The following is a 56,629-nucleotide window of genomic DNA, read 5'->3' on the forward strand; positions in this document are numbered from 1 at the left end:
ATTGGAAATATTGGAGAATCGTAATTTTTCTAAAATAGAACGAACATTAGATTTTTTAACATCTTCTCCCAAGATATCAGAGAGAAGTTTCCATAATTCCCTGGCCACCTGTTTAATATGATCCTCACTACGGTTGCAAGCTTTAGCTATTTCTGGGTATTTATGACCTTGCCACACTTGCTCTAATATACATCTTTGCAGCGAATCAAGATGTTTTCCCTTCTTAGCCAATACCCGGTCGTCTGTCCATTGTAATACATCTTGAATGTCCATAGGGCTGCCTGGGAGTATGGTTGAATTTAGGATTTCCCCACTTTATAACACTTTTTCCAACTTAAACAACTAAATCACACTAAAATCTCATTGTAAACTTTTGTGAATTTCACTAAATCCCACGTTTTACCTCTAGCAACAACCTCAAGAATACTTAATAATGGTTAATAGCATCATCCTGCTGAACAGGGCATCGGACTTTCCCCAAAGAAAAACTTCATATTTGTTAAAAAATTAGGGATTAAAATAATGAGTTCTTACTTATTTAAAGCTACCCATATTACAAGAAGAGCTAAGTTATTCGTAGCTACTCTCTCAACAATCAGCTTGCTTGGCGGTTGTAGCTTGCTCGACTTTTCAGGAGTTGAGGTTAAGGTAACTGATATCCCTGTTGGCCAGTCTGAACTCAAGTCAGGGAAAATTATGACGCTTACGGAATCAAAATCAATTAAAGAACAAGGACAAAGGATTAAGCTAACTAAGAAAACGGAAGGTCAAACAGAAAACTCTACCAAGTCTACCGCTATTGTGGTTGCAAAATTTGGTAATGAACTCAGATTAATAGATTTTTTTGTACCTGAATTTAATGAAAAACCTCAATTAAGCTTTGTATCAACTGCCCGTAGCCTAGTTTTTATGAATCCCTTATTTTTAGGCTTGCCTTTGAAAAAGCAGATTTCAATTTTTCAAGCAATCGAAAAAAACAAGCAGTTTAAAGATTTAGTCAATTTAGTTTCTAAATCTACCTCACTATTTGATGAAAATATATTCAAATTAGCTTCTGAGATTGCTCTTGATGTAGCTATAGATCAGCAAGTATTTTTACCTGAGACTTCGCAAAAATCCTCAAACCAACTTCAAGAACAATTAAAAAGCAATCAAGAATTAGTTAATAATCAGACCTTGGGTGGTCAAATATTCCCATCTTGGGAGTGGGTTATTTCCTCTGCTCACGCTCAAGCTACCTCAAACAATCTTGAATACGAAATTACTAGCAAATTTACCGATGAAGGAAAAATTTCTAGTACAAATTGGCCTTTGTGGCACGGACTTGAATTGCAAGCAACCTCTGAGGGTATAAAAGTTAAAGGAACTTCTCCACTCGCACAGCAAATTTTGATTATTCCTGCTGGTAAACTACAGTCTCCTGTAACGCCAAATGACTATGGCGGGCCTAAAAATAAGGAGCAAAATGTTGTTGGAGAGTTGCTAATTTTACCAGCAGAAATTGGCATTTGGGATGGAAGTCTCATAAAAACTATTTCAGGAGGCAATCAGATTGAACAAGCTTTAAAATCTAAAAATGGTCGATGGAAACATGGTCGTTATGATGTTATTTTGTCGGGAGGTAATTTTTCAAATAGAAAAAGTGAATCTCAAAAAGTAGGCGCATTTGATATTAATCTTTCCTTGTTGGCAATAGATATTTTTGCTGTCGCTGCTGGCTCCACTGGGAAAAAACCAATTGATGTAGCTCTTCTACTTAGTTCTGTTTCATTAGATTGCCAAAATGAATTAGCCTTGAATGCTAAAAACCCTATTTCTGCTTTTACTACTTTGATGTCTTGCCTATCTAAACCAGATAATTCAACTAAAATAGCGCAAGCAGTTGGTACAGAAGATGAAGAAATAATTACCGAGGTTTTAAGCAAATTATTTCAATTTCAAGGTAAGGCTTGGGAACAATTCACCAAAAAAGTAGGTAAAGGAGGAGCCAGGGTTATTAATGTATTTGATAAAGGTGCTGCTATCAGTCGAATTGGAATATTCGGAAAATATTTAGATCATGAAAACTTGACTCAAAGATTTTATAGTGGTCAGTTTAATGTTATCGATCCTGCGAATGCAATTCAAAATAAAATAGCATTATCTATTGATACAAATAGTGTGTTCTCTGGCAGATGGGTAGGGTACCGTTCGGGCGATCAATTCGATAAAGCTTTTACTCTTCGCTTCACTAATTTTGATAAAACATCTGGAGAAATTATTGGTGAAATAACAGACCCTGATAGAAAAATGTATTTTCAAGGGAAAGTGTTGGGAACACAACTGAATTTTACAATTACCAAATCAGATACTGGCATTGTGTGGGGAGATATGTTTCCAGATTACCTTAAGGGTACATTTTTCAGTCTTAGCCAAACGGCTAATCCAGGAGTGATGAAAGGAAGATTTAAACGTGAGAATTCACTAAAATCCATAGAAGGAGATGTATATTTACTGTTACCTTATTCTAGTACAAAAATAAAGTCAACTGAAAAATGGGGAGCAATCGCGTCTGCTTCTAGTCAAGAATTAGGATGGTCTTGGGACTCTCTTACTCGTGAAGAAAGCGAGATAAGAGCGTTAGAGAATTGTCAAAAGCGTTTTCGCTCTTGTAGGAGTCTAGTGTCTTTCAATAATTGTGCAGCTTATGCAGGTGGTGAGCTTTTTGCAAGTGCTAATTCAGCCGGATATTGGGGTACTAGCGATTCTCTTGAGACCGCAAAAAACGCAGCTTTACAAGGATGTAAAACACAGGGAATTTGCAAAATTATAACAGCTTTCTGCTCAGATGGTCGAGGTACTAATTAGAATAAATTTCAAAAAATAGCTCTCCTGTTTCCCCAAACCTGCTATCAAAAATCATATAGTGTCACGATCACCCTGGCGATTTATTTCATATTTGTATGTAGTCAATTAAATCTCCTGCTTCTAATTCTTCCCCTTCTCTATCTTGTTGGTAATGTTGCAACATTACCTCAGCTTGTTTTGCTAGAATATTTCGTCTCTCTTCTAGTGGCAATTGCATAAATTCTCGGCGACTGGGATAGTCGGCTAGTGTTGGTATTTCTCAAGCTATATCAATATCTAATGGCTGTGCTTTTCCTGCGGAAATTTCCTGTTTAGCGCGCTGTGCAGCCATAATCAGCGATTGTTGCGTGTTCTGAAAAGATAAATTCCACTGATCTTGATCCCTTAAGTATTCAAGATATTCTCGCAAATGTTCAACCACTTTGTCTTGAAGAGTTTCTGGCAGAGATTCCATAATCTAGACTAAAGTGGCGATCGCCCTTGATGACATAGCTTTATCCTCCTAATAAATCAATTTTTTATTTAGCATATTTGATTAGCTTATTCTCAATTTTAGACCGATCGCCCGCCCAACACCACCAATACCTCCAGACTTGCTACTGTAAAGAGAGTTAGATTTAATCAAAATCAGCGCAAGCAATTATGAGCGGTACTGTTACATCCCCCAACAACCTCAACCAGCAGCGGCCACTCTCCACGGCATCCGCTGACACTTCCACTTCCCTGCTGGGCGACTTCATCCAAGAAACACTCGCCTTAACCAAGCGCCTGTTTATTCAATTGCAGCGCCGCCCCTCGACGCTAGTTGCAGGAATTATTCAGCCGCTGATGTGGTTGGTTTTATTCGGAGCTCTGTTTGAAAATGCACCCGCCGGCTTGTTCGGCGAAAGCCAGAATTACGGGCAATTTCTCGGCGCTGGTGTAATCGTTTTTACAGCCTTTGCCGGGGCGCTGAATGCTGGTTTGCCGATTATGTTCGATCGCGAGTTCGGATTTCTCAACCGCTTATTAGTCGCGCCGTTGGCTTCCAGATTTTCGATCGTCCTGGCTTCGGCTATTTTTATCGTCACCCTCAGCTTCATCCAAACCGGCACAATCGTTACAGCGGGCGCGTTTTTGGGCGCGGGATTCCCCGGAATTGCCGGACTTGGGGCGATCGCCCTAATTGTCCTACTATTAGTTTTGGGCGTCACCGGCTTGAGTCTGGGTTTAGCCTTCGCTCTCCCCGGCCACGTAGAATTAATAGCGGTAATTTTTGTTACTAACCTGCCGCTGTTATTTGCCAGCACAGCCCTCGCGCCGCTGTCATTTATGCCAGAGTGGCTGCAAGTTGTGGTGACTCTCAATCCTCTGAGTTACGCGATCGAACCCATCCGCTACCTGTACCTGCACAGCGATTGGTCGCTAGCCAGTGTCGTGATGCAAGCTCCTTGGGGTAATGTCACCTTTGGAGGAGCCCTATTAGTGCTGCTGGCGTTTGATTTGGTGGCGCTGCTGAGCATTCAACCGCTGCTGAGACGCAGGTTTGCTTAATTAGGGCGATCGTTTCACCTGCACCGTCAATTCTAGGACACGGCGCCGTGCCTTTGGTCGTGTCAACTTAAGGTAAAACCGATAGTCCGTCAGGGGTTGAAACAAGACTCTCAAAGCCAAAGTCCTCTTGCATAGGACTAATGAGTTCTTCAGTCCTCTTTCAGAGGACTTTCGCTATGAGACAGGGAATTCATTCCCTGGCGGACTGCCGGGTCAACGATAGGACTAATGACTTCTTCAGTCCTCTTTCAGAGGACTTTCGCTATGAGACAGGGAATTCATTCCCTGGCGGACTGCCGGGTCAGCGGGAGGACTAATGACTTCTTCAGTCCTCTTTCAGAGGACTTTCGCTATGAGACAGGGAATTCATTCCCTGGCGGACTGCCGGGTCAGCGGGAGGACTAATGACTTCTTCAGTCCTCTTTCAGAGGACTTTCGCTATGAGACAGGGAATTCATTCCCTGGCGGACTGCTGGGTCAACGATAGGACTAATGACTTCTTCAGTCCTCTTTCAGAGGACTTTCGCTATGAGACAGGGAATTCATTCCCTGGCGGACTACCGGGTAAGCGAGAGGACTGCGGGACTAAAAGCTTAAGTTGACACCAATGGGCATTGCCCTATCCTTAGCCCCAGCGAAGTAATATAATATTTACTCACAAGTCAGAATATTGTTTAGATAGAATTGTTTTTTTGAAGATTCAACTAATAAATTATGAACACCAAAACTTCCAAATCCGGCAAATTGATGATTGGGATTGCTGCAAGCGCGATCGCCTCCTGTGCTCTGTTCTCGCCTCAAGCAAGCTTCGCTCAAGCCAGCGGTTTAAATAATGCCCAACCGCTGCAAGACTTTCAAACTCAAGACAATACCGACCCCTTTTCCGGCGACAGCAGCGGAAGGGGAATATTTGATTTAATTCACCGATCGAAATTGGGAGGCGGCCGCAGCATGGAAGAATTTAATACCGAACAGCGCCAAAATTTGAACGATGCGGCCGCAGAATTTCGCAACAAACAGCGCCTACTACTGGAAAAGCAAGCAGTACCTTCTGAAGGGGCGATCGCACCAGCAGAAATTACCGCCCCCGTCCCTTAAATTGCTTTCTTAGTCCGCGCACCATCCGGACTTCGTTTGTCTAGCAGCGGTTTCAACCGCCGAGTTTTAATCTTTAGACCTCTTGCAAAAGTCCTTTTCATAAATTTATTGGACGGGCAAGATGCCCATCCCACAAGAAAAAATAACTCTTGTGGGATGGGCATCTTGCCCGTCCTAGTTATTTTTGCAAGAGGTCTTTTATTTATTAGTCCGCGAAGGCGGACTTCGTTTGTGTAGAAGCGGTTTCAACCGCCAAACAATCTAAAAACCCTCGCCCTTAATCCCGTTCCAACCACGCCCGCATTTTACCCGGATTAAGCAAACCGTAAGGATCGACCAACTCTTTAAACTGCAACTGTTCCACATTAATACTTTTCATCCCTCCATCTTCCAATATATAAGTGTGAGGATTAGCAATCAGTGCGCCTTGCTCTTCGTGATAGCGAATAATTTCCTTGAGGCGTGATTCCGTAGTGTAGCGAACTATTTGCAAAGCCGCGGCGATCGCCCTGCCATTCATCCGCAAAAACTCCAAGTGCATCATCACCTCATCCCCATAATAATTATACAGTTCCTCAATCAATTTCAAACCTTTATCTGCGGGAAAAAGCGTCTGCAAATAAGTCAGAGACGGGTCAGCGCTGCGAGCGTGGAGAGTTGTATGATTCCAAGTAAATTCAGCAATAGCTGCACCTTTGCTCGCTGCTTGCGCGCTTTTTTGATAGCAAATTGTGCCGCCATATTCGCGCACCAAATCTTGCAGCGGTTCCAGACAAGATTCAGCTACCATTAACAAAGCGCAGTGCTTGCCTTCAGGAATAGCATCGCGGAAAGCAGCAAAATAAGCAGGAATCGGCCAAGCACAAACACAAATTAGTTTTTTGATAATTCCATCAGCATCGCCCAAAGCTTGACCGAAGTTTGCCGAGGTCATAAAATCGTCAAAAGCGACGATGATTTCCGCCCAAGGATAAGCAGGGGCGAGGGGAATTTCTAACTCAGTAATAATCCCATTTGTGCCGTAAGCGTGATTGACTTTTTGCACTTCATCCCCGCGCAATTCGATGACGCGGGGATCGTCTTCCATTGTAACGACTCGAACAGCATGAAGATTTCCCCGATCGCGCAATTGCCCGTAAGTTATCGAACCAATTCCCCCGCTACCGCCGCCGATAAATCCCCCAATCGTTGCGGTGCGATAGGTTGAGGGAACCATCCGCAATTCCCAACCAGTTTCTCGCGCTTGTTTGTCGAAAACCGACATTTTTACCCCCGGTTCTACGCAAGCTAAACCCGGTTTTATCCAGCGGATATTGTTCATTTTGCTGGTATCTAAAATGACGCCGCCCTTGAGGGGAATGCACTGCCCGTAATTGCCCGTTCCTGCCCCTCTGACAGTTAGCGGAATTTTGAATTTTACGCAGGCTGCAGCAATCCGCAAAACTTCGGCTTCGCTGGCGGGACGAACTACTAAATCTCCTGTTTTATCACTTAAGAGAGGTTGCAAAACAGGACTGAAGTGATAATAGTCTTGAGATAGCTTGACAACTTGCGCGCGATCGCTAATTATTTCGATTCCCGATAGTTCCGAAGAAAAAGCATCCCAGTCAATACTTTGAATCGCAGTTGCAGTCATTTTGTTTACTCCATGCTGGCAGTATTATATATTTTTTCAAACATAACTTAGTAACATAAAATACTAACAGCAATGTTTCTTTAAGCAGTAAGGTGCTTATTCGCGCACCCTACATATAGAAGTTCTGCCTCCAGGACTGCTTTTCTTAATTAACAAATCCCCCAAACACCGCCATACCGTAGTATTTCCAAGGAACTGCAACAGTCTCAAATCCAGATGAGGCAAGCATTTCCAACTGTGCCGAAAGTGTAGCTAGGCGATCGGGATTAGAATACCCGTAAGAGACACTCGTTCCCACATTTGCGCGAATTTGTGCTAAGGTTTCCCCCTGACTTAGCGCCCAATCTTCTCGCGCCGCTTGATAAATATCTTTCATTGCTGCTGATTCTGCTAAAAGAGGATCGGCATTCCAAAAACAGCCACCAGCATTTAAACTTTCGCGAATGCGTTGAAACAATTTCAACTTCATGTCATCCTCAAGATGGTGAATTGCCAGAGATGAAATGCAAGCATTGAATTTATCGCCCAAGCCTGAGAAATTTGGATTGTTCGCCCATTCTCCAAAGTCAATTTCTATGCCAGTCCACCGGGTTGTGTATCCTGCCGACTCTATTTTGGCGCGGGCAAAATCTAGCATTCGCGGCGAGTAATCGACAGCCACTATTTCCGCAGACGGGTAGCGTTGCAGAACTTTTAAAGTGAGTTCCCCCGTACCGCAGCCGAGTTCTAAAATGCGGTGGTTTGCGTTAGCAATGCAGCCTGCTAATACATCCAACATTTCGTCATATTTAGGTAAAACTCGCCGAATACCCGTATCAAAATTGGCAGTATTGACGAAAACTTCTCCCGGCAAAATTTCCTGGCGCGCAGGTGAGGCAGTAGAGTCAGAATTCACGATCGCCAACCATAGACTACAATTGCTATCCTAACCGATATCAAGCAAAAATTGCGTGAAGTAGGGAGAGGCCACCGCCGTGTCCTTACCCGATCATCTGTACTTCACTCAACAGAAAACCACTATAAAGTTATGCGTATTCTTACGGATAAGCGAAACCCTCGCGGTAAACAATAATTAACCCTCGGTTGCACTCAGACAGTCTTGCTTTACCCCGGACGCCCGCAAAACAGTCTGAACAACCAGTGTTATGTTAGTAGTGCATAAATTGAAATAAAGATTAAACCTCACACTTGAGGATACCATGCGCCAGTTGATTTCTCGCAGTCGGGCTGCCATCAGCCAATTAATTTATAAGCGAATTCTGCTTGCGGTGACAATTTTATTTTGTGTAGGTGTAGGAGTAGCGATGGCAAATATGTCTGAGCTTTCCTCTACCCTAACGGGATTGCCGGCGTGATTCAAGTCACACAATCAACTTACGATATCTTGAGAAATAAGTATCTGTTTGAAAACAGAGGAATTATCCACATCAAAGGCAAGGGAGATATGAATACTTATCTGCTTGCAGGCAGGTTAGTCAGCGCAGTTTCGGTTTAATTTGTTTATTATATTATTAAGGGGTCTGCTAGTTAGTCCAGAGTCATCAGTCATTATATCATGTCCGGTCGATCGACCGCGATTTTCGTAGGGGCCCGTGAGCCAACAATACCTGCCAATAATTGACAATCTGAAAAACCCGCCCCGACCGCGATATTATGGTTAATCAATCGGACATGATATTAGTCAGCAGCAAGCAGCCAAGAAGTAACAGTTAATAGCTGCTGGCTGTTGACTGCTGACAATTATAGGAAGTACACAGGGGATGTGAGAACCCGGTTTCTGCGCGGTTGCTTCGTTGACAACCCAAAATTTATTACGAGAAACCGGGTTGATTTTTCTATGTCCTACATTAGCCATTTGCAAAATAGTAAGTTTTATGTTATTGCGGATTTTCTCATTTTTGAAATTTTTCAAATCTCGCTTGTCGAGGCAAATAGCTTTGTGGGTATTTGCTAGCATTCTTGTCATAGAGGGAATTATTTTAGTTCCCTCTTATTTTCGGCGCGAAAATGAACTTTTAAGTCAACTGGAACAGGTATCTCGGGCGACTGTTGATTCCCTAGAGTTTTTGCTCCAACAAGATATTTCCGATCGCACTTTCTTGCAAGAAGAAGTAAAAAATATTACTAAGGATTCTCAAGTAGTCTTAGGACTATCTATTTACCAAGCTAACGGTGAGCTAATATATACACTTGGCGAACCCCCAGAAATCAGTTTAGAGCAACTAAAAAAAGCTCGTATAGTTCACCATCACAATTTCGATGGCAAGCGCTACGATATTGCTTGGACGGAGCGACATTTGGGAGGCGATTACATCTTAATTGTTCGCCACGATGCTTCCACCGTTCAACCGGAACTCTACGCATTTATCGGGCGGATTGCGGTTCTAGTCATCATTATATCAGCCTTTGTCACTTCTGTGACTATGTTTTTTTTAGGGGTGACAGTAATTTCACCTCTCTTGAGATTGCGCGATGACTTGATCGCTGCTGGAGACGCTTTGAGTAAAGATCGAGCACAACCTGATTTCTACTCTCTGTCTGTCAAGCGGGATGACGAGTTGGGAGAACTCATGGTCGCATTCAATCAAATGTTTCACCGAGTATACCAGGAAATTGCACAGCGGAAACAAGCTGAGGAAGTATTGCGCGCCGAACAAGAAAAGTCGGATCGTTTATTACTAAATATCTTACCGGTAATGATTGCCGATCGCCTAAAACAAGGCCAGATAAATATTGCGGACGGATTTGCCGAGGTTACGGTTTTGTTTGCTGATATTGTGGGCTTTACCGAAATATCTTCGCGCACATCTCCTGAAGAATTAGTCGAGTTGCTTAACAAAATATTTTCATCTTTCGATCGCTTAAGCGAACAATACGGCTTAGAAAAAATTAAGACTATCGGCGACAATTATATGGTAGCAGGCGGTTTGCCACTTCCCTGTACAAATCACGCCGAATCTATTGCCGAAATGGCCCTGGAAATGCAGCAAGAAATTATGAAATTCCGCGACGAATGCGGTAAACCTCTCAATATCCGCATTGGCATTAATACTGGGCCTGTTGTAGCAGGTGTCATCGGCACTAAAAAGTTTATTTACGATTTGTGGGGAGATGCTGTGAATACAGCAAGCCGCATGGAATCTCAGGGACTTCCGGGTAAAATTCAAGTTAGTAACTCCACTTATGAGTTGCTGTGCGATAAGTATTTGTTGGAAAAACGCGGTAAAATTAATGTTAAAGGCAAAGGATCTATGACGACTTATTTGCTCAAAGGCAGAAAATTGTAACTGACAATTTTAACCATTGCCTGCGAATACGTGGTATGGGGGCTGACGTTCCCAGGCAGCGGCCCTCGACACCAAACTAGATTTTTTTAACGAACCGCGAAGACGCCAAGGACACGTAGGAAGAGAAAAAGAAAGCCTCAAAAATTAAAAGTTCATAAGGGCGTTATTATTGCTATATTAAAAGGCAGATTAATATTAGTAATCGGGGCAAAAATGACTGCGAATCAGGAACATAATTCTTCAAATTCACCGATTTGGCAGCCCTTCACGCAAATGAAAACGGCTGCCCCGCCGCTGAAGGTAATTCGCGGCAAAGGATCGGTGCTGGAATTAGCAGACGGGCGGCAAATTCTCGACTGCATTTCTAGTTGGTGGGTGACTGTTCACGGGCACAGCCATCCGGTTCTCGCCGAGGCTCTTTACGAACAAGCCCAAAAGTTAGAACACGTAATTTTTGCGGGGTTTACTCACGAACCTGCCGAGAAACTTGCGAGTAAATTGCTAACTCATACGCCTGCTTCTTTAACGCGGATTTTCTTCTCTGATAACGGCTCGACTGCTGTTGAAGTTGCTCTGAAAATGGCATTTCAATATTGGCGCAATCTCGGAGAAACTAACCGCACTAGCTTTATTAGTTTTGAGGGAGGTTATCACGGCGATACTGTGGGCGCGATGTCTGCTGGCAGAAGTTCGCTGTGGTGGGAATCTTTTGCACCTTTAATGTTTGCTGGGGATGTTGTTCCTTTTCCGGCGACTTTTGACGGCGATGAGGAGGTGGAAACCAAGGAGGCGGCGAGTTTAGAGAAATTGGAGTTTTTGTTAAAGCAGGGCGGCTATGCGGGTATTTTTATCGAACCTTTGGTGCAAGGTTCTGGGGGGATGCGAATGTGCCGCCCTGAGTTTTTGCGGGCGATCGCACTACTTGCGGGCCAGTTTAATGTATTGTTGATTTACGATGAAGTAATGACGGGTTTTGGGCGCACAGGCGAACTGTTTGCCTCGGTTAAATCGGGAACTTCACCGGATATCCTGTGTTTGTCTAAAGGATTGTCTGGTGGCTGCTTGCCAATTGCTGTCACAATGGCATCGGAGGATATTTATCAAGCTTTCTGGCGAGATGAATGGGACAAAGCTTTTTTTCACGGTCATTCTTACACCGGAAATCCCTTAGCTTGTGCGGTGAGTGTAGCATCCTTGGAGCTTTTGGAGCAAAACCCAAATGTTTATCAAGGGATGGAAAAACTCCACCACAAATATCTGAATCAATGGCTGAGAAATCATCCTAAACTCGAACGGATTCGGACTTGCGGCACCATCGCAGCAATGGATGTGAAAACGGAAAGCGTTTCCGGTTATTTTAATGACATCGGTCCTCTATTGAAAGCCAGATTTCTCGAAGCGGGGTTTTTGCTCCGCCCCTTGGGAAATACGCTTTACTTGATGCCTCCCTACTGCATTTCTCCTGATGAACTAGAATCGATTTATCGGGTGATTCGTCAGGTTTTGGATACTCTGTAAACCCTTTAATTTTAGTAATGAATTTACCCAATTGGAACGATTTGGCTGACGACGCGCTGGCGGGCAAATGTCTCTCTCGCGAGCAATCTTTAGCCGTATTGCGCGCACCGGATGAGGTTTTGCTGGAACAACTAAACGCAGCTTATCGGGTGCGCCGCCACTACTGGGGAAACCGAGTCAGGCTGCACTATTTGTTAAATGCTCAAAGTGGCCTTTGTCCTGAAGATTGCCATTATTGTTCTCAGTCAAAAATTTCGACTGCGGAAATTGAGAAATATCCGCTTTTAGCTAAGGAGAAAATTCTGGATGCCGCCCAACGCGCCGCAGATTTAAAAGCTGGTACGTTTTGTTTGGTGATTTCGGGGCGCCAACCTAACGCTTCTACTTTCGATCGCGTTTTGGATGCTGTCGAGACTGTGAAGGCAAATTATAACCTAAAAATCTGTGCTTGTTTGGGATTGTTGAGCGAGGAGCAAACTCATCGTTTGGCAAAAGCTGGAGTCGATCGCGTAAATCACAATCTCAATACTTCCGAATCATATCACACGGACATTTGCACGACTCACACTTTTGGCGATCGGGTTGAAACCGTCGAACACGTAAAAGCAGCGGGAATCACAACTTGTTCCGGCGGAATTTTGGGGATGGGCGAATCGGATGATGATGCGATCGATTTAGCGCTTTCGCTTCGCAATTTGGGCGTTACTAGCGTACCCGTCAACTTTTTCATTCCGATTCCCGGCACGCCATTTGCAGATGTGAATCGGTTAACTCCCCGCCAATGTTTGCGAATTCTCTGTTTGTTCCGATTTTTGCTTCCCAGTCAAGAAATTCGGATTGCTGGGGGACGGGAAGTGCATTTGCGATCGCTGCAACCTCTCGGACTCTACCCCGCTAATTCTATCTTTGTTGGCGATTATCTGACAACTCCCGGACAAGCTGCCCATCAAGATTGGGACATGATTCGAGATGCGGGATTTGCGATCGAATCTCCCGAAGGTTCTCTCTTAGAAGTTGATTCAGCAGTTACCAAATCCGAACAAAAAACCCTGGTTGTTTAACTCTTATACCAGTTTTCAATCGGATGAAATAGAGTAGGACACGGCACTGTCCATTGGTGTCAACTTAAGCCGAAAGCCTTGAGAAATCTCCTTTTTACCCCAGTCTAGATCCCCCTAAATCCCCCTGATTGTTGGGGAGTAGGGGTTGACTTTGAGAAGACTCCTGTCCCCCCCTTCTTAAGGGGGGTTAGGGGGGATCTAAGTTTAATCGTCAAACACCAGTCTGTGACTAACTTTGACCTTAAGTTGACACCAATGGGCTTTTGGAGTGTCCCTACGGTTGCCATTCTTCAATCTAAAATCTAAAATCTAAAATCTAAAATAATACAAGAGGGGGAAATTATGGACAAACGCGAAGAAACTACGATCGCAGAATACCAGCTAACTGCCGAATCTTTCCGATCGGGAACTTGGCATCACGACGTATCCCAAAATCGCTCCGCACTGACGGCTGCCATGCCCCGCAATCCCGGTAAAATTCTCGATATAGGATGCGGGCCGGGACGAGATTTAGTAGCCTTTAAAAGCCAAGGACACACAGTTGTAGGCTTAGATGCGACTCCGGCTTTTGTAGAAATAGCAAAAGAGTTGTCAGGATGCGAAGTTTGGCAACAATCTTTTCTGAATCTCGACTTGCCAGAGGCAGAATTTGACGGTATTTTTGCCAATGCTTCCCTGATTCACGTTCCCAGCGACGAGATGGTAAAAGTGCTGCAAAATTTGCACAAAGCCTTAGTTGTTAGCGGTGCAATTGTCATGTCAATGTGCCGGGGAAATTGGGAAGGATACGACGAGAGACCAACGGGAAAACGCTATACAGCCGGATGGGAATATCATACTTTAGCGCCTTGTTTAGAACAAGCGGGATTTGCAATTGTCAATCACTACTATCGCCCCCCCGGCTTACCCCGCGAAGCTCAATCTTGGGTAGTAATAGTGGGCAAAAAACTCTAACGTAAATGGGAAATTGGGAATCGGGAATTGCGAATCTTTCCCCTCTCTTCCTCTGCGCCCTCTGCGCCCTCTGCGGTTAAAAAAACTAATTGAAAAATTTACAGAGGATTGTTGTATAATTATATCCAGTCAAATAAACCAATTTCTGCATAACTTAAAACACAATTAATATGACAGAGAAATTCCACATTTTTTTAGCTGGTGCTAGTCGAGGAGTCGGCTTAGAAATCGCTAAATGTCTGACAGCACAAAAGATGCAAGTAACTGCACTTTTGCGATCGCCCGCAACCACCACCGAATTAGAAGCAATGGGCATCAAAGTCGTGACTGGCGATGCTTTGGATGCAGCAGCTATGGAAGCTGCGATGGCTGGGGGTGAGCCAATTCATGCCGTAATCAGCACAATTGGCGGCTTACCCAAAGATGGAGAAAGAGCCGATTATTTGGGCAACAAAAACTTGATTGATGCGGCTGTCAAAGCAGGCGTGCAAAAATTTATTTTAGTTTCATCAATCGGCAGCGGTAATAGTGTCGGCGCTTTGCCGCCCCAAGCTTTAGAAACTTTGCGCCCGGTTTTAATTGAGAAAGAAAAAGCCGAAAATCATTTGATAGCAAGCGGGATGATTTATACAGTAATTCGTCCGGGCGGACTCAAATCGGAACCTGCAACAGGCAACGGTATTTTAACAGAAGATTGTCGAGTTGCTGGAACGATTCACCGGGCAGATGTAGCGCAGCTAGTTTGTCAGTGTTTAGTTTCTGAGGCTGCTAACAATAAAGTTTTGTCGGCGGTAGACAGGCAAATGCTTTACGGCAATCCAGAATTTGAGGAATTAAATCTGTAGGGGCGGGTTTTACCAACAATAATTGCCTAAAACCGATAATCTCGTAAACCCGCCCCCACTTGGGTGGCGATCGCGCGGGGTGGGGGCGGGTTTTGGAGTCTTTGGGTATCCTTTGAAACTATTGGTGAACCCGCCCCTACAAGTTTTTGACGGAGGGCGATCGTAAACCTGTCCCCAACCAACGGCAAATCTCAAGAATCGAAAGGCTTAATCCACGATCGCCCGATCGCCCAATCCAACACAAAACCCGCGATCGCAAACAATACCACACTCTCGACACCGCGAACCGCAAACGGCAATAACTCCTGTAGGGCGGGCATCTTTCCGGGATCAAAAAACAATCCAGCATCCAACTGTCCAAAAGCCCGCACCAACCCAAAAGCCAACACCGCACCAGATTTAAGCTGCGGGTTAACATCTCGGCGAATCGCATAGCGGTAAGTCACGCCGAACAAAAAACCGCCCAAAAGTGCGAGAGTCGCCCTGAAGGCAAAATTTAGGTCAATTTCCCTTACCTGCAAACTCGCCAGAGAATCCAACCTATCGGCTAGAATTAAGCTATTACCAAGGGCGATCGCCCCAAAAGCCAGCAAACAAGACAAACCAGCAACCGTCCCTGCCTTCAAAGATTCTACCCGTTCAGCCGCACTAAAATTTGACGAATCCTTCACAGCGCCCTCATTTCAAAAATGGCTCAAATTGACTTATCATAAGGTTTGGAGTCACTTTGTACAGTTTGTTCAATAAATAGCTATGGATATTTTGTCACTCGGTTGGGTTTCGGTGCTAGTTCTGTTCTCCTTCTCAATTTCAATGGTCATTTGGGGACGCAACGGTTTCTAGATTCCAGAATAGCTTGCGGGGCCAGCTTTTTAACGGCCCCGCATTTTTTTAAATCCTATTTAACAAAATCCAAATAACAGGAGTTGGAAACATGACAGCAAAAAAAATATTAATGCTAGTCGGCGACTTTGTAGAAGACTACGAAGTAATGGTTCCCTTCCAAGCACTGCAAATGGTAGGTCACACCGTCCACGCCATCTGCCCGGACAAAGCCGCGGGTCAAACAATTCGCACCGCTATTCACGACTTTGAAGGCGATCAAACCTACAGCGAAAAACCCGGTCACAACTTCACTTTAAACGCGACTTTTGACGAAATCAACCCCGCCGATTACGACGCTTTGATTATCCCCGGAGGACGCGCCCCAGAATACATCCGCCTCAACGAACAAGTGCTGCAAATTACCCGCTACTTTGCCAACAGCAAAAAGCCGATCGCATCTATTTGTCACGGCTTACAGGTTCTAACAGCAGCCGGCGTACTCGAAGGCAAACGCTGCACCGCATACCCGGCTTGCAGCCCCGACGTACTCCGGGCCGGCGGCAAATATACAGAAGTTCCAGTTACCGAAGCCGTAGTCGATGGCAATTTAGTCACCGCCCCCGCGTGGCCAGCACATCCTAACTGGCTGGCTGAATTCCTGAAAGTTTTGGGAACGAAGATCGAACATTTAGATAGTCATTAGTTATTAGTCATTAGTCATGAGTTATTAGTCATTAGTCATCAGTTATTAGTTATTAGTCACATGAAAATTTTCACAGTCAAAGTTAAACCGAGTTCCAAACAGCAAAGCATCGCAGAACAACCCGACGGCAGCCTCACAATACATCTGAAATCGCCGCCCGTTGATGGTAAAGCCAATCAAGAATTAATCATGCTGTTGGCAAAAAAGTTTAAAGTGCCAAAATCTGCGATCGGCATTAAATCAGGTCTTTCCTCGAAAAATAAACTTGTCGAAGTTGCGATCGAACCTGCAACTTCTATCTCTCCGTAGGGACACGGCAGTGCCTTTCGTCGTGTCAACTTAAGACTAAAACCCTTGAGAAATCTCGCTAATAGTCGAGTCTAGATCCCCCTAAATCCCCCTTAAGAAGGGGAGTAGGGGTTGACTTAAAGAGGCTTCCTGTCCCCCCCTTCTTAAGGGGGGTTAGGGGGGATCTGGCCTTAATAGTCAAACAGCAATCTGTAACTTGGTTTGAGCTTAAGTTGGCACGAAGAAGGGCACGGTGCCGTCTCCCTACCGGATATCTATAAAGTTAACAGCCAATCTATCTAAAGAGAGATACAGACTCAACTTGAAAATCATATATTAATAGTTGTAGAGTTAGAATAAAAAATTATGAACATTGAAAATAGAGTCGAAGCCACAGCGAAGAATATTGAAGGCAAAATCCAAGAAGCTGTTAGCGAAGTTACTGGCAATCAGAAAGATAAATTAGAAGGTCAAGCCAAGCAGGATGAAGCATCAGCAATTCACCTGAAAGAAGACCTCAAAGATAAAGCCAAAGAGATTGTAGACCGAGCTTAGTAACAGTATTCCCGGGAGCATCTCAGTTTTGCATTTACAGTGCGAGCGTCCCCGCTCGCGTATTGTACAATACGCGAGCGGGGACGCTCGCACTACAATAAAAAAATGCTTTTTACAAAACTGAGATGCTCCCGTATTCCCTACAAGTTTCCTGCCTACTAAATCCCGCAAACGATATGTTTGCGGGATTTTTTATAATTAGCCTAAATCATTTGTACCAATATCTTGGGGCGGGTTTATAAGGATTATTGGTGGCAAAATTCATCGGGGAACTGCCCCTACAGATTCTACTAACTCATAGTGTAAAAGCATTAATTTTGTGGCCGGAATGGTTTCCATTGCATAAGTTCTACCATCTTGATGAGAAAATTCTACCTCAAAAGCACTGCCATCAAATTCCATCACGACTGTTCCTACTTGTCCTTTATATAATTTAATGATTTGTTTTGTTTCAAAATGGGTGGCTTCTAAATCTTCAGTTAAAGCAACAATATCTAGGTCTTTAATTGTTTTCATTGTTTTTACCTCACTTTTTGACGGGATAACAACTTGTTAATCGGGGGAAACTTTCACCTAAGCGGACGATCCAAGCTGCTAGAATCAGAGATTCACCTACTTCGGTTTTCAGCAAGAATTTCATGTTGTAATGTGTTCCGTATTCATTTTTTTTTGAATAACAACATCTTCGTTGATAGCAGCTTCTTTTAAAGCCTGTTTGAGCATTTCAGCATTTTTTAGGGTAATGCCTAACTTACTGGCAAACAAAACAGCTTGATTTTTTCCTTCTTGATGATTCGGATTTAGAGAATATTCTTCTATTTTATTGCCTAAATCTGCTAGATGACCATTGGGCAGTTTCACTATTAATAACTGTTTTTGAAGGACAAAAGAGAATATTAGTCGCCTACAATAATCGACTTTTACTCAAATGTCAATTATATCGTCTTTGAGTTGGGGGGCGGGTTTATCAAAATTATTGAGGGGTGGCAAAATTCATGGGTGAACCCGCACCTACAGATTCTACTTTTCGGCTCAATTCCCCATGCTATAAAGGCCCAATTCCCCATTAATTGAATTTAACGGTTGGGCGACTATGCTTAATCGGGGTTATTCGTTGGGTGGGGGCGGGTTTATCGAGATTATTGATGGGTGGCAAAATTTATGGGTGAACCCGCCCCTACAGATTCTACTTTTCGGCCCAATTCCCAATGCCCACAAAAAAGCCGGGGATGGATATCCCCAGCTCGAAACATAGCACAATTAGTTTTGAGAGTTGGTAGGGCGATGTTTCAGAATCCACCCCACCCTCTTTTACCCAAATTAAATCAGGGTAATGTCAGCAGCCGTAATGCCCGGTCTGCCATTTAGAACTGCCAGCGTAACGCCTGGGTTAGAACCAGAAATACCGTCAGGGTCATATCCTAGTCGTCCGTCTGCATTTTGATAAAAGACGAACGGCTCTGACGCGCCCGCCCCGGCTGGAGCAAAACTGCTGTTGTACGCCCCACTCTCAAGCGCCAAGAACGCCTGCGAAGAAAGTCGATTCGTATTTGGCACTACCCTCAAGTTGGGGAAGCCGTTGGAGCCATTGATTTGGAAGATAAACTTGTCTTGGCCGACCGTAAAATCGCCGATTTGGTCTGTGTCGGTACCCACGGCGCCCTCGCCGAAGTTGTTGTAGTAGAAGCTGTCATTACCCGATCCGCCAATCAGCGTGTCAGCACCAGGCCCGCCGCCGAGAGAGTCGTTACCGTCGCCGCCGATCAAATAGTCCTTACCAAAGCCGCTCAGCATGGTGTCGTTTCCGGCGCCGGAATTTAAGGTATCGTCCCCGGCGAGGGAGTCGGCACTGGATGAGTCGCCGAACAGGATGTCATCTCCGTTACCAGTAGTGATGGAATCAGTGCCGTTGCCACCAGTAATAAAGTTGCTGCCTAAGGTATCGGTAATCAAGTTGGCGACTGTGCCGCTAAAGGTGACGCCGCTAGCGTAGGAGATGAAGTCGTTACCCTCCATGTTGCCAATTATGCGATCGAACTGGCCGCCAAAGACGATGGTGTCACTTCCCACGCCACCGTTCATGAGGTTGGTGACGGTGAAGCTGCTGCCAGTAGTAGGATTGGTGTAGCCAATTAACCGATCGTTGCCCAGCCCGCCGTCGAGAGTAATCAAAGCAGTACCAGTACCAGCAAAAATGGCATTGGTAGCATCGATAGTATCGTTGCCATCTCCACCGACTGCATTAGTAAAGATACCGCTCAGGCTGTCGTTGCCTTCACCGCCAATCATTGTATCCGTCACAAAAGCTGCAACGATCGTGTCGTTGCCCACTCCGCCGTCGAGCGAGTTGCGACCCGCGAAGCCTGGAAATGAACTCTGTGCGCCTACGCTCGAAAGTACATTCGGCACCGTGGATGACTGGATGAAGTCGTCGCCTGCACCTCCCAGCGCGGTATCCTGCGTGGCAAAAACCGTGATCCTGTCGTTGCCGTCGCCGCCCTCAAAGAAGTTTCTGCCGCCGCCAAAGTCGCCGATACCGCCGGTGAGAGAATCGTTGCCGCCACCGCCAATCAAGGTGGTTCTCTCAATGCCGATCGTGATGACGCCGGTAGCAAAGGGGCTTGTCTGGGTAGTGTTGCTAATGAATAAGATGTCCTCGTCAAGATCGCCGGAGAGGTAGCTGTTGCTAGCCACACCTACTAGGGTGTCGTTGCCTCTACCGCCATAAAGACTGTCTCTTACATTGATACCTACAACCAAGTCGTCGCCCAAATCTCCCCGCAAGAAGTTGCTGCCTTCATTGCCAGCGAAGCCTCCGGTTAGGGGAAGACCTAGGTTGTTGCCACCACCTGCGATGAAGAAGCCCATCGAGTCATTGCCCTTGCCGCCGTAGAGGGAGTCTCTTCTCTGCGCCCCTCCCAGCAACGTATCTGCCCCCTCATTACCAAACATGAGGTTAGCTTCGACAGTACCTTGGGCCAAGTCGTCTCCCGCACCGCCGTACAGGCTAGCGCGGGCTTCAGCGACTATGGTGTCATTGCCTGTGTCCCCAAACAGCAAAGCCGGAGTCCGCTGAGATCTGATTGAATCTTCGTCCTCGCCGCCGTATATGGTATCGTTCGGGCCGACGGAAATCAGAGTATCGTTATCGGCTTGGCCATATATTAAGCTGCCGCCCAGGGTGGAAGTTCTAACGAAATCCGTCCCCTCTCCGGCGAATACTGTATCCGGGCCCAGTCCCGGAAGGTTTAAATCTAGTTGATTAGGATTGCCATCTAACGTTGTCATAAAGCTTCACTCCTCTACTTGTTGGTCATCGCTGGTGCGACTACAGACACTGCCTAGAACACCGAATGTTTGGATTCCGCTGTAGTTTAACCTGTTTGCCAGCCGCAAGTCTAGCCTACTGGCCTTAACCCTGTCTAGACTTTCTCCCTCGCGGATTTTTTGCTTGTAAGCTTTTATTTTCAAAGTCTTCACCCTTTAATAATCCTGGTGCACTGTCTCAGGTGCTCACGCTCTACAAGACGCGGCTCATATTCTTAATGTTCCATTCTGGATTGGCGGTCGGGGATCGCGTCCGGGGGAGGAAATTAAAGATTAAAAAAGGCTGATCTGGGTGATCGGGAAGACAAGGGAAATTGGGAGATTTGTTACTTGGTAACAAGGCTTTGTGGCAATTTCCGGTTTTCCAGGCAGGGCCGTCATTTAATAATTCTGACCCGGATTGAACCGAGTACCGCTCCGGGCTTTAAAAGTCTACGCCCCGCTTTAGTTCTACGCCCCGATCGCCGTAGTGTTTGTGACAGTATACCTCGGAGTGTACGCTTGCCAAGTCAAAGTAAGCGTGGGGTTTGTGGCAGCGCCCGGTGATAATAATTTCTGTATCCCGCGGCTTGCGTAGCAGGGCTTCGACGATCGGCTCTACCGGCAGCAGTTCTAAGTCTACTGTGGGATTGAGTTCGTCGAGAATAATCGTTTTGTACCAGCCGCTGGCGATCGCACATTTGGCGATTTCCCAGCCGCGTTCTGCTTCTATGCAGTCTAGCTCTTGCTGTTGCCCCCGCCAAACTATAGCATCTCGGCCGCACCGCTGGTGATCTACTAGCTGCGGGTAGCTTTGCCGCAAAGCTGCGATCGCCGCATCTTCTGTATAACCGGTGCCGCCTTTGAGCCACTGCACGATTAACACCCGGTGAGATTGGTCTTGACTGATACCCCTACCTATTGCCTGCAAAGCTTTGCCCAAAGCGCTCGTAGACTTGCCTTTCCCGGCTCCCGTGTATATTTCGATCCCCGAAATATGATGCTCTGCCGCTGCGGGGCGATAGTGGGGCTTCATTTCTGAGTGTAAGTCGGCAATCTCCAGCAAAGCTTCGGGGGCCGCTCGCCCTGTGGCGATGACTTCTAAATATTCTGGTTTGTTTTTGAGGGTTTGGACTACTTCGTCAACTGGCAGCAAACCCAAGTCCAATACCGGGTTTAGTTCGTCTAGTACCACGACGGAATATAGTTCGCTGGCGATCGCTCCTTTGGCGATATCCCAGCCTCGCTGAGCTTCGGCGCGATCGAAGCGGGTGATTGCTTCGGCCCCAAAATATTCGGCACGGCCGGTTCGCACTTGGTCGATCAAGTGCGGAAATGCCCGTTGCAAGGCTTCTATTGCCCCGTCTTCGTCGTAGGAGCGGCCGGGGCCTTTGAGAAAGCGCAGCAACAAGACTCGCGTGGGCGAGTCAGAATTGATACCCAGCCCGATCGAGCGCAACACTACTCCCAAAGCTGCCTGAGACTTGCCTTTACCAGCGCCGTCGTAGACGTGAATCTGACCCGCGGCGCGTTCCGACCGGGATGAGGCTGTCCGAATACCAATGCCATTCCTTACCATAATCAGCAGTTATTTGAGTCTGTATCGGGGTGGGTATTCGATCGCGCGCCTTGAATGTTTAATTTTTCCATTCTGTTGGCGGATCTCAACAGATTATACGATAAGTCCTAACCCCCAATTTTTTAAGCAGCGATCTAAGGCAATCTGGTGCTCAAACCTCCGGTTAAGATTATTCCGTTTGTGCTGTACAATTAAAATTTAACACGGACTGATATACCTAAAGGCTTATGATTGCGAGTGTTTTCCCATTTCGGACTGTTTTGGTGCAAATTTTAATTATGTTTTTGGCGATCGCGATCGAATCGTGGTTTTTGCAAAAACTACTTAAACTCGGCCCCAAAACCAGCATTGAATATACAGCCATCCTCAATCTATCTTGCACTTTCGTAGGCTGGTTAGTTTTCTTCGGCATTGAAAGCGTTCTTAGCAAAGATTTGCGGGAACAGCTTATCGGTTATATCTTATTAGGCAGAGCGGATAATGTTTACGCTCCCATAACTATGATAGCCCTCTCAGTATTAGCAGTAACTTTTCTAGCTAAATGGCAGGGATTAGAATTCATAGAGAACATGGTTGTCGGCAATAAAAAAGCTTCCAAACCTCAGTTTTTAGGGCCGCCAACCCTCACCCGCCGTCCTGCCAAAAAAACTTTTCAAGTAACTACCCAGTTTGGGGGAATTTTAATCGCCCACACTGTTAGCAATCTCGTTATTTTAACCTTGTTGTTTTTGCAAAGCGTGTATTGAAATTTATGATGAAGCAATTTTTTGATGTTACTCAGCAACTCACTAAGCTGACGAACAACCTTTGGGAAACCAATAAAAAAATCCAAAAGGCGATGATTCCGCCTAAAGTTGTCCACTGGAAGACTCCTTTACTGCTCAGCATCTTTTTAGCTTTGCTGACAGTGGCCGCCGTAACTGACTGGCGGACGAGAACTCTGCTTTTTGATATGAGCTGGTTATTATTTACACTTTCAATGGGTTTGCTGACGAGTCAGCAACCTTTTGTGATTAAAGGAGTAAGTCTGAGTCCGTGGGTGACAAGCATCTTAATTGGCTTGTGGTTACTGATAAGATTGCCGTCGGATAGGAAGGAAATAGCATGGATATCCGGCCCACTTATAGCAGTAGCAGTTCTTGCTACAATAGAGATTTGGAATAGCGAGTCAAAACGGGAAGGTATCAGGTCGTTGGTGCGCCCTCAGTTTTTGATGATTACTCTAGTTCACCTGCTGTTTTCCTGTTGGTTTGCTTTTCACTTTTTAATTCAAGGTTGGATACAACAGTATCCGAGCGTTTTATCTCAGGATTTAAGGCAAAGCGATTATGTGGTGACATTTCAACGGCCAACTATTAACCGCTCCCGAGGAGTTGTCATCCTCAATGCAATGGAGGGATACCTGCGAAATGAAGCCCGCACAAAACCGTGGGCGCAAGTAGAGCAAATGTTAATAGATATTGACAACGAGCGATTTTTTCTGCGGAATCAAGCCTTAATAACAACTGGGATAGTCCCAGAAGATGCGAGCTGGGATGTCAAAACTTCGATCGTCCAAGGAGAGTCCCGCTATCAGTTAGATATGCAGGCCACTTGGCTGGGGCTGGTTTTTAGACCGGAAATATATTCGTTTACCAAATCTTGCGAGGTGTTCCAGATAGCCAATAGGGCGACTGTAACCTGCGATGCCATTAAACGCTCTCAACCCGGACAGAAAAAAGATGGAACGGCGGGGGACAGTCAAGTGTGATTCTGTCTCTGTTAACTAATTGCGATCGGTATAGGGGGAGAGTGGGAGAGTCTGAGAGTCTGAGAGTGGGAGAGTCTGAGAGTCTGAGATGGAAAAAATCCTCCTTCTTCCTTCTTCCTTCTTCCTTCTTCTCTCTTCCTTCTTCCCTCTTCCCTCTTCCTTCTTCTCTCTTCCTTCTTCCCTCTTCCCTCTTCCCTCTTCCCTCTTCCCTCTTCCCTCTTCCTTCTTCCTTCTTCCTTACACTAAAGTATGGCGAAAGTTTTCAGCGGGTTAATAACTAGATGAATTTGAGAAGAATCTTGACAGTCGCGACCAATGTATTTTGGGAAGTAATTCGCGATCGCATCCTTTACTTAATTATTATTTTTGCTCTGTTGATGGGCGCCTCGGTACGGTTGATACCCGAATTGGCGGCGACAACCGAAAAGAAAATTATCTTAGATGTCGGTTTGGCTGCTATGAGCATTCTCGGTTTAATTGCCACAGTCTTTGTGGCTACCGGATTGGTCAACAAAGAAATTGAAAAGCGCACTGTTTACCTGTTAGTTGCTAAGCCGATAAGTCGGGCTGAGTTAATTGTGGGCAAGCACTTAGGGCTGTCGGCGGTGCTGGCCGTGCTTGTAGCAGCAATGACTGTTATCTATCTGGCTATTCTGAGTTTGAGCCGCATTCCTTTCCCTTTGGAAAGCATTTTAATCGCTTCGCTGTTTATCTGGTTTGAGCTGTGTCTGATGGCTGGTGTCGGGATTTTATTTGGGGTTTTTAGCAGTTCGCTGTTGGCAACTTTACTGACATTTGGCGTTTATTTAATGGGACATTCGACGCGGGATTTAGTAGCTTTGGGCAAGTTAACTAAAAATCCTGGCATTGAACAATTGATGATGGGACTTTATCTGGTTTTGCCGGATTTAGCCAGATTCAATTTGAGAAACGATGCTGTTTACGGACAAGTTCCTTTCTTGGCAGGTTTGATTACAGATGCTGGCTACGGTTTGCTGTATGTGGTGCTGCTGTTGTCAATTGCGATCGCCATATTTTCCCGTAGGGAATTTTAAAACGCGCATTCGGCACCTTCAGGGTAATTGTTTGTAGTGAGGACTTTATTCCTCACTACAAACCAATTTTATTATCTACTTAGCGCGCTAAGATATAGAGAAGGTTATCGATCGCCCATCTCGACTAAAACTCAAACTTTTATTGGTAAAATGAGGTGACTTATGACCACTGTAATTCACAAACCGATATCGCAGCTCAAGATTACTTGGCCTCTGCTACCCGATGATTTCATCTTACCAGACGACCCTGTAGACGATATAGACCATCCCTTGCTAGCTAACGGTTTGCGCCAGTCTGTAGTGGATTCCCCGGAACTAATGCAAGACGCACTAATAGTTTCTAATTTTGCTTTGTGCGCTGCTGTGGACGATCGCACTATTTGCAAAGCCCCAGACTGGATGTACGTGCAGCCGGTTCAAAAGAGGCCTCACAACTATCCCCGCCGCAGTTACACGCCTCATACCGAAGGAACTGTCCCTTTTGTAGTGATGGAATTTCTATCAGCTACTTACGGCGATGAATACTCTGTCGAACACACAGAAGAAATCGGCAAGTGGTTTTTTTACGAACAAGTAATCAAAGTTCCTCGCTATGTCATTTTTCGACCGCATACAGGCAGAATAGAAGTTTATGCGCTTGAATCTGAGCGTTATGAAAATCAAAATCCTGATGAAAACGGCCGTTATTTAATACCTGGATTAAATCTATTTTTGGGAGTGTGGCAGGGAACTCGCGAAGGTAGAACAGGATATTGGCTGCGCTGGTGGACGGCGGGCGGAGAACTGCTTTTGTGGCCGGAAGAAAGGGCAGAAAATGAACGCCAGCGGGCCGATCGCCAACAGCAAGACAAAGAGTTAGCCGAGACGCTGCTGGAACAGGAAAGACAGCGAAATCAAGAGCTTTTGGCTCGATTGGCAGCCCTCGGTATCGATCCCGAATAGCATTAGAAGTCCGATGGAAGTCGGAAGAAGGAAGAGGTTCGAGGAAAAAGGGGAACCCGATCGAGATCTGCTTTCTTCATCCTTCTTTCTTTAGTTGGCTTTCTTACTTATATGTTGGTAAAAAAAGGTGAAATTATGTTAATAGAAAAACTTGAAGAATTAAAAAATATTTTCGCACAAATGGAACGGGCTTTGATTGCCTACTCCGGCGGAATTGACAGCACTTTGGTGGCAAAAATCGCTTTTGATGTGTTGGGCGATCGCGCTTTGGCAGTGACGGCAGTTTCCCCGTCTTTACTGCCAGAAGATTTAGAAGATGCGCGGATTCAAGCAGCAGAAATTGGTATTGCCCACGAGGAAGTAGAAACTCAGGAAATGGCAAATCCCAATTATACCTCTAACCCAATTAACCGCTGCTATTTCTGCAAAAGCGAACTGCACGATACTTTGAAACCCCTAGCACTAGCAAAGGGTTATCCTTATGTGGTGGATGGGGTTAATGGTGACGATTTAAAGGATTATCGTCCCGGAATTCAGGCGGCAAAGGAACGCGGCGCGCGATCGCCCTTAGCAGAAGTAGGAATCACTAAATTTGAAGTGCGGCAATTGGCAAAAGAATTGGGTTTGCCTTGGTGGGACAAACCGGCTCAACCTTGTTTGAGTTCGCGCTTTCCTTACGGCGAAGAAATCACCGTTGGAAAGTTGCAAAGAGTGGGGCGCGCCGAACGGTATTTGCGGCAGTTGGGACTGAAAAATTTGCGAGTGCGATCGGATGGAGATACGGCACGCATTGAGTTACCTGCAGAGGAGATTAAGGAGTTTGTGCTAAATACCGATTTGCCTGCATTGGTGGCGGTGTTTCAGGAGTTTGGTTTTGTGTACGCGACTTTGGATTTGGAGGGGTTTCGCAGTGGCAAATTAAATCAGGTTTTGCAGCCGGAATTGTTGAGGGGGAAAGGTTGATTAATTTTCCACACTACAAAAAATTTCTCATGATTGATGTAGTTTGGGACATGGAGAAAGCGGAACAATGTCAATCGAACCTTTACCTTTGATGTAGCAACTTATACCTTTCAAGGCTCGAATTGTTAGGATTACAGGACTTACGCAAAAGTAACGTATTGCTGTCGCCCAGCGAACTCAGTGAAGCAATCTCGGCGTTGCTTAATCAGGGTATGAAAAAAATAACTTTAAAATCCAAAAGCTTTGTGGATACTGGTTTCTATGACGGGCATATTTAGCCTTTCATACCGTAAATCAGCAACGCCTTGGATGTTTGCCGTAGATTTGGGATGTGCCATGTAATAGCAAATCTGGTTTTAATACCCCCTTTATTTGTTAGTCCCCCTTTGCTCAAACTTCGTTTGACTCTATGCAGCGGTTTCAACCGCCGATTCATAAAGAGGGTGGCTAAATTTCAACGCCCGAGTCTTATCAGGGAGTAGTTGGCTGAATTTGCTGTGGCTGCATTTGCTGCTGCTGATTCTGGAGCTGAAGTTGCTGCTCCTGGATTTGAATTTGCCGATTCTCAAGATCTATTTGCCGCTGTCTGTCTTCAAGCTGCAGTCTTCTGTCTTCAAGTTGCAGTCTTCTGTCTTCTGCTTGCTCCAATCTATCTTGACGTTGTTGCTCTCTTTCTAGCAACCGGTCTTCACGTTGCTCTTGTCTGTCTTGACGTTGTTCGCGAAGCTGTCTGAGCTGATTTCGTCGCTCGAAATCCCCTCCCAAAAATAAGTTTTGAAAAGCGTTGATAGTTGCTTGAAACCCAGTAAAAACGCCGCTAACAGTGTTAATTCCAGTTGCTACTCCTGTTATTGGCTGCAAGAATCTGTTGATATTGTCTGCTACCCTAGCATAGCCCGATCGCGCTACCAGAATCACATCGTTGTTGCGGAGAGTTGGGTTATTATTAGGATTCAACCCTTGAGCAAAATCCACCTCGATCGTGCGGCGAGAAACAGTACCGTTGGGGTTCAATCGCAATAGTTCTACCTTGTCTTTTTTAGCCCGCAATTGATTGAAACTGCCTGCGGTCAGCAAAGCTTGGTGCAGGGATGTACTAGGCCGCACCTCCAAAGCCCCAGGCCTAATTACTTCTCCTACAATATTGATGCTAATCGCGTTCGGAGAAAAACTGCTATTTGCGACTTGAGAAACTTCAGCTAAGTCTACAGTAGCTGCTGTCGGGATAATTACGCTATCTCCTTCTTGCAGCAAAATATCTTGAGTTGCGTCGCCTTTTTGCAGCAAATCCCACAGATTTACCATGATAGTTTGTTCGTTGCCGCCTCTGACTCGGCGGCGGATTTGCACGCGGCGAATGTCAGCTTCTGTAGTGATACCACCAGCAATTTTCAGTGCTCTAGTTATTGTTGGTAAGCCCACAACTGCTCCTTGCTGCTGGTCGATAGATACAAAACTCAACTCTGTTTGTTGGTTGCTCGATCGCACATCCGAAGCAAATACAGTATAAGGCCCCGGCCGGTTTACTTCCCCGACAATTACCACGCCAATTGGTTTAGTAATATCAGCGGAAAAATTAGCACTGGCTCTTTGACGAACTTCTTGAGTATTAAGGGCCCTTGCTGTCGGTACAAAAATTGTATCTCCATCTCGAATCGTGACATCTTGACGCAAATTTCCCGTGTCTAAAAAATCCTGCAAATCAACAGTAGTAACTTGCTCCGGCCCGCCTCTGCGGGGACGGCGAATTTGGACATTTCGCATATCTCCTGCTGATGTCACCCCTTGTGCAAGTTGCAGCATTTCCATCAAAGTCGGGAATTTTACTCCTCCTCCATCTCTAGTGGGATTAATCTTGTAGGAACCCGGGCGAGTAACTTCACCGGCAAGACCTATATTTAGGGGGCGAGCGACTACCAGAGTCACGGTAACAACGGGAACGTTGATGAAGGGTTCGTATCGCTGGGTAATGACATTAGCAGCTTGTTGCAGCGTCAACCCTTGAATTGAGACGCTGCGAATGATTGGCAAATTGAGCGTCCCGTCAACTAACACTTGATATTCTCTGCTGAATTCAGGAACGCCGAATATCTCTAAAGCAATGCGATCGCCCGACCCTAAAGTATAAGCTGCTTCTTGTGTCAGCGAACCAGAATTGCCGCTCGCCGGCAAACTCGAACCCGCAGGTGGCGGCGGCGGTACTCTCGGCCTGTTTGGGTTAGGAGTGCCTGCAGGAGTTCTGACGGCAGGCAACTGAGCTATACTGGGCAGCGAACTCAATAGCACCAGGAGTGCTGACAAACTCAGACTTGTAGCGGTTTGAATGGTATGTTTCATCTTTCTTTCCTGGTTGCAGCCTGCCATTGAACAAGAGCAATTTAGCTAGTGGATTTTAGTTTATTTTCCCTGCTGTCCAGTGTAGCCTCGCTTCGCTGCAAAATCCACAGGTGGAATCATAAAAATTGTGCGATCGCACTTAACTATTTTGCACCTTGTTTGTAAAGAAACTGTAAAGCCCGCCAACTGTTCTCAGGATTAGGCTCTCGTTTGAGCAAAATTCTTCACACATAACTCGGGATACAAATCAACCCGCCACAGAAAGGAGATAGGAAAAAACCGCCCTGATTTGAGGTAAAATATTAAATAATTCTATCTGCGGGACAAAGACAAGTGTCACTAAAATTGGATAAAGTAATTCCCTGGGGACGCTGCTTGGATGAATACATAGGAATGTTTAGCTTGACATCAAGTGACCTCAAGCTAGCAATTCTTGATTGTGCGGGCGGCCCGGCGAGTTTCAATGCCGAAATGACTCGCCAAGGTAAAAAGGTAATTTCTTGCGATCCAGTTTATCAGTTTAGTGCGGTGGAAATTGGCGATCGCATCCAAGAAACATATCAAACTGTGATTGACGGTGTTAAAGCCAATTTAGACGGCTACCTGTGGAATAATTTTGAATCGCCCTACCAGCTAGGCGAAGTGCGAATGAAGGCGATGCAGGAATTTTTAGAAGATTTTCCATCTGGCTTGCAGCAAGGCCGCTACCTGAATGCTGAGTTGCCAGTTTTGCCTTTCGAGAACGGTCAATTCGATTTAGCTTTGTGCAGCCATTTCTTATTTGCTTATTCTCACCTACTTTCCGAAGAATTTCATCGGTCAGCAATTACAGAAATGTGTCGGGTTGCGAAAGAAGTCCGGGTATTCCCTCTATTGCAGAGTTTTAGCGGGGAGGAATCCGATCACTTAAACCCGATTCTCACAGAATTGAAAAAGAGAAGTTTTAGTGTAGAAATTCAAGAGGCTCCTTATGAGTTTCAAAAAGGTGGGAATAAGATGCTGCGAGTTAGGGGGCGAATGTAATTGGCGGCTGCGGAGGGCATGGCAATTTGCGATCGCTTATTTCAAAAAAATTAGATAAGCTAAGCATAAGGTCCTGCCTCATCTTGGGGTTCGCCAATCGCACGCTGGAGTGCATGGCGAATGTGGATAATCCTCACCGTTGGTATGGGTTGATCGTCAAAAATAGTGAATAGTATGCGATACGTGGTTTTACCACTTCCATACAGAAGCTGGCGAATCTCTGGGCTGAAAAACGCGTTTTCACGGGCTAAAACACAACGACGCGGCATTTCTTTCAGTGAGGAAATCGCTTTAATCAAACCCTGATACCATGCTTGAGCGCGTTCGGGAGTCGTGAATTGGGAAAAGTTCAGAAACGCTGCATCAGCTTCAGATTGAGCTGTACTGGAAAAGTCAATGCGATACATTATGCTTCCAAAGAAAGTCCGTATTTCTGGTTTTGTCTATCGACAAACTCTTCCAGAGTAGAAAACTGACCCCGATCGAAGTCATCAAGTCCGCGTTGAATCCCTTCTAATGCCTCGAAGAAATCGCTTTCATCAAAGCTAAGTCCGAACGCGATAACAGCTAGGGTAACGCTGGTTATATCTTGTCCTGTACTTTCGGCCCGTTGGCGCAGCAGTGCTTCGATTTGGGGGGGTAAGGTGAGTGTAAGAGTCATAAAAGTTATGATGAATGGTTAACTTTATTTTCTAACTTTATTTTGGCATAGGTAGCCAAAACGATCGCTTCCTAAACTATCGGCCCATTCCTGAACCAGATCGTGCTCTTCGGCCCGTCTTGTTTTTCTGGTAATCTTGCAAGGCTGCGAGACTCAAGGCGATCGTTTCTTCTTCGCTGAGGGGTTGAAACTCGTTTGCGGTGTCAATTTCTCCCCACTGATATCCCTCCGTTTCCTCGGCCATTTCTGCGATTAACCGTTCAAAGTCGCTGAGATCAATACCGTTGGACTGATTCAGCCATGAAAGCACGATCGCCTTAACCGAATCGCTGGGCATGGCTTGAATTTTGGCGTGGAGTTGCTTTATAGATTGAGCCATTGGACAATAGAGAGTGACTGATTTAATTTTAGCGCAGTGTCAAATAGTTGTGGACACGATAGCGCACAGTTGCGGTAAAATTGGTTAAAGACTTTAAGAACTGTCAAAATGCTAAGTAGCGCCGCATTGAGAAAAACAGGGTCTGGGTGGGAATTTGCAAATGAAGAAGCCTTAGAGGATTTTGTCGAAGTTCACTTGCAAAGTTTGCTCGGTTTAACAGTCATCAAGCGGCAATTCACTGTCAACGAGCAAAGATGCGATCTTATAGCGGTGGACGAGAAGAAACGGTTAGTTGTGCTGGAGTTGAAAAACGGCGAAGATAGATATGTCGTTCAGCAGTTAACCCGTTATTACGATGCTTTGTTGGAACACAAACCTTTTGCCGATCGCGTAGATTATTCTCAACCCGTTCGCTTAATAGCAATTGCGCCAAAATTTCACAGAGATAATTTTACAGACAGGAAGTATCACGGGCTATTTTTTCAATTTTTGCAATTTGCGATCGTTCCTGATGAGGAAAAATTATATTTACACTTTAAAGATGTAGATGCCGAACATATTGCACGAGTAGAGATTACATATCGAGAACAATACAGCAACGAAACTCTATCTGAACCGCCAAGGTTGCTTTTAAAATTTATGCAAGAATGTAATGAAACTGAACGCGAAGGAGTTTTGAGCGTTCGCAGACAGATTCTAGGCTGTGATAGACGGGTCAAGGAACTTACTGACTCTAGTAGTATTAAGTATGGTTTCGGCAAAAATAAATTGATTGCTGAATTTAGATTTGATGCCAGACGAAATAGCCCTGCAATGTTTTTATGGCTGCCACTTCCCAGAGGATACAACAATAATAAAATCCTAGCTAGAATGAGAATTTGGACGAATTGGGAAATAGTCACAGATACAGGTTATATTCGGAAGGGAATTGGCATAATGGTTAATGAGGATGAGTACAAAGTAGGTATGGTTTCTCCTTCAGCTAAGTTAATGCCTGATACCTCCTATAGGGCATTAGGTGCCAGGGATAAATTTTTGAATGATCCAGCATACAGAAAGAATTATGTTATGAATAATTTGGCATTTTATGTGAGCAAGTATGGACGAAACTACCGTCACGGTTCGCCGTTAGCGATGTCCATAACATACTATTTTAAGATAATTGGAAAAAGTGACGAATCCACTTCTTTAGAAAGAATAGTTAATTTAGCTTTAGAATCAAGATTGGTAAAACTCTAACTTGGAAGAATTAACAAACCCGATCGCACCCCATCACCCATTACCAAATCCACCATCCATCTGCGTCTATCTGCGTGCATCTGCGGTTAAAAAAAATCTCATCAATAGCTTCGCAACAAATCAAATTACCCAACTTTGATATAATATTACACCTAGAAGCAAAACTCAAACCAACTCATGCCACAAACAGTCTGGATCGCACGACACGGAAACCGCATCGACTTCGTTAACCCCGACTGGTTTCTCACCGCAGAACACCGCTACGACCCCCACCTTTCCGAAGACGGTCACATTCAAGCTAAACAACTCGCAAATCGCCTCAAAGGTGAAGGAATTTCTCATATTTTTGCTTCCCCTTTTCTGCGAACTGTCCAAACAGCAAATCACGCGGCAGAAGCTCTCGATTTGTCAATTAAACTAGAGTGGGGACTGTGCGAATGGCTAAATCCTGAATGGATGACAGAAATGCCGGAAACTGAGTCCGTAGAAGCTTTGTGCCGGCGTTTTCCCAGGATTGATGCTTCCTACAAAGGCGGTATTGCTAATTATCCCGAAACAGGGGAAGCTTGTCTCAAAAGGGCGGGGGAAACTGCTAAACGCCTCGCGGCAGAGTTTCCCGAAGATATGTTATTGGTAGGTCACGGTGCGTCGGTTTTAGGAACTGCGATCGGGCTGGCGGGCTGTGCTGAAACGGAAATTAACGCTTCTTTGTGCTGTTTGGTGAAAGTGGTGCGGGGTGAGGGAGAATGGTCGATCGCACTTAATGGCGATACTTCTCACCTGACTGACTCTGAAACCGCGATCCGGTTTAATTAAAGTTGAGATTCGTGCGAAAAATCGCATTTTATGCTATGTGTGTAAGGTGCGCTGCCCGGTGCACCCTACGTTAATCTGATTTGTCCGAATCTGGGTGTTATTGTTTAATGTCGATCGCACATTTTAAATCGAAAATCTCAAATCGGTATGGCTGGACACAGTAAGTGGGCGAATATTAAACGCCAAAAAGCTAGAGTTGATGCCGTTAAAGGCAAGGTTTTTGCTAGAATATCTCGCGAAATTATTGTCGCGGCCCGCAGCGGAGTTCCCGATCCCGCTGGCAATTTTCAACTGCGGACGGCTATTGAAAAAGCCAAGGCGGCGGATATTCCTAATGAAAACATAGAAAGGGCGATCGCCAAAGGTGCCGGCTTGGCGGGAGGAAGTTCGGAATTAGAAGCTATTCGCTACGAAGGTTACGGCGTTGGCGGGGTTGCTATTCTGATTGAAGCGCTGACAGACAATCGCAACCGCACGGCGGCTGACTTGCGAGAAGCTTTTAGTAAAAATGGCGGCAACCTGGGCGAAACTGGTTGTGTGGGCTGGATGTTCGACCACAAAGGAGTTTGTACGGTAGGCGGCCCGATTGATGAGGAACAATTGTTTGAAGCGTCGCTAGAGGCGGCTGCGGAATCTTATGATTTGATATTAATTGATGAGGATACTGAAGGTGCAGAGGTATTTACAAGTGTGGCTCATTTGGAACAACTGGCTGATGTTTTGAAACAAAAAAGTTTTGCAGTTTTGCAGTCGGAAAATCGCTGGATTCCGAGCAATACAGTGGAAATAGACACTCCTGAAAAAGCTCGATCGCTCCTGAAGTTAATGGATGCACTGGAAGATTTGGACGACGTGCAAAGTGTGACGGCGAATTTTGAAATGACAGATGAATTGATGTCTTTGAGTATGGTGTAACGATCTAAATCACCAGATTTTTGCCATCCGCAAGACAAATCCCGGTAACTCTGGATCTGCGCTGACTGTTTCAGGATTATCTAAGATTTCAGGTTCGGGATTGGGACGGTAGATGTAGACTTTTCTGTTTTTGCGATCGAGCAAAAAGCCGAGCGATACACCGTTCTCAATATATTCTTGCATCTTGTTTTGCAATCCCTTGAGAGTGTCACTAGCAGACCGCAATTCAATCACAAAGTCTGGACAAATCGGTGCGAATGAGGCTTTTTGTTCTTCAGTTAAGGCATTCCAGCGCTCTAGTTTAATCCATGAGGCATCGGGGGAGCGGGTTGCTCCATTCGGCAAGGTAAAGCCTGCACTGGAGTCAAACGTTTCACCTGTGCCATCTTGTTCTGCCCAGTTCGCAAGTTGCTGAGCAATTTTAATGTTGCGATTCCCTGTATCTGAAAAGGCTGGTGACATGATAATGACTTCCCCACTGGCAGTACGCTCAATTCTTAAATCGCGATTAACTATACAGAATTCATAGAACTGTTCCACAGTCATCGATTGGATCGCAGGGAAATTGACCGTCAGTGGGACGCTTTCGGTTTGAATTAGCAGCGTCGTCATGGTTTTTCCTCAGTTGGTGCAGGGGTGATAGAATACCTTGAGCTTATCATATCTTAGCTTTGCGATCGAAAGTCTTAGTCGATCGCGGATTCGGAGACTCGTATCCGTTTTGGGGCTGACTTAATAATCTTTTTTCCCAGTCAGCAAATAAGTAACCATGTATCCCTTGCCCTTAACTTGAATAGCGCCGCGCTTCTGAAAAGTATATTTATCTTTTAATATCTCGTAGGTTTCGGCGGTGACTTGAATGCAGCCGGTAATCCCGTGGGATTCCATGCGCGAAGCAATATTTACTGTGTCGCCCCAGAGATCGTAAATAAACTTTTTTAAGCCGATCACGCCGGCAACGACAGGCCCACTGCTAATCCCGATCCGAATGCTGAAAGGTTCCGAATGTTCTAAACTCAGCAGCCTAATTTCGTGCAGCATATCGATCGCCATGTTCGCCACCGCCTCGGCGTGATCGTCTCTGGGCGTAGGCAAACCACCGACAACCATGTAAGCGTCACCAATAGTCTTAATTTTCTCTAAACCGTGGCGATCTGCCAAGTGGTCAAAAGCCGAAAAAATATCGTTGAGCACTTCCACCACCGCCGTCGCTGAAATTCTCGACGAAAGCTCTGTAAACCCCACAATGTCGGCAAACATCACAGTTACTTCCGCAAAACTTTCGGCGATATTGTGTTCATTATCCTTCAAACGCAGGGCGATCGCTGCGGGCAAAACGTTCAGCAGCAGTTGCTCGGATTTAGCTTGTTCGAGTTCCAACTGTAGGTAAGCAGCCTGCAACTGTTCGGCTTGGCGAATTCTTTCTCCGGCTAGCTTTTCGATTTGGGCGGTGCGGCTCAAAGCTGTCAGCATATATGTCACCGGAATCAGAGTCCACAGCATCCCCATCGTCAGAGTTCCCCAAGAGCGCCAGTGCTTGCGAAGCCTGCGGATTTCCGGCGTTGCCGACACGTACATAGACCACTGGCGGCCGCTAATTTTCAGCCGCCTTCTGCAAGCTGTATAGTTCGGGCCTGGATTGTCAAGAATCGGGCAGTTTTGCATCAGGGCTCGGTCAGCAGTGGCTGATGCTGGAAGCACTTGTTGGCTCGCGGATTGGAACTGCACCGCAAATTGCTGAATTTGGCCCTCAGCAGGGAGATTTTTGAGAACCGGGTTGGCCCTTTGCGGTAACAGCGAGGCTGCTTGTTGCTTGTCTGGAGCTTCGCTAACGAGATAAATATTGAGGTAGTCGGTATTGCGTCCTTTTAAAGAGGTTTGGAAAATATCTTTGCCTCGAAATACGCCCAGAACAAATCCTTGTAGCCGTTGGCGACGGGATTCCAGGGTAGTCGGTTTACTGCTGTTTTCGTAAATCGGAACTAGGGCCAAAAGACCTAGTTCCGGGGAATTGCCCTGAGTTAAGCCGATGTAGTTGGTGACAATCATTTCTCCTGTATCGCGCCCTCGATCGAGCGCGGCGCGGATTTCTGGGTGGGAGGCGAGGTCAAAGCCTAATACTGTCTCGTTTCCGGCTGGTGGTTCGACGTAGAAAGCCGGGAAGTATTCGGAACGCTGGAGGGCCTTGCGGAGTTCTCCTCGCGGGTCGCGCTCTGTAATCTCGAAGCTGGGCTCTGTTTCGGTTCTAGCTTTGGTTTCGTAGTTGCGCCGCTCGGAATTGGGGACGCGGGGGGCCCAAGCCAGGAGTTGCAGGCTGGGGTGGACGGCTAGGGGACGGGCGACAAACCGGGCAAAAGAGGAACGCTCGACGGCGCTGAAGGCTTTCATGTAGTCGCTGAGGGCGAGAACAGTATCTAAGTCGGAGTTGAGCTGGCGTTCGATGCCGATCGAAATATCGTCAATGCGGCGGTGCATTTCGTAGTCGCGGCGCTTGTCTTCCCAGTCCCAAACCAAGGCAAATGCCAGGGCCGACAGTCCGACACCCAAACCCAGCGTCAACCCGGCTGGAATGTAGCGAGACCAGGATAAAGGTAGTTTTTTCAGCATAATTGCCTAGCGAATAAGGGCAGCAGATTAGCACACCGCTGAGTGCGATTTGTTCCGGTCTCTGAGTGCGGTTAATTCAAAACCCTGATAACTCAAGCACCGAGGGCAATTGGGAATTAAAAGTTAAATATTTAAACTTTTTGATTAATGGACGATCGCTCAGCAGGGGATTTCAATCCAGAATTCCGCTCCCTGTCCGGGCGCACAGATGCACCGCAGGCTTCCCTTATGTTTTTCTACCACAATTTGATGGCTGATGGATAATCCCAAGCCGGTTCCAGCCCCTACGGGCTTGGTGGTGAAGAAGGGGTCAAAGAGCCGCTTGCGAACCTCTTCGCTCATTCCCGGGCCACTGTCGGCGATGCAAATTACAATGCGATCGCAATCACTGAGCTGGTTTTTACTGTGGCTTTCCCACCCGGCTTTTTTCATGAGGGTGCGAATCACGATCGTCCGACGTTCCCGTTGGTTTTCTAGAGCGTCGATCGCATTGCTGATAATATTTAGGAATACCTGGTTTAACTGACCCGCACAACAGTAAACTTTGGATATTTTTCCGTATTCTTTAATAATTTCAATCCCGTTTTTTATACTTCCCTGATGCAATCTGTGCTGCAATATTAACAGTGTACTGTCAATTCCTTCATGAACATCTACCAACTTCATTTCAGATTCATCCAGTCGCGAAAAGTTCCGCAGCGACAACACAATCTTACTGATTCTTTCTACTCCTACTCTCATGGAATTTAGCATTTTTGGCAAGTCTTCCTTCAGAAAATCCAACTCTAACTCCTTGACTTTTTCAGCAATCTGAGGCACTGGAGACGGGTAGCATTCCTGGTAGAGACTTAACAGTTCAATTAAATCGTGAAAATAGGTGTAAGTGTGAGAAATATTGCCGTTAATAAAAGTGGCAGGATTGTTTATTTCGTGGGCAATCCCAGCCACCATCTGACCGAGACTCGACATCTTTTCGGATTGAACTAATTGGATTTGAGCGTTTTGTAGCTGTTCGTAGGCTTCTTGCAATTGGGCGGCTTGTTTTCTTAATTGAGATTCGGAAGCTTGGAGTGCGGCGGCGGAAATTTTGCGGTTGGTTATATTTTCAATCATCCCTAAATTGTAAATGGGTTTTCCTTCGCCGTCTCGAATCAAAGTAGCTGTCACGTTTACCCAAACAATTTTACCGATAGCGGTAATCTGGCGGAGTTCGATTTGATAGCTATTAATTTCTCCCCGATCGAGAGAAAGAGCAACTTGGAGATTTTTGGGATAATCTTCGGGATGCCCCAGTTCAATAAATGTTTTGGCGAGCAATTCGGCTGCGGTATATCCCAGCATATCGCAGTAAGTTTTATTGACTCGCACTAACTTGTTATCATCTAAATTAGCTAAGTAGATAGCGATGGGTGCATCTTCAAAAATTGTGCGAAATAGTTCCTCGCTGGCCCGGACTTTAGCTGCTAGGGAAAGCCTATCGGTGATGTCTTCAAACGTAGACAAAATGCCGACAACATTGCCGGAATTGTCGTGTAAAGGTATTTTATTTGTATCCAGACAGCACTGCGTGCCGTCGGCTTGCATTTTGGATTCTATGATGTGATATTCCGGGGTGTTGGTTGCCATGATGCGGCGGTCGCAGGCTCGAAAAAATTCTGTTTCTTCGGGCTTCCAGGGCATATCGAAGTCGGTGAGACCGGCGATTTCACTGGGGTGATTGAAACCTGCAACTTTGGCAAAGTTTTTGTTGCCTCCCAAGTAAACTAAATCTCGATCTTTCCAGGCGATTAACTGAGGGATGTTATTGATTACCAACCACAGCATATTTTGGGATGTTTCCAAGGCTTCCGTGCGTTCTAGGACGCGCTTTTCAAGTTCTTGATTGGCTTGTTGCAGGGCGATTTTTGACTGGCCCAGGGCGATTTCTGCTAGCTTGCGATCGCTGATGTCGATTGTCACTCCCTCCCACAGTATATCGCCCCCCGGCTGCATTTCGGGGCGGGCAATGCCGCGAATCCATTTCAGTTTTCCCGATCGGGTTACGATCCGCCCTTCATATATCCAAGGTTTTAAAGTTTGGCCGGAAATTGCGATTGATTCTAGCATGGGTTTTAGGTCTTCTGGATGCACCGTTGCCCAAATTAAAGCGGAGTTTTGTTGAAGTTTTTCTGGCTCTAATTCGTAGAGTTCCCAACAGCCTGAACTCACATAAATCAATTCATCGGAACCGTCGGGATGCAGCAAGTATTGATAAATCATTCCCGGCAGGTTGGCGGCCATTTTTTGGAATCTAGCTTCGCTTTGGATCAGTGCTGATTCTGCAAGTTTGCGATCGCTAATGTCAATCAACAAGCCGTCCCAAATAATGTTATCTTTTTCGCCCGGTTCTGGTCGGGAAGCCCCGCTAATCCACTTAATCCGATCGCCCGGAAAAACAAATCTGCCTTCCCACCGCAAAGGTTCTAAAGTTTTAGCTGAGATAGCAACTGATTCATGGAAGCTGGGCGCATCGTCTGGATGAATCATTTCGATCGCGGGCATAGCTGAATTTTGGAGTACAAGAGGTTCTAATTCCCAGAGTTCGCGGCAGCCGGAACTGACGTAGGGGAATGACATAGTGCCGTCTGCTGCTAACTGAAATTGATAAATCATTCCCGGAACGTTGGCTGCTAGTTTTTGAAACCTCGCTTCGCTTTGCCGTAGTGCGGTTTCTACTTCTACGCGATCGGTAATATCGTAAAATGCCGATAAAATTGCTGCTTCGCCGTTAAAATTAATCGCTCGCATCGACATTTTTACCCAAAACAAACTGCCATTTGCTTTCTTGAGACAGATTTGTTCGCTGTCGCTAAAGCCGTTTTGTTTTACTAATTCTATCAATTGACGGCGGTCATTGATATTGGCATAAAGTTCATTTTTTTTGCGTCCTATAAGTTGTTCGTAACTCACACCTAAACTTTCTCCGAGGGCTGGATTTGCATACAAAATTACGCTATCTTGTAGGCGCGTAATTGACAGGGGAACGGGAGTCACAGTGGCGATCGCCCGCAATCTTTCTTCGCTTTCTTCCCTGGCTGTTTCGGCTGCTACTCTTTTGCTAATATCGTTCTGAACTCCGATAAAATGAGTTAATTTTCCCTCATTGTCTAGGATGGGGGAAACCATTAATTCGTTCCAAAAAGGAGTTTTGTCTTTGCGATAATTTTTGAGAACTACCTGAATTTCCGTTCCCGATCGTAAACTGCTGCGGAGTTTATCTAATTCGCTCCGATCGGTATCGGGGCCCTGCAAAAACCGGCAGTTGCGTCCAATAACTTCTTGGGTACTGTAACCGGTCAGTTTCTCAAAAGCAGGATTGCAGTAGATTATAGGTGTGTCAGGCTTGCGAGCATCCGCGATGAGGATGCTGTTGCTCGACGCTGCGATCGCCCGTTCTAGGAGAGTCAGGTTGAAAGAGTCTGTTGTCATCGGTGGCAATATTCACGCTCCTGCGGAGCGGACAGAAGAATAAAAAACTATACACACCTTAAGCTATTCTTATTCTATAATCTTATTTTTAATTTAGCTTTGTTAACAAAGTCAGCAGCCCAAAAAAGTCGGCGAGGGAGACGACTAATACCATTTTAGATGTTAGATTTTGGATTGGCAATGACTGATTCCATCATGGTTTAGATGATGGGTCTACAGTTGCCTTCTTTTGGGAAATTAGTATCACCGAAGGCATTAGGCACTTATCCAGAAAACAGAAGGTAAAAATACCGAATTCCCAAAGAAAATAGAAGGTGAAAATACTGATATGTTAAACTTTTTTTCTTCTCCTCCTTCCATCCGGTTCGTCAACCCTTTTAAATAGACAAGCTGATGCAAGAACCCTGAGCAGTTTTGCTTACTTCAATCCTGGCTTGAAAAGCTTCTTTCAGGTGGGGCATATGGGTAACGGTGAGAATGCAGGCGAAGTCGGAGGCTATCGCATTAATTGCAGCAATCAGCCGATCGCACCCTTCAGCATCCTGAGTGCCGAATCCCTCATCAATAATCAACATTTGCAAAGCCGTGCCCGCCCGCTGAGACAGCAGTCTCGCCAGCGCCAGCCGAATCGCAAAATTAATCCGAAAAGCTTCACCGCCCGAATAAGTTTCGTAGGCGCGAGTACCGCGAGCATCAGCAATTAAAATGTCTAAAGTGTCAATCAATTTAGTTGCTTTTTTAGAAGCAGCAGCCCGCTGAGTAATAAATTGAACGTGCAATTGATTCGCGCTCAATCTCGACAATATCTGATTTGTTTCAGCTTCGAGTTGAGGCAAAACATTTTCAATCATTAAAGCTTGAATGCCGTTTTTACCAAAGGCTTGACCCAACTCTTGATAAACTCGCTGCTGGCGTTTAGCAACTTGCATTTGCTCTTTTTGAGCTACTAGCTGAACTTGCAGATTTTCCAGATTTTGCTGCTGCTGCTGGAGGCGTCCGAGACTTCCCAAATGTTGGTCTAGCTGCTGGCGGCGGCGACTGATTTGCTGTTCGATCGCACTTATGCGGGCTGTGGGATCGGGATGTTCTTGCAACTGCTGGTTCATCGCGGAAGTTTGAGCGCTGACAGCTTGCAAATCTCGATCGCGCACTGCGATGGAATTTGCTATTTCATTAACCCGCTGCTGCACTTGCGGGTACTGCACAGTTGCCGATCGCAATTTTTCGGCGCGGGCGATCCACAACTGCGATCGGCGCATTTCGCTCCGCACGTGTTCGTGCTGTTCCAAATTATAGCCAATTTCCGCAATGTATCTATCTAAAGATAGAATTTCCTGCTGTATTTCCGAGCTATTTTTTTGCTGTTCTAACTGTTGCTGTACGGTGGCTAATTGAGTTTGCAAATCCGGGCGGCGGGCATTAATTTTATTCAGTTTCTGCTGAGCGTCTTTGATTTGAGCTTGCTTAATTTCCGCCCACCGCAAGCGCTTTTCATCGCTGCGGGCGAGGGAGTGGCTGCGATCGCTATAATTGAGCTGTTGCAGTTGCTGTTCGATTTGCTGGAGTTCGCCCAAATCCTCGGCTGCATACTCGCCAGTCCGTAGCAACCGCTCTATTTCTGCAGCGTCTTGACGCATACTTTGCAGTCGGTTTTCATCTTGGCTCAGACTATCTAATTGTGCTTGTAAATGACTGCGACGTTCCCGCAATTCTTGATAGGGCGCTAATTCCTCTTCTAGTTCGCGGTATTCATGTCTGAGAACTTGAATTTCGCGCTCAGAGACGGCCAACTGTTCGCGGACAACCCACAGTTGGTTCCAGATTTCCTGCTGTTGGGAGTGGTGTTTTGTGACTACCAAATTCCAGTAGTGTTCGTCTAAAGGTCGATCGCACAAAGGACAATTGCCAAAATTTGCATCCCGCACCATTAAATGCGAATTCGATGGCTCGTTTTCCGCAAAATTCGAGGATTTACCTTCGCCTGCGGTTTTTTCTCCTTCATGTTTCCGCAGCAGTTGCAGTTTTTGGTCGATTTCAGCGAGTCTGGTTTGATAGTCGCGGCTTTTGGCTTGCAGGTTTCCTAGAAAGTCGTGCCTTTCTTGACCTTTTTCGCGGACTCGCTGCTGATAAACTCGCTTGTTTTCCAACTGCAAAATTTGATTGGCGATGGCCGAGATTTCCTGCTGTAATTGCGGCTGTCGCTGCTGCTGCTGAACTTGCACCTGTCGGTTGATTTCCTCTAAGCGGGCGGTTAAACCGGCGCGGGCGCGATCGAGCTTTTGTTGCTTTTGCTGCTGCTGTTGTAGCAGCGGCGAAACTTGCAGTTGCAGTTGCTCTAGTTCGTTGAGGCGCGATCGAACTGCTTGCAACTGTGCGAGTCCTTTGTCAACATCCGGCTGCTGTTTGAGAATTTCCAGAACATCTTTTTCATCTTGTTCTAAAACCTCTAATTGAGCTTGCAACTGCTGAATTTTGCTTTGCAAAAAGCTCAGTTCTTGCCGCTGCTGTTCTTGCAATTGCTGGCGCTGATTTTGGGCTTGTTGGTTAGCTTTGAATTTGCCAGCCAGACTTTCTTCTGTGGCTTGCAAGCTGTGGAAATACGCGATGCCTGCTGTTATTTCCTTTTCTTGTTCTAGGAGGGCTTGCAGCTCATTTTGCTGCTGTTTGGCTGCGCTGAGTTCTTGCTGCAAGCGGCGGCATTCTTGAGTGATATTGTAGTGCTGTTGCTGGTGGCCGGCGAGGAGTTTTTGCCAAGTTTGGCGGTTGTGGTGCTGGAGTTGCAGTTGCTGTAACTCGGTTGTGTCGGCTTGCTGCTGCTGCTGAAGCAAATCGGTTGCTTGCTGCAATTGAGTTTGTTCTGAGGCGAGAGCCTCTTTTTGTTGGAGTTGCTCTTGTACGGTTAGCAAACTCTGTTTGAGCACTTCGACTTGAGCTTTAAACTGTTTGGAGGTATCCTTGGCTTGGTCGGATAAAGTATCGTAGGAGTCGAGTTTGAGCAGGTTGGCTAAAACTTGTTTGCGTTCGATCGGCTTTTTGAGCATAAATTCATCAGCTCGCCCCTGCCGCAAATACGCCGAGTTGATGAAAGTATCGTAATCTAGTTTGATGTGTTCGAGGATTTTTTGCTGAGTTGTTCTCAGCCCCTTGTCTGTGAGCGTGCGAAAATTAAGTTTTTCCTCACTCTCGGCAGAATTCAAGCTGACTTGAAATTCCAAACTTCCCGATTGTCCGCGTCGGCGGTTGCGAATCACCCGGTAGATTTGGCCGCCGGTGGAGAAAGTGAAATCAACGCGCACATCAATTTCGCCGATATGGATGATATCGTCTTCCGTATCGCTGCGGCAACAGCCCCAAAGTGCCCAGGATATGGCTTCTAAGAGGGAGGATTTGCCAGCACCGTTAGGCCCGCAAATGCAAGCGGTGTGCAGGCCGCGAAAGTCTAAAGCAGCTTCGCGATAGCTGAGAAAATTTTTGAGTGTAAGTTGTATAGGAATCATTTAGGCCGCCGCGCCGTACAATCTATCTATAAATAACATTATTTGTACGCTGTTGCCTAGTTATTCAATCTAGATCCAGAACTATTGTCAGTGCTTCGGAAATGTCTTCCATAATTTTCTCGGACAGGGTTCCGAGTTGTCGGACAAATCTTTGTTGGGAGACGGAACGGACTTGAAAAGTATCGGCGGCGGAGAGTTTCGCCAAGCCATTTTCTGATGTCGGTTCGAGCTGCACCATCCAATCAAGCGGGGAAAAAAGATCGTTCCATGCTGTAATTGGAACAATTACTTTGAGCCGCAAATTTCCCACTTCATCATCGCTGACAACCACAACAGGTCTAGTTTTGCCAATTTCATCTCCCACCGTTGGATCTAGTCTGACAAGCCAAATTTCGCCCTTACGCATTAGTTTCTACCCCTGCGCTCAGATATTCTTCCTCTGAATCGAAATACGGTTCGCTGTCGGGCGACCACAAATCGTGCAGCGGCCCTCCTGGTTCATACAAAGGAACTGCTGCTTCTGCTGCGGCTCTGAGTCTCCGCTTTCTCTCAACTTTGCGCTGGGCTTTTTCTTCTATTTCTTCGCGCATCATCCGCGAAGCTGTTTCGATGATTTCTAGGCGTTCTTCTGCTGTCAGATTTTTGAGTGCTGCTAAGATTTCTGTTTTGGTCACGGTTTTTTCGGGTGGTTGGTGAGAAAGTGCGATCGATCTCATATGTTGCACCATTTTCAAGAACAGGCTTTTCGGCCTGTTCCACAAAGAGTGAATTTGATTGTGGGATGGGCATCCTGCCCGTCCATAAAAAGCTTATTGAAAATGGTGCAAGATATAAGATCGATCGCACCATCATTATATCTTTCACAAAAATCAATATCGCCGCTCTGTGCTGATGACGCACCCTACATTACCGGTCTGTGCTTATGGCGCACCCTACATATCGCATAGGCAGATTTTCCATCATCAAAAAGGGTTGACTGTATTCCTACAGCCAACCCCGCGCTTATTTATTTGTCCTGCGTTTGCTCAAACAGCAACACTACCGGGCAATATTCGGGAACGTATAGCCGACACCGACCAACAATCCCACTTCAGCTCCGTCTACAAAACCAATATTCAGTCCGGCTGTGGCTGTAAAATTTCTCGTCAGCGGCACATCTACACCCCCCGAAATCAGGAAGCCCAAAGTACCGTCATCCCCGGTAGAAATTATCACGCCAGCACCTGCATAAGGAGCAGCAGTAATCACAAAATCCTCGGTGACTTCGACGGTATTTTGAGATACAAAATCGAAGGTAACGGGAACTAGAAAAGCTAAGTCGTCCTGGAACAAAACAGTCGGTCTCACCGACAAATTGTTTGTCAAACCGATTTTGCTAATGATGGCAAATGAACCGTCGCCTAAGGCTGAATCTCCGCCAAAACCTAGATTGCCGCCAATCCCGATGTAGCTGGGCCCAGAACGGGTAGCTCGGCCTGGTCGGATTTGAGTTCCTTGAGCTACTTTTTCAGTTTGTTCCGAGACAGTTGCCGGTTTTTCAGCAACTTTCGGTTGGTTTGTCAAAGCTGAGGCGGAAGTGCTGACAGGATTGCTCAACAATTCTTGTGCTGTTTGGACTTCTTTTTCTTCCTTCGTTGCTGTTACTTCCAGATTATTGGTCTGGGCAACAATTGAGGTAGGTCGATCGCTCTTTTTGGCAGCCTCGACTTTTGGCTGCACTTTGACACCATTATCAGCAATTTTAGCGGTTTCTTCCGACTTTTGGGTCTCAGCAGCAATGGATGTATTTTGCGCTGTTTCTGTCTCAGCAATTTCAGATGTTGCTGCTTCCGATTTTTCGGGTGCAGCCATAGATACTTGCGAGTTGCCGGCCGGTTCAGAGGCTGCTGGCTCTGCCGCTTCTGTTAGTTCGCTCCAAGTGATTGAATCAATTTTTTTATTACTAGCCGTTGTTTCGGCGTCGGGTTTAACTGCTGAAGTTGCCGTCGGCTCAGAAATTTGGTCAATATTTTGAGCTGCGATTGTTGCAGTTGTAGCGACATCGGGCAAGTTGCCAGTTTCAGCTTTCGCTGACATGGTACTGCAACAAACAGCTAAAGCTGCAAGATTTATTAACGCAAAAGTAGACTTGGAAAATAGACTATTCATAGAAACTCCTCAATGAAGGGGGTGTTAAAAGTGTAAGTGTTTGAGGGCGAACATCGAGAGCTTTGCTCAAAAAAGACACAAATATGAGTTGTGTTGTTCCTAGATTCCCATTTTACTGTTGAATAGTCAACTCTCAAGCTGATTAGATTCAAGAACGGACGGCGGGTTTAGAGGCTAATTTTAATTTACCGATCGAGCGCCAAAAAATCAATCCTAGGGATGATTTCATCCTTAATCCTGTTTAATTGATGGGTCGATCGCGCGTCTCGCTTGCATTCTACAATACTGTACTTGGGGGCGCTGCACTCGCAGCCACGCCGGAAAAACCCGGTTTTTGAGGGCGCACCAGCTCGAAACCAAGAGACAGCAAGCTTTCAAAACAGTTTTGGCAACCCCGCCGTCCCAAGCAAGTGCAGTTAATACAACGCGATCGGCTGCTGCAGGGTTTATGACAATTAATGTAGAATAATACCACCGATCCGAGAAATATTTGTGGCTCGATCGTGTCAAAATTACTGAATATTGTCAGGAACCTCAGCCCTGACGGCATGAGGCTTGAAAGAGAAATCTAACAAGCCATCCTGACGGGCTTAAGTCTTTACTGACTACGTTTTTTGGGTCACGATACCGGAGAATGCGAAGCTAGTTTTCCGCTCTATCGCTTGCAACTAAACAGTCTTAAGGTCACGCTCGACGGTGTTGCTAGCTGGCGCAAGCTCACTAAACATTAGCGAAGCTAACTTTACCCCAGAAATGGGAGTTTGAGGCAACCATACCTCATGGGAGGGGCAACCATACCCCTCCACCCCGCGAGGGGATTCAAATTAAATGTAAAGCCGTGCTAAAAGCACGGGGTTTCTACCCATTTTTAGGATGAAAATTGTGTAAAATTTAGTCTTCTATTCGTAAAGTTTAGCCTTCGCTTTCGCTCAGGGTCTGACCATCTCACAACAGCACGCAACTAAACAAGTAAAAAAATACAAATTATCTCATCTCAACCTGACTTTATGAGCAAAGTTCTAGTGATATTAGGCGAATTGAGCGATCGCGACATCGATTGGATGCTCGCCAACGGCACCCGCACCCAAGTCCTCCCCGGCACAACCCTAATCACCGAAGGTAAGCCCTTAGACGCCCTGTACATAGTTCTGGAGGGAACTTTGAGCGTTTCTGTATCATCTTTGGGCGACAAAGAAATTGGAAAAATTATTTCCGGGGAAGTGTTAGGCGAAATGTCTTTTGTAGACGGGAGACTTCCTTCTGCTAGCGTCACGGCAATTGAAGAGTGCCTCATCCTGTCAATTCCCCGCCGGCTGCTAACGGAAAAACTCGAGAAAGACGTGCTTTTTTCCCTGCGGTTTTATCGGGCGATTACCAAATTTTTGTCGTCGAGACTGCGAGGTACAGTCAAACGCTTCGGCGATGATAGTGAGGGTTTAATATATGAAGATCCCGACGGCGAGGACGGCAGCCCGCAAAATGTCGAAAATCCAGATTTGGCGGCATCGAGATTTCAATGGCTGTTGGAGCGTTTGAAGGGGAGTTGAAGTTGGGAGCATCTCAATGAAAGCAGGCAAGCTAGAAGTTGGAGGCAGGAGGCAGGAGGCAGGAGGCAGGAGGCAGGAGGCAGGAGGCAGGAGGAAACAGGCAGAAGGAAGGGGGCAGAAGAACTGTTTTTACAACTATGAGATGCTCGCTTGAAGTTCGGCAACAAGCAGTGTACAGGACTTAATGGATTTAACACCAATTCCCAGTTACCAATTTCTAGTTACCATTTCCCAATTACAATTAGAAAACATATTTTTCAGCGACGCGCCAATAGCGAGAAAAACGCTTCAAATCAATGTAACCATCGTAGCGGACAAAGGGTTCGGGTGGCAAAACTTCTACGGGGTGCGATCGCTTAATTTCCCGGCAAATATCCTGAAACCGAGGACTGGGACTTTCGGTAGTTACCACTTGATTAGCGCCGGATTCGATCGCAAAAGCGATAACTTCTGCCGCCACATCGCCCCGCCGAATAACTACCGGCAACTCCAGCAAACATTCGTAAATAAACACCATTCGTTTGAGACTCAACTGCCATTCATCAATGAGCGCATCATCCCAAACCCAGATTGCCGGTGCCTCTGGGTGCGCTTGAAAAGCCGGGCCTTCAGGACTCAAGCAGTCACCGTGCAGCCAAATAATCGGATTGTTCATAAATTGCGAATTGTTGACTGTTAACTGTTGACTGTTGACTGTTGACTGTTAACTGTTGATAACTAATGACTAATGACTAATGACTAATGACTAATGACTAATGACTAATGACTACTGACAACTGACTTTTTAATTTCTGCGACCTTTTTTAGGCCGATCCCAACTTTTAGAACCGCCGCTACGATCGACCTTTTCTCCATGAGGAAACAACTTCCCTTCCAAATATTCGTAAGTTCCCTCAAAATCGCATTGCCCATACAGAGGACAATCGCGACAATAAACCGCCTTCGTGTAACGCTCCAAATTTTCCCGATTAAAAAAATAAGGTTTGTGACTAAAAGTGCTAGCTACCCACTGCCAAGAAAGATTATTGCTCGCCGGATCTCCATCTAGCAAATGTTGCAAAAACCAGCGAGCTCCGGCTTGCCAGCGCACGCGGCGCCAGTGTACGAGATAAGCAGCAGTCCACATCCGCTGGTGATTGTGCAAATAACCAGTTTCTCGCAACTCGCGGCTGAAACTGTCGATGCAAACCAAACCAGTCGTGCCCTCGACGACATCCTGCGGCAGAGTTTCGCTGTAATATGAAGCAGTGTAACCAGTTTTGTAGGCTTCCCGGTCTTGCCAAATCCCGTTGCCCAATTCGGCGTACAGTCGCTGCCAATAATCCCGCCAACCCAACTCGTTGACGAGTTTTACTGCCTCTTCTCGATGCCGCACCTTCTCCAGTACGGCATCCCGGACTTCCGCAAGACTCAAAACCCCGTAGCGCAAATAGGGCGACAAGCGCGTTACCGCACCGTTGAGAAAATTGCGGGTTGAGGCGTACTTGCCGGGGTCAATTTGTTGCAGGGCTGTCTCGGCTGCTTTCCGCCCGCCTGGGGTTGGGGGTAGGCTGCTGTCCCCGGCGGCGGCTTCGGGGAACTGTTCGCGCACGTAGGCTATTAATTCGTCGCGGCTGGCAAATTCCCGCTTCATGTCCTGACTCATTGTTTTTTCAAGCGCCTGCTATTCTTTCCTCATGTTAAAGCTATTCGATCGAGCGTGCGGGGTCGATCGCCCTACATTGCCCTGAGTTCCTGGTAACTCACATGGTGCACCATTGTCAGCAACAGGCTTTCCGGCCTGTTCCATAAAAGATAAATTTTCTTGTGGAACAGGCCGGAAAGCCTGTTCATAAAAGGCTAATTGAGAATGGTGCAATATCTCAGTGGTAACGTACAGTTTGCCCCAGCAGCAATTGATCGTCGGTTCGCAGCCAAAATTAGCATCAAAGTGAATACACTTTAATCGTAAATATGCTATTCTGCTTTTATAGTAGTTTCTAGCGAAGTACATCTATCCCTCGATTTACCGAGACTTGATAGAAATTTGATAGAAACCAGAAACCCTTACAGAACCTTGAAAAATCAATATGTACGCTAAAACACCAGCCCTACCAGAGACGATTACTGTTCAGTCCGATAAAGGTAGCCTTCGGTTACAATTCAGCACTAAGTACAATCCCATTTTTGGCGGGAAGCGGAAGCATCAGGGTTTAGGGATGAAAGACACACCCGAGAACTGGCAAAAAGCAGTTGCGATTGCTTACCGGATTGAAGGTGACTTGCAGCACCCAGACTGGCAACAGTTGTTTGACCCCAGTTTTGCTAAGTACGGTTTAAAAACCAAGTACACCGCTGAATTGAAATTAGCAGCACCAATACCTGAGCCTGAACCTGAGATGACAGTAGGGGCAATGTGGGAGGATTACTTGATTTGGAAACAACCACAATTGCAGCCGACTACGTTTGAGACTATTTTTCGCGGAACTTACACCAACATCATCAAAGGATTGCACTGGGATTATTCCCGACATGAATTTATTGACAATGGAAGTGAAATATATAGCCTCTTGCTTTCAGACAGCAATCTAGAGCAACGGATTACTCAACAAACTGCAAGTGTTAGAAATAAAGTACGGGTTCAAGCCGAACTTTCTCAAGCTTTTGCCAGATTACAATCTCTGGGTAAAACAAAGCTTACTGTTAACCCGTTTGTGACTATCGGTGAAAATACAGAAAATAAAACTGATAAGTACAAACCAACAATTAACGCAGCAGGAGAAGTTAAAGAATGGTGGGAGACTGATAATACTGACATTGATTCTAATGAAAGCGACCGTCGCGCTTTTACTAAGGAAGAGCGAGATACTATTATCAAGGCCTTCTATGAGTCTTCAAGTCGGAGACATCGCCAAGCTGCGCCGTTAGTTGAATTTCTGTTTTTAACTGGATGTCGTAGTGGTGAGGCTTTCGCAATGCGATGGCAAGATGTATTTATTGGACGTGACAAAAACTATGTCAGATTTAGTAAGTCTTATAACGGACGATTGAAAAACACTCAAGTTACTAAAACGGGTGAGGTGCGACTGTTCAAAATTTACCCTAAGCTTAACGATTTGTTGAATCGGATTAAGCCTATTAACGCTAAATACACTGATTTAGTTTTTGTTAATACACAAGGTAATTCTTACAACACGAATACTTTTGGTGACTTATGGCAAGAGGCCCGTTGCGGTGCAAAAGATAAAGTTTATCGCTATCCCGGCATAGTTACACAACTTGCAGAATCTGGCGCAATCAGTTGCTACCTCAGTCCTTATCATACCCGCCATACGTTCCTTACCCTTATGGCAGAGGCTGGCACAGACTTACTTTTGTTAGCTACTGCTTGCGGTAACAGCGTTGAGATAATACAACGACATTATTTAGGGGTTAATACAGAAGCAAACTTCCCAGATATCTAACCTGTTTTTACCTGTAGAGAGTGTTAAAGTAAGTACACTCAGGGATAGATATCATACCAAAATCTCATGGAAACTTTTCCGGCGGACGCTCAAGCGATCGCCAGCTTAGCTAACGGACAGCAGCAAGGTACAAAACAACTGGAAAACAGCGAAGTTCAAGAGTTCGATCGAGCAATGATGCGCCGCTGCATAGAATTGGCTCGCCGTGCTCTGGGCAAAACCGCACCCAACCCCCTTGTCGGTTCTGTAATTGTCCGAGACGGCAAGATTGTCGGCGAAGGGTTTCATCCCGGTGCCGGTCAACCTCACGCCGAAGTTTTTGCGCTCCGGGAAGCGGGGGAACTCGCCGAAGGAGCGACCGTCTACGTGAACCTGGAACCCTGCAACCACTACGGCCGGACTCCCCCCTGTTCCGAAGCTTTAGTTAAGGCCAAGGTGGCAAAAGTAGTGGCTGGCATGGTCGATCCGAATCCTTTGGTAGCTGGAACTGGGCTAGCCCGGTTGCGAGAGGCTGGCATTGAAGTGGTGGCGGGAGTGGAAGGGGAAGCTTGCCAGAAACTCAACGAGGCGTTTGTTCACCGGATTTTGCACCGCCGGCCTTTTGGAATTTTGAAATATGCAATGACTTTGGACGGTAAAATTGCTACCAGTAGCGGCCACAGCGCTTGGGTGACAGGCGAGGAGGCTCGGAGCGAGGTACACCGGGTGCGCGTCGGCTGCGATGCTGTGATTGTTGGGGGAAATACGGTGCGTCTAGACAATCCCCTACTGACGAGTCACCAGCCTGATAGGAATAATCCCCTGCGGGTGGTGATGAGTCGCACTTTGGATTTGCCGAAGTCGGCGTGGTTGTGGGAAACCTCTGTGGCGGCTACTTTGGTGCTGACTGAGCCTGGGGTTAACCCGGAATTTCAGGAATTTTTGATCGCCAAAGGGGTGGAAGTTGTGGAGCTCTCGCCTCTGACACCGACTAATGTTATGGCTTATTTGTACGATCGATCTTTTCTTTCTGTACTCTGGGAGTGCGGCGGCACTTTGGCCGCGAGGGCAATTGCTGAGGGTGCAGTTCAAAAAATTATGGCTTTTATTGCTCCTAAAATTGTCGGTGGCCAAGGAGCTCCAACTCCTGTGGGAGATTTGGGCTTTTCGGCAATGACTGAGGCTTTGACTTTAGAGCGGGTTTCTTGGCGCGCGGTGGGTGCAGATTGTGTGGTAGAAGGCTATTTAAAAATTAAAGATTGAAAGTTAAAAGCGAGTCTTTTGAGTTTTTGATTTTTAACTTTTAACTCCTTTTATGGTTGAAATTCTGATTTGGAGTTTGATGATTGGCAGTCTCGGCTTGGAGGCTGCGCTTGTGGGTCTTTTGGTGAACCACGAGCAATTGGATGCGGGGCAAAAATGCGATGAGGAGGAGGAAGTTTTGACTCGGTACGAATCTCAAGAGGATAATTTTAATGCGCCTGAAAATGCGCGCTCCAATGGCACTCCCCCATCTGATCCCAATTCTGTTGATTTGACGGTTTGGGAGTACAAGATTGTGCGGGCTAGCAACGATTTGTTCCGCAATCCGGCGATTTTTCACAAGCTATGCCAGGAAGAGGCGGAAGTTGGCTGGATTTTGCTCGAAAAGCTAGACGACAGGCGGGTGCGGTTCAAACGTCCGATCGCGCTGCGGGACGCGCCGAGGCCTAATTTACCAACGTTTGACCCTTACCGCACTCATTACGGCCCGATCTCGAATGCGATGACTTGGGCTGCGACGATCGTGTTTCTGAGTGCGATCCTGCTTCCTGCTATTTTGGGCTATGCTTTAGTGTCTACTACTCTCACCAGAAGTCGCTCTAATTGGCCTCCGGCACCTGTTCAATCTTTGCCTTCTCCCAGCGGGCCAGAAACTAATAAGTGAAACCTGGGCAACTTGTCGATCGCCCTTTTTGCAACCTGTTTTATAGCAAGTCTAAATCATTTGTGAACCCGATGTTTTTTTACGAACCGCGAAGGCGCAAACACCGCGAAGGAAGAGAGGAGAAGTGATATCGTTTCCGGTTGCATCGGAATGATTTAACCGCAGAGGGCGCAGAGAACGCAGAGGGGGAGAATACAGAGATGAATACAGGACGATGCTACCGGATTTGATATGAGGAGAAGTCTGGGTTGGTTTGACTGATTTAGGCTTGCTATATACGTTATTTTGATTTAAATTTCGGGCGGTATTACTGAGGGAGCGGATAGCAATCTCAAGTCATAATTTGTATCGCCTTGAAATTGAGAAACGCGGATGAAATAAGTCCCCGCAGGCAAAGCCCCATTGCTGACAATTGTTTCTGATGCCGTGCCTAAATTGTTAGACGAAGCAATAAAATCCTCTAATCCAACTGCGCCGTTGCCGTTGAGATCCTGAATTAATTCTACATCAACATCTGCACTCAAACCGTCGAGAGTTAAACTGAAAAGGCTGGGAGTATTGAGGATGAAACTGTAAATGTCGGCTGGTTCAGCATTTCCCACAAAATCGCTCGCAGTTTGAATTTCTGTGAGAATGCCCAGGCTTTTTGCTGCGTTCAAATTGTCGGCGGGAGCGGGGAGAGTGCTCAATAGTCCTTCTTGTTGACCGAATTGAATGTAGTGGTCGATCGCACTTTTAACTGCGCCGCTTTGGACGGCGGCTGCTACCAGCGGATATTTTTCTAGATAAAAGCTGGGATCGAAGAAAACGCTGGGTTTGCGGTTTTCTAATTGACCGGCTTTCAAGTAGTGTTCAAATGGGGTAAATTGATTTGTTTGGACTGCTATCTGAACGTCTGGGTTGCTTCCTAGATAGAAACCAATATCAAAGAAAGGGTTGGGGTTGCGTCGTTCAAATTGACCGAATCTAATAAAGTGATCCGCTCCTGAAAAGCCGTTGAGTTTGGCTGATACCGCTACATCTGTATTGGTGTCTAAATAATAGCTGGCGTCGAACAGGGCATTCGGGTCGCGATTTTCAAATTTGCCAATTTTTCGGTAGTGATCGAAGGGACTCGATACCGTGCCTCTGGCAACTGCTACGGCGACATCTGAGTTGTTTTCGAGATAAAATTTGCTGTCGAACAGTGTTCTAAGGGTTAGCATTATTAAAAAAATCTCTCTGGACTTTAGTCTGGAAAGTGCACGATCGAAAATCCAGTTTACATCAAAGTTTTGTTTTGTGAGGATGTCTTAATTATGGCTAAATCTGCACTGATGGCAATGCTGCGCCGCGCTGCGAGTATTGCCCAGAAATCAAGGGAAACGGGCATTCCGGCTGATGAACTGCTGGGGATGCTGAGCGATCGCATTCCTAATTCTGCCATATCTCGTCGCCAGTTGCTGCACGGGGGTTTAGCTGCTGCGGGGGCGGCCGCTGCTGCGACTTTTACCAGGGATGGAGGGGGAGCTTTTGCTCAACAGGGCGGACGATCGCCGATTTTGGTTGTGGGTGCGGGAATTGCGGGTTTGACGGCCGCTTATCGCTTGCGCCAAGCGGGCGTGCGCGCCGATATAATCGAGGCAACTAACCGCGTGGGGGGGCGGATACGCACGGTTCCCAAGGTGGCTGGAACGCTAATTCCGGCGGATTTGGGAGGAGAATTTATTGACACCGGTCATACTAATTTAATCTCGCTGGCGACGGAATTGGGTTTGCGGGCGATCGACTTAGCCCAGGTGCAGAGTGGATTTGTGAAGGATACTTTTTTCTTTCAAGGGCGACGACTTCCTCTTGAGCAAATAATCGCGGATTTTGCGCCGCTAGCGACTAAAATTAATGGAGATTTGGGCGCTATCGGAGATAACATTAGCTATCAAGATTTTACGGAAGCAGCGGAAAGATTGGACAATCTTTCGATCGCTGAATATCTAGACCAAGCTGATACTAGCACGCTACTGCGACAATTGTTGCGGGTTGCTTATACGGTATTCTACGGTCGAGATCCCGAAGAACAGTCGGCGTTAAATCTACTGTTTTTAATCGGTTCTGAATCGGGCAGTTTTGAATTGTACGGCAACAGCGACGAGCGTTATCAAATTGACGGCGGCAACAGTCAAATTATCAACAGTTTGGCGGGTCAATTGTCGGGTTCGATCGAGGCGGGGACGGTTTTGGAAGCGATTACTCTTTTGCCGGATGGCCGCTATCGGGTAAATTTGCGATCGGGACTAAGCGCGTTCGAGCGTACTTACGAGCGAGTTTTGTTAACTTTACCGTTCAGCACTCTGCGAGACGTTAAAATTAACGTACCTTTGCCCCAACCAAAGCGGCGGGCGATCGAGCAGTTGGGTTACGGTACTAATTCTAAGTTAATTACTGGCTACCGCAGCCGAATTTGGCGGGAACTTTATCGATCGACTGCTTCTGTTTATAGCGATTTAGAATTCCAGAGTACCTGGGAAGCTACACCTTTCGCTCCTACTCCTAACGGTTTAGTTACTAATTTTACAGGCGGAAAGCAGGGTTTGTCGATCGGTGCCGGAACTCCAGAAGACCAAGCACAAAGATTTTTGAACCAATTTGAAAGAGTTTTTCCCGGAGTGAGAAATTTGCGATCGGGCAAAGCTGTGCGAGCTTATTGGCCGGGAGAACGCTTTTTCAAAGGTTCTTATTCCTGCTATTTAGTCGGACAGTGGACGCAAATGTACGGTGTTGAAGGCGAACGAGTTGGCAATTTATATTTTGCCGGAGAACACACTTCGCTGGAAAATCAAGGTTACATGGAAGGCGCTTGCGAAACTGGACAAAGGGCGGCTGTTGAAATTTTGCAAGACTTGGGTTTGATACCTTCTGCTAATGCTTTGAATACTCGAACTGCGAGCAGTTTGAACAATCCCCGTCCCAGCCGGAAAGTTCCCGGAGCCCGGAATCTTAGGAATAGAAAGCCGAGTATTAGATAATCTCGTAAGGTGGGCATCTAATTCTTGTGGGCCGTTGCTCCTAGCCCGTGCATCTAATTCTTGTGGGGAGTAGGGGTTGGGCTTCTAGCCCGCCCAAAAATACAATTTAGATGCCCAACAGCTTAAAGCCATTTTACTGATTTTGACACTCCTCGCGCTGAAGCGACGAGGATTCTTAAGACCACAATTTCTGTCTTAAAGGTGCTGTCAATTCACCCCTACTGATTCCGCTTAGAGCGAGTCCAAGCATCACCGCTACTTTTCTACCAATATTTCCGCAGGCATTACAATCTGCATTAATTAGCCAGCCCTGTGCAGTTCGGTACAAGCCACGCTTAATTCGTTTGCCACTTGGAAGCCACCCTTCGGGTTTCTCGCCGATTGTAGGTAGCAAATCATTATCGACAAACGAAGCCTTCGACGAATAAGACTCCTCAGTCTCAACAAATCTCAGACCGTATTGCTCGCACAGTTGAGCAATCCTATCTTTCAATCTGCCCGTAGGGATTTGCACAAACTTTTGATTAGTTTTGCGAACCATATTGGCAGAATTTTTTTGTCCTTTATTCCATCCGAATACAACCGTTCCTATTTGATTGTTTAAACAATGATTAATTACCTTCCGGGCTGCCTTGTTGACGGCATCTCTCATCTGACGATTTCGTTTCTCGGTTATACTGGCAAGTCTTTTAGACCAAAACCCGTTAGCTTTCCCATTCATCAGAAATGCAACTTGCTTGTTGTAACCTTGGTTGAGAGATTTTAAATGCTTACCATCGACAATAAAACTTGTACCAACGTTGCTCACACAAGTTAGCCAATTATCGATACCGTGGTCAATCATCAAGCATCTGGCAGGGTCTACATCTGATTGGACTTCAGTAGTTTTGTAGACA

55 protein-coding genes (2 of these 55 only partly in view) are annotated in these 56,629 nt (G+C 46.1%); 28 read left to right on the forward strand and 27 right to left on the reverse strand.

What is annotated here, in order from left to right; genetic code table 11:
* A protein-coding gene (locus QUB16_RS07120; protein WP_333315139.1) for an NB-ARC domain-containing protein crosses the window boundary here: on the reverse strand, window positions 1-273 show its start. The gene continues 1,140 nt to the left of window position 1, outside the view; only the first 273 of its 1,413 coding nucleotides appear in the window; it begins with the start codon at window positions 271-273; its stop codon lies off the left edge, out of view.
* A 249-nt stretch (window positions 274-522) separates the two neighbouring features.
* Between QUB16_RS07120 and QUB16_RS07125 the strand changes: the two genes are divergently transcribed.
* Window positions 523-2,847: a DUF4189 domain-containing protein gene (locus tag QUB16_RS07125; protein WP_333315140.1), complete on the forward strand. Its 2,325-nt coding sequence runs from the start codon at window positions 523-525 to the stop codon at window positions 2,845-2,847.
* Window positions 2,848-2,932: 85 nt separating this feature from the next.
* Here QUB16_RS07125 and QUB16_RS07130 read toward each other — a convergent pair whose 3' ends face one another.
* Entirely contained in the window at window positions 2,933-3,064 is a 132-nt protein-coding gene (locus tag QUB16_RS07130; protein WP_333315142.1) for a hypothetical protein, read from the reverse strand.
* Window positions 3,065-3,106: 42 nt separating this feature from the next.
* Entirely contained in the window at window positions 3,107-3,301 is a 195-nt protein-coding gene (locus tag QUB16_RS07135; RefSeq protein WP_333315144.1) for a hypothetical protein, read from the reverse strand.
* A gap of 188 nt (window positions 3,302-3,489) precedes the next feature.
* Between QUB16_RS07135 and QUB16_RS07140 the strand changes: the two genes are divergently transcribed.
* Entirely contained in the window at window positions 3,490-4,380 is an 891-nt protein-coding gene (locus tag QUB16_RS07140) for an ABC transporter permease (RefSeq protein WP_333296543.1), read from the forward strand.
* Between the two features lie 714 nt (window positions 4,381-5,094).
* Window positions 5,095-5,478: a hypothetical protein gene (locus QUB16_RS07145; protein ID WP_333315145.1), complete on the forward strand. Its 384-nt coding sequence runs from the start codon at window positions 5,095-5,097 to the stop codon at window positions 5,476-5,478.
* A gap of 277 nt (window positions 5,479-5,755) precedes the next feature.
* On the opposite strand, the gene QUB16_RS07150 is transcribed toward QUB16_RS07145, so the two are convergent.
* Both QUB16_RS07150 and QUB16_RS07155 read right to left on the reverse strand, forming a co-directional pair.
* Window positions 5,756-7,114, reverse strand: a complete 1,359-nt coding sequence (locus QUB16_RS07150) for an FAD-binding oxidoreductase (RefSeq protein ID WP_333315146.1) — start codon at window positions 7,112-7,114, stop codon at window positions 5,756-5,758.
* 145 nt (window positions 7,115-7,259) lie between these two features.
* Window positions 7,260-8,009 (reverse strand): class I SAM-dependent methyltransferase, encoded by a 750-nt coding sequence (locus QUB16_RS07155; RefSeq protein ID WP_333315147.1) that lies wholly within the window; start codon window positions 8,007-8,009, stop codon window positions 7,260-7,262.
* 304 nt (window positions 8,010-8,313) lie between these two features.
* On the opposite strand from QUB16_RS07155, the gene QUB16_RS07160 reads away from it, so the two are divergent.
* The 7 genes from QUB16_RS07160 (at window position 8,314) to QUB16_RS07190 (ending at window position 14,779) form a co-directional block, all read left to right on the forward strand.
* On the forward strand, window positions 8,314-8,469 hold the full coding sequence (locus QUB16_RS07160; RefSeq protein ID WP_333315148.1) for a hypothetical protein: 156 nt from the start codon (window positions 8,314-8,316) through the stop codon (window positions 8,467-8,469).
* Window positions 8,466-8,609: an adenylate/guanylate cyclase domain-containing protein gene (locus QUB16_RS07165; protein WP_333315149.1), complete on the forward strand. Its 144-nt coding sequence runs from the start codon at window positions 8,466-8,468 to the stop codon at window positions 8,607-8,609. Before QUB16_RS07160 ends, QUB16_RS07165 begins: the two co-directional genes overlap by 4 nt.
* A gap of 379 nt (window positions 8,610-8,988) precedes the next feature.
* A complete protein-coding gene (locus QUB16_RS07170; protein WP_333315150.1) occupies window positions 8,989-10,401 on the forward strand; it encodes an adenylate/guanylate cyclase domain-containing protein in 1,413 nt (470 codons plus the stop codon).
* Between the two features lie 213 nt (window positions 10,402-10,614).
* Window positions 10,615-11,919 (forward strand): adenosylmethionine--8-amino-7-oxononanoate transaminase, encoded by a 1,305-nt coding sequence (gene bioA / locus QUB16_RS07175; protein ID WP_333315151.1) that lies wholly within the window; start codon window positions 10,615-10,617, stop codon window positions 11,917-11,919.
* A gap of 17 nt (window positions 11,920-11,936) precedes the next feature.
* The gene (gene bioB / locus QUB16_RS07180; RefSeq protein ID WP_333315152.1) at window positions 11,937-12,980 is read left to right on the forward strand and encodes a biotin synthase BioB; all 1,044 of its coding nucleotides are present in this window, start codon (window positions 11,937-11,939) and stop codon (window positions 12,978-12,980) included.
* Window positions 12,981-13,322: 342 nt separating this feature from the next.
* Complete coding sequence (locus QUB16_RS07185; protein ID WP_333315153.1) at window positions 13,323-13,934, forward strand: class I SAM-dependent methyltransferase; 612 nt, start codon at window positions 13,323-13,325, stop codon at window positions 13,932-13,934.
* A gap of 170 nt (window positions 13,935-14,104) precedes the next feature.
* Window positions 14,105-14,779: an SDR family oxidoreductase gene (locus QUB16_RS07190; protein WP_333315154.1), complete on the forward strand. Its 675-nt coding sequence runs from the start codon at window positions 14,105-14,107 to the stop codon at window positions 14,777-14,779.
* A gap of 191 nt (window positions 14,780-14,970) precedes the next feature.
* Here QUB16_RS07190 and QUB16_RS07195 read toward each other — a convergent pair whose 3' ends face one another.
* Window positions 14,971-15,450: a hypothetical protein gene (locus tag QUB16_RS07195; RefSeq protein WP_333315155.1), complete on the reverse strand. Its 480-nt coding sequence runs from the start codon at window positions 15,448-15,450 to the stop codon at window positions 14,971-14,973.
* 82 nt (window positions 15,451-15,532) lie between these two features.
* On the opposite strand from QUB16_RS07195, the gene petN reads away from it, so the two are divergent.
* The 4 genes from petN to QUB16_RS07215 all read left to right on the forward strand — a co-directional run bounded on the left by petN (window position 15,533) and on the right by QUB16_RS07215 (window position 17,150).
* Window positions 15,533-15,622, forward strand: a complete 90-nt coding sequence (petN, locus tag QUB16_RS07200) for a cytochrome b6-f complex subunit PetN (RefSeq protein WP_071883976.1) — start codon at window positions 15,533-15,535, stop codon at window positions 15,620-15,622.
* Between the two features lie 91 nt (window positions 15,623-15,713).
* A complete protein-coding gene (locus tag QUB16_RS07205) occupies window positions 15,714-16,307 on the forward strand; it encodes a DJ-1/PfpI family protein (RefSeq protein WP_333202231.1) in 594 nt (197 codons plus the stop codon).
* Between the two features lie 60 nt (window positions 16,308-16,367).
* The gene (locus tag QUB16_RS07210) at window positions 16,368-16,616 is read left to right on the forward strand and encodes a DUF167 domain-containing protein (RefSeq protein WP_333315157.1); all 249 of its coding nucleotides are present in this window, start codon (window positions 16,368-16,370) and stop codon (window positions 16,614-16,616) included.
* A gap of 345 nt (window positions 16,617-16,961) precedes the next feature.
* Complete coding sequence (locus QUB16_RS07215; RefSeq protein ID WP_333054441.1) at window positions 16,962-17,150, forward strand: CsbD family protein; 189 nt, start codon at window positions 16,962-16,964, stop codon at window positions 17,148-17,150.
* Between the two features lie 261 nt (window positions 17,151-17,411).
* Here the strand turns inward: QUB16_RS07215 and QUB16_RS07220 are convergent, their stop codons facing one another.
* The 4 genes from QUB16_RS07220 to QUB16_RS07235 form a co-directional block, all read right to left on the reverse strand.
* On the reverse strand, window positions 17,412-17,666 hold the full coding sequence (locus tag QUB16_RS07220; RefSeq protein WP_333290680.1) for a DUF4926 domain-containing protein: 255 nt from the start codon (window positions 17,664-17,666) through the stop codon (window positions 17,412-17,414).
* A 120-nt stretch (window positions 17,667-17,786) separates the two neighbouring features.
* The gene (locus QUB16_RS07225; RefSeq protein ID WP_333315158.1) at window positions 17,787-18,011 is read right to left on the reverse strand and encodes a DUF6883 domain-containing protein; all 225 of its coding nucleotides are present in this window, start codon (window positions 18,009-18,011) and stop codon (window positions 17,787-17,789) included.
* A 459-nt stretch (window positions 18,012-18,470) separates the two neighbouring features.
* Window positions 18,471-20,438, reverse strand: a complete 1,968-nt coding sequence (locus QUB16_RS07230; RefSeq protein ID WP_333315159.1) for a calcium-binding protein — start codon at window positions 20,436-20,438, stop codon at window positions 18,471-18,473.
* Between the two features lie 463 nt (window positions 20,439-20,901).
* Window positions 20,902-22,035, reverse strand: coding sequence for a cob(I)yrinic acid a,c-diamide adenosyltransferase (locus QUB16_RS07235; protein ID WP_333315160.1), 1,134 nt, complete (start codon window positions 22,033-22,035; stop codon window positions 20,902-20,904).
* A 227-nt stretch (window positions 22,036-22,262) separates the two neighbouring features.
* On the opposite strand from QUB16_RS07235, the gene fraC reads away from it, so the two are divergent.
* The 5 genes from fraC (at window position 22,263) to larE (ending at window position 26,745) form a co-directional block, all read left to right on the forward strand.
* Window positions 22,263-22,781 carry a filament integrity protein FraC gene (gene fraC / locus QUB16_RS07240; RefSeq protein ID WP_333315161.1) on the forward strand — a complete coding sequence of 173 codons (519 nt, stop codon included), beginning with the start codon at window positions 22,263-22,265 and terminating at the stop codon, window positions 22,779-22,781.
* A gap of 5 nt (window positions 22,782-22,786) precedes the next feature.
* On the forward strand, window positions 22,787-23,785 hold the full coding sequence (locus QUB16_RS07245) for a DUF5357 family protein (protein ID WP_333315163.1): 999 nt from the start codon (window positions 22,787-22,789) through the stop codon (window positions 23,783-23,785).
* A 281-nt stretch (window positions 23,786-24,066) separates the two neighbouring features.
* Window positions 24,067-24,840: an ABC transporter permease gene (locus QUB16_RS07250; RefSeq protein WP_333315165.1), complete on the forward strand. Its 774-nt coding sequence runs from the start codon at window positions 24,067-24,069 to the stop codon at window positions 24,838-24,840.
* Window positions 24,841-25,002: 162 nt separating this feature from the next.
* Entirely contained in the window at window positions 25,003-25,782 is a 780-nt protein-coding gene (locus QUB16_RS07255; RefSeq protein ID WP_333315166.1) for a Uma2 family endonuclease, read from the forward strand.
* A gap of 135 nt (window positions 25,783-25,917) precedes the next feature.
* Window positions 25,918-26,745, forward strand: a complete 828-nt coding sequence (larE, locus tag QUB16_RS07260; protein WP_333315168.1) for an ATP-dependent sacrificial sulfur transferase LarE — start codon at window positions 25,918-25,920, stop codon at window positions 26,743-26,745.
* 471 nt (window positions 26,746-27,216) lie between these two features.
* Here the strand turns inward: larE and QUB16_RS07265 are convergent, their stop codons facing one another.
* Window positions 27,217-29,082 carry a polysaccharide biosynthesis/export family protein gene (locus QUB16_RS07265; protein WP_333315169.1) on the reverse strand — a complete coding sequence of 622 codons (1,866 nt, stop codon included), beginning with the start codon at window positions 29,080-29,082 and terminating at the stop codon, window positions 27,217-27,219.
* Window positions 29,083-29,415: 333 nt separating this feature from the next.
* Between QUB16_RS07265 and QUB16_RS07270 the strand changes: the two genes are divergently transcribed.
* On the forward strand, window positions 29,416-30,105 hold the full coding sequence (locus QUB16_RS07270) for a class I SAM-dependent methyltransferase (protein ID WP_333315171.1): 690 nt from the start codon (window positions 29,416-29,418) through the stop codon (window positions 30,103-30,105).
* Between the two features lie 59 nt (window positions 30,106-30,164).
* Here the strand turns inward: QUB16_RS07270 and QUB16_RS07275 are convergent, their stop codons facing one another.
* The 3 genes from QUB16_RS07275 to QUB16_RS07285 form a co-directional block, all read right to left on the reverse strand.
* Window positions 30,165-30,512 carry a type II toxin-antitoxin system RelE/ParE family toxin gene (locus QUB16_RS07275; RefSeq protein ID WP_333315172.1) on the reverse strand — a complete coding sequence of 116 codons (348 nt, stop codon included), beginning with the start codon at window positions 30,510-30,512 and terminating at the stop codon, window positions 30,165-30,167.
* Window positions 30,512-30,766, reverse strand: a complete 255-nt coding sequence (locus QUB16_RS07280; protein ID WP_242716968.1) for a hypothetical protein — start codon at window positions 30,764-30,766, stop codon at window positions 30,512-30,514. Before QUB16_RS07280 ends, QUB16_RS07275 begins: the two co-directional genes overlap by 1 nt.
* 76 nt (window positions 30,767-30,842) lie before the next feature.
* Window positions 30,843-31,145, reverse strand: coding sequence for a hypothetical protein (locus tag QUB16_RS07285; RefSeq protein ID WP_333315173.1), 303 nt, complete (start codon window positions 31,143-31,145; stop codon window positions 30,843-30,845).
* Window positions 31,146-31,253: 108 nt separating this feature from the next.
* Here QUB16_RS07285 and QUB16_RS07290 point away from each other — a divergent pair, with 108 nt between their 5' ends.
* From QUB16_RS07290 to QUB16_RS07300, 3 genes are all read left to right on the forward strand, one after another.
* The gene (locus QUB16_RS07290) at window positions 31,254-32,384 is read left to right on the forward strand and encodes an endonuclease NucS domain-containing protein (protein WP_333315174.1); all 1,131 of its coding nucleotides are present in this window, start codon (window positions 31,254-31,256) and stop codon (window positions 32,382-32,384) included.
* 177 nt (window positions 32,385-32,561) lie between these two features.
* Complete coding sequence (locus QUB16_RS07295; protein ID WP_333315175.1) at window positions 32,562-33,200, forward strand: histidine phosphatase family protein; 639 nt, start codon at window positions 32,562-32,564, stop codon at window positions 33,198-33,200.
* Window positions 33,201-33,347: 147 nt separating this feature from the next.
* Window positions 33,348-34,115 (forward strand): YebC/PmpR family DNA-binding transcriptional regulator, encoded by a 768-nt coding sequence (locus QUB16_RS07300; RefSeq protein ID WP_333315177.1) that lies wholly within the window; start codon window positions 33,348-33,350, stop codon window positions 34,113-34,115.
* 9 nt (window positions 34,116-34,124) lie between these two features.
* Here QUB16_RS07300 and QUB16_RS07305 read toward each other — a convergent pair whose 3' ends face one another.
* The 8 genes from QUB16_RS07305 to QUB16_RS07340 form a co-directional block, all read right to left on the reverse strand.
* A complete protein-coding gene (locus QUB16_RS07305) occupies window positions 34,125-34,727 on the reverse strand; it encodes a Uma2 family endonuclease (protein WP_333315178.1) in 603 nt (200 codons plus the stop codon).
* 120 nt (window positions 34,728-34,847) lie between these two features.
* Window positions 34,848-36,722 (reverse strand): adenylate/guanylate cyclase domain-containing protein, encoded by a 1,875-nt coding sequence (locus QUB16_RS07310; RefSeq protein WP_333315180.1) that lies wholly within the window; start codon window positions 36,720-36,722, stop codon window positions 34,848-34,850.
* 159 nt (window positions 36,723-36,881) lie between these two features.
* Window positions 36,882-40,190 (reverse strand): PAS domain S-box protein, encoded by a 3,309-nt coding sequence (locus QUB16_RS07315; RefSeq protein ID WP_333315181.1) that lies wholly within the window; start codon window positions 40,188-40,190, stop codon window positions 36,882-36,884.
* Window positions 40,191-40,567: 377 nt separating this feature from the next.
* Window positions 40,568-43,687 (reverse strand): AAA family ATPase, encoded by a 3,120-nt coding sequence (locus tag QUB16_RS07320; RefSeq protein WP_333315183.1) that lies wholly within the window; start codon window positions 43,685-43,687, stop codon window positions 40,568-40,570.
* A 64-nt stretch (window positions 43,688-43,751) separates the two neighbouring features.
* Window positions 43,752-44,093 (reverse strand): type II toxin-antitoxin system PemK/MazF family toxin, encoded by a 342-nt coding sequence (locus QUB16_RS07325; protein WP_333315185.1) that lies wholly within the window; start codon window positions 44,091-44,093, stop codon window positions 43,752-43,754.
* The gene (locus tag QUB16_RS07330; RefSeq protein ID WP_333315186.1) at window positions 44,086-44,415 is read right to left on the reverse strand and encodes a hypothetical protein; all 330 of its coding nucleotides are present in this window, start codon (window positions 44,413-44,415) and stop codon (window positions 44,086-44,088) included. Before QUB16_RS07330 ends, QUB16_RS07325 begins: the two co-directional genes overlap by 8 nt.
* A 310-nt stretch (window positions 44,416-44,725) precedes the next feature.
* Window positions 44,726-45,835 (reverse strand): hypothetical protein, encoded by a 1,110-nt coding sequence (locus tag QUB16_RS07335; RefSeq protein ID WP_333315187.1) that lies wholly within the window; start codon window positions 45,833-45,835, stop codon window positions 44,726-44,728.
* A gap of 231 nt (window positions 45,836-46,066) precedes the next feature.
* Window positions 46,067-46,345, reverse strand: a complete 279-nt coding sequence (locus tag QUB16_RS07340) for a hypothetical protein (RefSeq protein WP_333315188.1) — start codon at window positions 46,343-46,345, stop codon at window positions 46,067-46,069.
* Between the two features lie 497 nt (window positions 46,346-46,842).
* Here QUB16_RS07340 and QUB16_RS07345 point away from each other — a divergent pair, with 497 nt between their 5' ends.
* Window positions 46,843-47,382 (forward strand): cyclic nucleotide-binding domain-containing protein, encoded by a 540-nt coding sequence (locus tag QUB16_RS07345; protein ID WP_333315189.1) that lies wholly within the window; start codon window positions 46,843-46,845, stop codon window positions 47,380-47,382.
* Window positions 47,383-47,623: 241 nt separating this feature from the next.
* On the opposite strand, the gene QUB16_RS07350 is transcribed toward QUB16_RS07345, so the two are convergent.
* From QUB16_RS07350 to QUB16_RS07360, 3 genes are all read right to left on the reverse strand, one after another.
* On the reverse strand, window positions 47,624-48,037 hold the full coding sequence (locus QUB16_RS07350) for a hypothetical protein (protein WP_333247610.1): 414 nt from the start codon (window positions 48,035-48,037) through the stop codon (window positions 47,624-47,626).
* Between the two features lie 129 nt (window positions 48,038-48,166).
* Window positions 48,167-49,027: an FAD-binding domain-containing protein gene (locus QUB16_RS07355; protein ID WP_333315191.1), complete on the reverse strand. Its 861-nt coding sequence runs from the start codon at window positions 49,025-49,027 to the stop codon at window positions 48,167-48,169.
* Between the two features lie 18 nt (window positions 49,028-49,045).
* Window positions 49,046-49,375 carry a hypothetical protein gene (locus QUB16_RS07360; protein WP_333315193.1) on the reverse strand — a complete coding sequence of 110 codons (330 nt, stop codon included), beginning with the start codon at window positions 49,373-49,375 and terminating at the stop codon, window positions 49,046-49,048.
* Between the two features lie 205 nt (window positions 49,376-49,580).
* Here QUB16_RS07360 and QUB16_RS07365 point away from each other — a divergent pair, with 205 nt between their 5' ends.
* The 3 genes from QUB16_RS07365 (at window position 49,581) to QUB16_RS07375 (ending at window position 52,731) form a co-directional block, all read left to right on the forward strand.
* Entirely contained in the window at window positions 49,581-50,825 is a 1,245-nt protein-coding gene (locus QUB16_RS07365) for a tyrosine-type recombinase/integrase (protein ID WP_333315194.1), read from the forward strand.
* A 66-nt stretch (window positions 50,826-50,891) separates the two neighbouring features.
* On the forward strand, window positions 50,892-52,067 hold the full coding sequence (gene ribD / locus QUB16_RS07370) for a bifunctional diaminohydroxyphosphoribosylaminopyrimidine deaminase/5-amino-6-(5-phosphoribosylamino)uracil reductase RibD (RefSeq protein ID WP_333315195.1): 1,176 nt from the start codon (window positions 50,892-50,894) through the stop codon (window positions 52,065-52,067).
* A 52-nt stretch (window positions 52,068-52,119) separates the two neighbouring features.
* Window positions 52,120-52,731 carry a hypothetical protein gene (locus tag QUB16_RS07375; RefSeq protein ID WP_333315196.1) on the forward strand — a complete coding sequence of 204 codons (612 nt, stop codon included), beginning with the start codon at window positions 52,120-52,122 and terminating at the stop codon, window positions 52,729-52,731.
* A gap of 290 nt (window positions 52,732-53,021) precedes the next feature.
* Here QUB16_RS07375 and QUB16_RS07380 read toward each other — a convergent pair whose 3' ends face one another.
* Window positions 53,022-53,936 carry a PPC domain-containing protein gene (locus tag QUB16_RS07380; RefSeq protein ID WP_333315198.1) on the reverse strand — a complete coding sequence of 305 codons (915 nt, stop codon included), beginning with the start codon at window positions 53,934-53,936 and terminating at the stop codon, window positions 53,022-53,024.
* Window positions 53,937-54,029: 93 nt separating this feature from the next.
* Between QUB16_RS07380 and QUB16_RS07385 the strand changes: the two genes are divergently transcribed.
* Window positions 54,030-55,733, forward strand: a complete 1,704-nt coding sequence (locus tag QUB16_RS07385) for an NAD(P)/FAD-dependent oxidoreductase (protein ID WP_333315199.1) — start codon at window positions 54,030-54,032, stop codon at window positions 55,731-55,733.
* 175 nt (window positions 55,734-55,908) lie between these two features.
* Here QUB16_RS07385 and QUB16_RS07390 read toward each other — a convergent pair whose 3' ends face one another.
* On the reverse strand, window positions 55,909-56,629 hold the 3' portion of the coding sequence (locus QUB16_RS07390) for a transposase (protein ID WP_333315200.1). Its footprint extends 530 nt past the window's final position; the window shows 721 of its 1,251 coding nt (coding positions 531-1,251); its start codon lies beyond the right edge, outside the window; it ends in the stop codon at window positions 55,909-55,911.

Origin of the sequence: Microcoleus sp. D3_18a_C4, from assembly GCF_036702415.1 — a bacterium.
Classification (GTDB): Bacteria; Cyanobacteriota; Cyanobacteriia; order Cyanobacteriales; family Microcoleaceae; genus Microcoleus.

What these genes read in the sequence shown, in the direction of transcription:
- QUB16_RS07125 (WP_333315140.1), top strand. Translation starts at nt 523, where the DNA reads ATGAGTTCTTACTTATTTAAAGCTACCCATATTACAAGAAGAGCTAAG.
- QUB16_RS07130 (WP_333315142.1), bottom strand. Translation starts at nt 3,064, where the DNA reads ATGCAATTGCCACTAGAAGAGAGACGAAATATTCTAGCAAAACAAGCT.
- QUB16_RS07135 (WP_333315144.1), bottom strand. Translation starts at nt 3,301, where the DNA reads ATGGAATCTCTGCCAGAAACTCTTCAAGACAAAGTGGTTGAACATTTG.
- QUB16_RS07140 (WP_333296543.1), top strand. Translation starts at nt 3,490, where the DNA reads ATGAGCGGTACTGTTACATCCCCCAACAACCTCAACCAGCAGCGGCCA.
- QUB16_RS07145 (WP_333315145.1), top strand. Translation starts at nt 5,095, where the DNA reads ATGAACACCAAAACTTCCAAATCCGGCAAATTGATGATTGGGATTGCT.
- QUB16_RS07150 (WP_333315146.1), bottom strand. Translation starts at nt 7,114, where the DNA reads ATGACTGCAACTGCGATTCAAAGTATTGACTGGGATGCTTTTTCTTCG.
- QUB16_RS07160 (WP_333315148.1), top strand. Translation starts at nt 8,314, where the DNA reads ATGCGCCAGTTGATTTCTCGCAGTCGGGCTGCCATCAGCCAATTAATT.
- QUB16_RS07170 (WP_333315150.1), top strand. Translation starts at nt 8,989, where the DNA reads ATGTTATTGCGGATTTTCTCATTTTTGAAATTTTTCAAATCTCGCTTG.
- bioA (WP_333315151.1), top strand. Translation starts at nt 10,615, where the DNA reads ATGACTGCGAATCAGGAACATAATTCTTCAAATTCACCGATTTGGCAG.
- bioB (WP_333315152.1), top strand. Translation starts at nt 11,937, where the DNA reads ATGAATTTACCCAATTGGAACGATTTGGCTGACGACGCGCTGGCGGGC.
- QUB16_RS07185 (WP_333315153.1), top strand. Translation starts at nt 13,323, where the DNA reads ATGGACAAACGCGAAGAAACTACGATCGCAGAATACCAGCTAACTGCC.
- QUB16_RS07190 (WP_333315154.1), top strand. Translation starts at nt 14,105, where the DNA reads ATGACAGAGAAATTCCACATTTTTTTAGCTGGTGCTAGTCGAGGAGTC.
- petN (WP_071883976.1), top strand. Translation starts at nt 15,533, where the DNA reads ATGGATATTTTGTCACTCGGTTGGGTTTCGGTGCTAGTTCTGTTCTCC.
- QUB16_RS07205 (WP_333202231.1), top strand. Translation starts at nt 15,714, where the DNA reads ATGACAGCAAAAAAAATATTAATGCTAGTCGGCGACTTTGTAGAAGAC.
- QUB16_RS07210 (WP_333315157.1), top strand. Translation starts at nt 16,368, where the DNA reads ATGAAAATTTTCACAGTCAAAGTTAAACCGAGTTCCAAACAGCAAAGC.
- QUB16_RS07215 (WP_333054441.1), top strand. Translation starts at nt 16,962, where the DNA reads ATGAACATTGAAAATAGAGTCGAAGCCACAGCGAAGAATATTGAAGGC.
- QUB16_RS07220 (WP_333290680.1), bottom strand. Translation starts at nt 17,666, where the DNA reads ATGAAAACAATTAAAGACCTAGATATTGTTGCTTTAACTGAAGATTTA.
- QUB16_RS07230 (WP_333315159.1), bottom strand. Translation starts at nt 20,438, where the DNA reads ATGACAACGTTAGATGGCAATCCTAATCAACTAGATTTAAACCTTCCG.
- QUB16_RS07235 (WP_333315160.1), bottom strand. Translation starts at nt 22,035, where the DNA reads ATGGTAAGGAATGGCATTGGTATTCGGACAGCCTCATCCCGGTCGGAA.
- fraC (WP_333315161.1), top strand. Translation starts at nt 22,263, where the DNA reads ATGATTGCGAGTGTTTTCCCATTTCGGACTGTTTTGGTGCAAATTTTA.
- QUB16_RS07245 (WP_333315163.1), top strand. Translation starts at nt 22,787, where the DNA reads ATGATGAAGCAATTTTTTGATGTTACTCAGCAACTCACTAAGCTGACG.
- QUB16_RS07250 (WP_333315165.1), top strand. Translation starts at nt 24,067, where the DNA reads ATGAATTTGAGAAGAATCTTGACAGTCGCGACCAATGTATTTTGGGAA.
- QUB16_RS07255 (WP_333315166.1), top strand. Translation starts at nt 25,003, where the DNA reads ATGACCACTGTAATTCACAAACCGATATCGCAGCTCAAGATTACTTGG.
- larE (WP_333315168.1), top strand. Translation starts at nt 25,918, where the DNA reads ATGTTAATAGAAAAACTTGAAGAATTAAAAAATATTTTCGCACAAATG.
- QUB16_RS07265 (WP_333315169.1), bottom strand. Translation starts at nt 29,082, where the DNA reads ATGAAACATACCATTCAAACCGCTACAAGTCTGAGTTTGTCAGCACTC.
- QUB16_RS07275 (WP_333315172.1), bottom strand. Translation starts at nt 30,512, where the DNA reads ATGTATCGCATTGACTTTTCCAGTACAGCTCAATCTGAAGCTGATGCA.
- QUB16_RS07280 (WP_242716968.1), bottom strand. Translation starts at nt 30,766, where the DNA reads ATGACTCTTACACTCACCTTACCCCCCCAAATCGAAGCACTGCTGCGC.
- QUB16_RS07285 (WP_333315173.1), bottom strand. Translation starts at nt 31,145, where the DNA reads ATGGCTCAATCTATAAAGCAACTCCACGCCAAAATTCAAGCCATGCCC.
- QUB16_RS07290 (WP_333315174.1), top strand. Translation starts at nt 31,254, where the DNA reads ATGCTAAGTAGCGCCGCATTGAGAAAAACAGGGTCTGGGTGGGAATTT.
- QUB16_RS07295 (WP_333315175.1), top strand. Translation starts at nt 32,562, where the DNA reads ATGCCACAAACAGTCTGGATCGCACGACACGGAAACCGCATCGACTTC.
- QUB16_RS07300 (WP_333315177.1), top strand. Translation starts at nt 33,348, where the DNA reads ATGGCTGGACACAGTAAGTGGGCGAATATTAAACGCCAAAAAGCTAGA.
- QUB16_RS07305 (WP_333315178.1), bottom strand. Translation starts at nt 34,727, where the DNA reads ATGACGACGCTGCTAATTCAAACCGAAAGCGTCCCACTGACGGTCAAT.
- QUB16_RS07310 (WP_333315180.1), bottom strand. Translation starts at nt 36,722, where the DNA reads ATGCTGAAAAAACTACCTTTATCCTGGTCTCGCTACATTCCAGCCGGG.
- QUB16_RS07315 (WP_333315181.1), bottom strand. Translation starts at nt 40,190, where the DNA reads ATGACAACAGACTCTTTCAACCTGACTCTCCTAGAACGGGCGATCGCA.
- QUB16_RS07320 (WP_333315183.1), bottom strand. Translation starts at nt 43,687, where the DNA reads ATGATTCCTATACAACTTACACTCAAAAATTTTCTCAGCTATCGCGAA.
- QUB16_RS07325 (WP_333315185.1), bottom strand. Translation starts at nt 44,093, where the DNA reads ATGCGTAAGGGCGAAATTTGGCTTGTCAGACTAGATCCAACGGTGGGA.
- QUB16_RS07330 (WP_333315186.1), bottom strand. Translation starts at nt 44,415, where the DNA reads ATGGTGCAACATATGAGATCGATCGCACTTTCTCACCAACCACCCGAA.
- QUB16_RS07335 (WP_333315187.1), bottom strand. Translation starts at nt 45,835, where the DNA reads ATGAATAGTCTATTTTCCAAGTCTACTTTTGCGTTAATAAATCTTGCA.
- QUB16_RS07345 (WP_333315189.1), top strand. Translation starts at nt 46,843, where the DNA reads ATGAGCAAAGTTCTAGTGATATTAGGCGAATTGAGCGATCGCGACATC.
- QUB16_RS07350 (WP_333247610.1), bottom strand. Translation starts at nt 48,037, where the DNA reads ATGAACAATCCGATTATTTGGCTGCACGGTGACTGCTTGAGTCCTGAA.
- QUB16_RS07355 (WP_333315191.1), bottom strand. Translation starts at nt 49,027, where the DNA reads ATGAGTCAGGACATGAAGCGGGAATTTGCCAGCCGCGACGAATTAATA.
- QUB16_RS07360 (WP_333315193.1), bottom strand. Translation starts at nt 49,375, where the DNA reads ATGTACTTCGCTAGAAACTACTATAAAAGCAGAATAGCATATTTACGA.
- QUB16_RS07365 (WP_333315194.1), top strand. Translation starts at nt 49,581, where the DNA reads ATGAAAGACACACCCGAGAACTGGCAAAAAGCAGTTGCGATTGCTTAC.
- ribD (WP_333315195.1), top strand. Translation starts at nt 50,892, where the DNA reads ATGGAAACTTTTCCGGCGGACGCTCAAGCGATCGCCAGCTTAGCTAAC.
- QUB16_RS07375 (WP_333315196.1), top strand. Translation starts at nt 52,120, where the DNA reads ATGGTTGAAATTCTGATTTGGAGTTTGATGATTGGCAGTCTCGGCTTG.
- QUB16_RS07380 (WP_333315198.1), bottom strand. Translation starts at nt 53,936, where the DNA reads ATGCTAACCCTTAGAACACTGTTCGACAGCAAATTTTATCTCGAAAAC.
- QUB16_RS07385 (WP_333315199.1), top strand. Translation starts at nt 54,030, where the DNA reads ATGGCTAAATCTGCACTGATGGCAATGCTGCGCCGCGCTGCGAGTATT.